Annotated in this window: 60 protein-coding genes and 1 tRNA gene (2 of these 61 cut by a window edge); 25 read left to right on the top strand and 36 right to left on the bottom strand. The window is 61.7% G+C overall.

The genetic code is table 11. From position 1 onward, the window contains the following. Together JP75_RS16165 and JP75_RS16160 are read left to right on the top strand one after the other, a co-directional pair. Positions 1-789 carry the 3' portion of an aspartate-semialdehyde dehydrogenase gene (locus JP75_RS16165; protein WP_035084894.1) on the top strand. Its footprint begins 255 nt before the window's first position, so the window shows 789 of its 1,044 coding nt (coding positions 256-1,044); its start codon lies beyond the left edge, outside the window; its stop codon occupies positions 787-789. A gap of 204 nt (positions 790-993) precedes the next feature. Beyond that, complete coding sequence (locus JP75_RS16160; RefSeq protein WP_051960790.1) at positions 994-1,875, top strand: EamA family transporter; 882 nt, start codon at positions 994-996, stop codon at positions 1,873-1,875. 9 nt (positions 1,876-1,884) lie between these two features. On the opposite strand, the gene JP75_RS26875 is transcribed toward JP75_RS16160, so the two are convergent. From JP75_RS26875 to JP75_RS16145, 3 genes are all read right to left on the bottom strand, one after another. Beyond that, a complete protein-coding gene (locus tag JP75_RS26875; protein ID WP_051960789.1) occupies positions 1,885-2,232 on the bottom strand; it encodes an EF-hand domain-containing protein in 348 nt (115 codons plus the stop codon). Positions 2,233-2,335: 103 nt separating this feature from the next. Next, positions 2,336-2,584: a penta-EF hand family protein gene (locus JP75_RS16150; RefSeq protein WP_035084892.1), complete on the bottom strand. Its 249-nt coding sequence runs from the start codon at positions 2,582-2,584 to the stop codon at positions 2,336-2,338. Between the two features lie 357 nt (positions 2,585-2,941). Continuing rightward, complete coding sequence (locus tag JP75_RS16145) at positions 2,942-3,580, bottom strand: carbonic anhydrase (RefSeq protein ID WP_035084891.1); 639 nt, start codon at positions 3,578-3,580, stop codon at positions 2,942-2,944. A 72-nt stretch (positions 3,581-3,652) separates the two neighbouring features. On the opposite strand from JP75_RS16145, the gene JP75_RS16140 reads away from it, so the two are divergent. Beyond that, positions 3,653-3,859 carry a DUF1737 domain-containing protein gene (locus JP75_RS16140; protein ID WP_035084889.1) on the top strand — a complete coding sequence of 69 codons (207 nt, stop codon included), beginning with the start codon at positions 3,653-3,655 and terminating at the stop codon, positions 3,857-3,859. A gap of 30 nt (positions 3,860-3,889) precedes the next feature. Here the strand turns inward: JP75_RS16140 and JP75_RS16135 are convergent, their stop codons facing one another. Genes JP75_RS16135 through JP75_RS16125 form a run of 3 tightly spaced genes read right to left on the bottom strand, consistent with a single transcriptional unit; the run spans position 3,890 to position 5,785 of the window. Further along, positions 3,890-4,471: an NUDIX domain-containing protein gene (locus tag JP75_RS16135; RefSeq protein ID WP_152565873.1), complete on the bottom strand. Its 582-nt coding sequence runs from the start codon at positions 4,469-4,471 to the stop codon at positions 3,890-3,892. Between the two features lie 54 nt (positions 4,472-4,525). Continuing rightward, on the bottom strand, positions 4,526-5,152 hold the full coding sequence (locus JP75_RS16130) for an FMN-binding negative transcriptional regulator (protein WP_035084886.1): 627 nt from the start codon (positions 5,150-5,152) through the stop codon (positions 4,526-4,528). 21 nt (positions 5,153-5,173) lie between these two features. After that, on the bottom strand, positions 5,174-5,785 hold the full coding sequence (locus tag JP75_RS16125) for a LysE/ArgO family amino acid transporter (RefSeq protein WP_035084883.1): 612 nt from the start codon (positions 5,783-5,785) through the stop codon (positions 5,174-5,176). 72 nt (positions 5,786-5,857) lie between these two features. On the opposite strand from JP75_RS16125, the gene JP75_RS16120 reads away from it, so the two are divergent. After that, entirely contained in the window at positions 5,858-6,748 is an 891-nt protein-coding gene (locus tag JP75_RS16120; protein WP_035084880.1) for a LysR family transcriptional regulator ArgP, read from the top strand. Between the two features lie 11 nt (positions 6,749-6,759). On the opposite strand, the gene JP75_RS16115 is transcribed toward JP75_RS16120, so the two are convergent. The 6 genes from JP75_RS16115 to ccmA are packed head-to-tail and all read right to left on the bottom strand — an operon-like array spanning position 6,760 to position 10,042. Continuing rightward, on the bottom strand, positions 6,760-7,218 hold the full coding sequence (locus JP75_RS16115) for an SRPBCC family protein (protein ID WP_035084877.1): 459 nt from the start codon (positions 7,216-7,218) through the stop codon (positions 6,760-6,762). 34 nt (positions 7,219-7,252) lie between these two features. After that, positions 7,253-7,786, bottom strand: a complete 534-nt coding sequence (locus JP75_RS16110) for a DsbE family thiol:disulfide interchange protein (RefSeq protein ID WP_035084875.1) — start codon at positions 7,784-7,786, stop codon at positions 7,253-7,255. Next, complete coding sequence (ccmD, locus tag JP75_RS25930; RefSeq protein WP_084587724.1) at positions 7,783-7,947, bottom strand: heme exporter protein CcmD; 165 nt, start codon at positions 7,945-7,947, stop codon at positions 7,783-7,785. The genes JP75_RS16110 and ccmD overlap by 4 nt, the downstream gene beginning before the upstream one ends. Further along, on the bottom strand, positions 7,944-8,705 hold the full coding sequence (locus JP75_RS16105) for a heme ABC transporter permease (RefSeq protein WP_051960788.1): 762 nt from the start codon (positions 8,703-8,705) through the stop codon (positions 7,944-7,946). The genes ccmD and JP75_RS16105 overlap by 4 nt, the downstream gene beginning before the upstream one ends. A 48-nt stretch (positions 8,706-8,753) precedes the next feature. After that, positions 8,754-9,419 carry a heme exporter protein CcmB gene (gene ccmB, locus JP75_RS16100; protein ID WP_035084872.1) on the bottom strand — a complete coding sequence of 222 codons (666 nt, stop codon included), beginning with the start codon at positions 9,417-9,419 and terminating at the stop codon, positions 8,754-8,756. Next, on the bottom strand, positions 9,416-10,042 hold the full coding sequence (gene ccmA, locus JP75_RS16095; RefSeq protein ID WP_035084870.1) for a heme ABC exporter ATP-binding protein CcmA: 627 nt from the start codon (positions 10,040-10,042) through the stop codon (positions 9,416-9,418). The genes ccmB and ccmA overlap by 4 nt, the downstream gene beginning before the upstream one ends. A gap of 156 nt (positions 10,043-10,198) precedes the next feature. Between ccmA and acnA the strand changes: the two genes are divergently transcribed. Further along, entirely contained in the window at positions 10,199-12,952 is a 2,754-nt protein-coding gene (gene acnA / locus JP75_RS16090) for an aconitate hydratase AcnA (protein WP_035084867.1), read from the top strand. Between the two features lie 33 nt (positions 12,953-12,985). Here acnA and JP75_RS16085 read toward each other — a convergent pair whose 3' ends face one another. Next, positions 12,986-13,609 carry an NAD(P)H-dependent oxidoreductase gene (locus JP75_RS16085; protein ID WP_051960787.1) on the bottom strand — a complete coding sequence of 208 codons (624 nt, stop codon included), beginning with the start codon at positions 13,607-13,609 and terminating at the stop codon, positions 12,986-12,988. A gap of 175 nt (positions 13,610-13,784) precedes the next feature. Here JP75_RS16085 and JP75_RS16080 point away from each other — a divergent pair, with 175 nt between their 5' ends. The 3 genes from JP75_RS16080 to JP75_RS16070 all read left to right on the top strand — a co-directional run bounded on the left by JP75_RS16080 (position 13,785) and on the right by JP75_RS16070 (position 15,636). Then, a complete protein-coding gene (locus tag JP75_RS16080; protein ID WP_035084865.1) occupies positions 13,785-14,522 on the top strand; it encodes a DUF1223 domain-containing protein in 738 nt (245 codons plus the stop codon). A 236-nt stretch (positions 14,523-14,758) separates the two neighbouring features. After that, on the top strand, positions 14,759-15,166 hold the full coding sequence (locus JP75_RS16075; RefSeq protein WP_084587723.1) for a DUF2794 domain-containing protein: 408 nt from the start codon (positions 14,759-14,761) through the stop codon (positions 15,164-15,166). Further along, complete coding sequence (locus JP75_RS16070) at positions 15,163-15,636, top strand: GNAT family N-acetyltransferase (RefSeq protein WP_051960786.1); 474 nt, start codon at positions 15,163-15,165, stop codon at positions 15,634-15,636. Before JP75_RS16075 ends, JP75_RS16070 begins: the two co-directional genes overlap by 4 nt. Here the strand turns inward: JP75_RS16070 and JP75_RS16065 are convergent. The 3 genes from JP75_RS16065 to JP75_RS16055 form a co-directional block, all read right to left on the bottom strand. After that, the gene (locus JP75_RS16065; protein WP_244446331.1) at positions 15,599-16,099 is read right to left on the bottom strand and encodes a P-loop nucleotide/nucleoside kinase family protein; all 501 of its coding nucleotides are present in this window, start codon (positions 16,097-16,099) and stop codon (positions 15,599-15,601) included. The genes JP75_RS16070 and JP75_RS16065 overlap by 38 nt on opposite strands. Positions 16,100-16,103: 4 nt before the next feature. Next, positions 16,104-16,601 carry a GNAT family N-acetyltransferase gene (locus JP75_RS16060; RefSeq protein WP_035084861.1) on the bottom strand — a complete coding sequence of 166 codons (498 nt, stop codon included), beginning with the start codon at positions 16,599-16,601 and terminating at the stop codon, positions 16,104-16,106. Between the two features lie 98 nt (positions 16,602-16,699). Continuing rightward, a complete protein-coding gene (locus tag JP75_RS16055; RefSeq protein ID WP_035084858.1) occupies positions 16,700-17,425 on the bottom strand; it encodes a Bax inhibitor-1/YccA family protein in 726 nt (241 codons plus the stop codon). Positions 17,426-17,625: 200 nt separating this feature from the next. Here JP75_RS16055 and thpR point away from each other — a divergent pair, with 200 nt between their 5' ends. The 6 genes from thpR to JP75_RS16025 all read left to right on the top strand — a co-directional run bounded on the left by thpR (position 17,626) and on the right by JP75_RS16025 (position 21,821). Continuing rightward, on the top strand, positions 17,626-18,165 hold the full coding sequence (gene thpR / locus JP75_RS16050; RefSeq protein WP_035084856.1) for an RNA 2',3'-cyclic phosphodiesterase: 540 nt from the start codon (positions 17,626-17,628) through the stop codon (positions 18,163-18,165). A gap of 217 nt (positions 18,166-18,382) precedes the next feature. Then, entirely contained in the window at positions 18,383-18,904 is a 522-nt protein-coding gene (locus JP75_RS25420) for an invasion associated locus B family protein (RefSeq protein ID WP_051960785.1), read from the top strand. Positions 18,905-18,990: 86 nt separating this feature from the next. After that, entirely contained in the window at positions 18,991-19,491 is a 501-nt protein-coding gene (locus JP75_RS16040) for an invasion associated locus B family protein (protein WP_035084853.1), read from the top strand. Between the two features lie 425 nt (positions 19,492-19,916). Then, a complete protein-coding gene (gene rlmN, locus JP75_RS16035; RefSeq protein WP_152565872.1) occupies positions 19,917-21,125 on the top strand; it encodes a dual-specificity RNA methyltransferase RlmN in 1,209 nt (402 codons plus the stop codon). Positions 21,126-21,159: 34 nt separating this feature from the next. Continuing rightward, positions 21,160-21,423 (top strand): type II toxin-antitoxin system Phd/YefM family antitoxin, encoded by a 264-nt coding sequence (locus JP75_RS16030; protein ID WP_425277287.1) that lies wholly within the window; start codon positions 21,160-21,162, stop codon positions 21,421-21,423. Continuing rightward, complete coding sequence (locus tag JP75_RS16025; protein WP_035085152.1) at positions 21,420-21,821, top strand: type II toxin-antitoxin system VapC family toxin; 402 nt, start codon at positions 21,420-21,422, stop codon at positions 21,819-21,821. Before JP75_RS16030 ends, JP75_RS16025 begins: the two co-directional genes overlap by 4 nt. Here JP75_RS16025 and JP75_RS16020 read toward each other — a convergent pair whose 3' ends face one another. Together JP75_RS16020 and JP75_RS16015 are read right to left on the bottom strand one after the other, a co-directional pair. Beyond that, on the bottom strand, positions 21,822-22,670 hold the full coding sequence (locus tag JP75_RS16020) for a 23S rRNA (adenine(2030)-N(6))-methyltransferase RlmJ (protein ID WP_035084847.1): 849 nt from the start codon (positions 22,668-22,670) through the stop codon (positions 21,822-21,824). Further along, complete coding sequence (locus tag JP75_RS16015) at positions 22,670-23,317, bottom strand: LysE family translocator (RefSeq protein ID WP_035084845.1); 648 nt, start codon at positions 23,315-23,317, stop codon at positions 22,670-22,672. The genes JP75_RS16020 and JP75_RS16015 overlap by 1 nt, the downstream gene beginning before the upstream one ends. Before the next feature lie 176 nt (positions 23,318-23,493). On the opposite strand from JP75_RS16015, the gene JP75_RS16010 reads away from it, so the two are divergent. From JP75_RS16010 to JP75_RS15995, 4 genes are all read left to right on the top strand, one after another. Next, entirely contained in the window at positions 23,494-24,138 is a 645-nt protein-coding gene (locus tag JP75_RS16010; RefSeq protein ID WP_035084842.1) for a phosphotransferase-like protein, read from the top strand. 67 nt (positions 24,139-24,205) lie between these two features. Next, positions 24,206-26,317, top strand: a complete 2,112-nt coding sequence (locus JP75_RS16005; protein ID WP_051960784.1) for an EAL domain-containing protein — start codon at positions 24,206-24,208, stop codon at positions 26,315-26,317. Positions 26,318-26,323: 6 nt separating this feature from the next. After that, positions 26,324-26,923 (top strand): RNA polymerase sigma factor, encoded by a 600-nt coding sequence (locus JP75_RS16000; protein WP_035084840.1) that lies wholly within the window; start codon positions 26,324-26,326, stop codon positions 26,921-26,923. Positions 26,924-26,953: 30 nt separating this feature from the next. After that, the gene (locus JP75_RS15995) at positions 26,954-27,337 is read left to right on the top strand and encodes a VOC family protein (RefSeq protein WP_035084839.1); all 384 of its coding nucleotides are present in this window, start codon (positions 26,954-26,956) and stop codon (positions 27,335-27,337) included. Positions 27,338-27,441: 104 nt separating this feature from the next. On the opposite strand, the gene JP75_RS15990 is transcribed toward JP75_RS15995, so the two are convergent. Together JP75_RS15990 and JP75_RS15985 are read right to left on the bottom strand one after the other, a co-directional pair. After that, on the bottom strand, positions 27,442-27,993 hold the full coding sequence (locus JP75_RS15990; protein ID WP_035084838.1) for a dihydrofolate reductase family protein: 552 nt from the start codon (positions 27,991-27,993) through the stop codon (positions 27,442-27,444). Between the two features lie 381 nt (positions 27,994-28,374). Beyond that, complete coding sequence (locus tag JP75_RS15985; RefSeq protein ID WP_035084837.1) at positions 28,375-28,989, bottom strand: TetR/AcrR family transcriptional regulator; 615 nt, start codon at positions 28,987-28,989, stop codon at positions 28,375-28,377. Between the two features lie 75 nt (positions 28,990-29,064). Between JP75_RS15985 and JP75_RS15980 the strand changes: the two genes are divergently transcribed. Further along, positions 29,065-30,072 (top strand): SDR family oxidoreductase, encoded by a 1,008-nt coding sequence (locus JP75_RS15980; protein WP_035084835.1) that lies wholly within the window; start codon positions 29,065-29,067, stop codon positions 30,070-30,072. Between the two features lie 53 nt (positions 30,073-30,125). Here JP75_RS15980 and JP75_RS15975 read toward each other — a convergent pair whose 3' ends face one another. The 11 genes from JP75_RS15975 to JP75_RS15925 all read right to left on the bottom strand — a co-directional run bounded on the left by JP75_RS15975 (position 30,126) and on the right by JP75_RS15925 (position 40,998). Continuing rightward, positions 30,126-32,270 (bottom strand): sodium-translocating pyrophosphatase, encoded by a 2,145-nt coding sequence (locus JP75_RS15975; protein WP_035084833.1) that lies wholly within the window; start codon positions 32,268-32,270, stop codon positions 30,126-30,128. A gap of 179 nt (positions 32,271-32,449) precedes the next feature. Beyond that, on the bottom strand, positions 32,450-32,722 hold the full coding sequence (locus tag JP75_RS15970; RefSeq protein ID WP_244446329.1) for a DUF167 family protein: 273 nt from the start codon (positions 32,720-32,722) through the stop codon (positions 32,450-32,452). A 28-nt stretch (positions 32,723-32,750) separates the two neighbouring features. Next, positions 32,751-33,053 (bottom strand): YggT family protein, encoded by a 303-nt coding sequence (locus tag JP75_RS15965; protein WP_035084831.1) that lies wholly within the window; start codon positions 33,051-33,053, stop codon positions 32,751-32,753. 354 nt (positions 33,054-33,407) lie between these two features. Beyond that, the gene (locus JP75_RS15960; protein WP_035084829.1) at positions 33,408-34,016 is read right to left on the bottom strand and encodes a DedA family protein; all 609 of its coding nucleotides are present in this window, start codon (positions 34,014-34,016) and stop codon (positions 33,408-33,410) included. A gap of 166 nt (positions 34,017-34,182) precedes the next feature. Beyond that, positions 34,183-35,997 carry a translational GTPase TypA gene (gene typA / locus JP75_RS15955; protein WP_035085144.1) on the bottom strand — a complete coding sequence of 605 codons (1,815 nt, stop codon included), beginning with the start codon at positions 35,995-35,997 and terminating at the stop codon, positions 34,183-34,185. Between the two features lie 249 nt (positions 35,998-36,246). After that, positions 36,247-37,551, bottom strand: coding sequence for a GGDEF domain-containing protein (locus JP75_RS25415; protein ID WP_160194703.1), 1,305 nt, complete (start codon positions 37,549-37,551; stop codon positions 36,247-36,249). 102 nt (positions 37,552-37,653) lie between these two features. After that, on the bottom strand, positions 37,654-38,253 hold the full coding sequence (locus JP75_RS15945; RefSeq protein ID WP_341872287.1) for an alpha/beta hydrolase family protein: 600 nt from the start codon (positions 38,251-38,253) through the stop codon (positions 37,654-37,656). 168 nt (positions 38,254-38,421) lie between these two features. Next, the gene (locus JP75_RS15940; protein WP_035084826.1) at positions 38,422-38,862 is read right to left on the bottom strand and encodes a MarR family winged helix-turn-helix transcriptional regulator; all 441 of its coding nucleotides are present in this window, start codon (positions 38,860-38,862) and stop codon (positions 38,422-38,424) included. A gap of 61 nt (positions 38,863-38,923) precedes the next feature. Further along, the gene (locus JP75_RS15935) at positions 38,924-39,796 is read right to left on the bottom strand and encodes a heme-dependent oxidative N-demethylase family protein (protein WP_035084824.1); all 873 of its coding nucleotides are present in this window, start codon (positions 39,794-39,796) and stop codon (positions 38,924-38,926) included. Positions 39,797-39,875: 79 nt separating this feature from the next. Then, complete coding sequence (ppa, locus tag JP75_RS15930; protein WP_035084821.1) at positions 39,876-40,409, bottom strand: inorganic diphosphatase; 534 nt, start codon at positions 40,407-40,409, stop codon at positions 39,876-39,878. A 139-nt stretch (positions 40,410-40,548) separates the two neighbouring features. Beyond that, entirely contained in the window at positions 40,549-40,998 is a 450-nt protein-coding gene (locus JP75_RS15925) for a universal stress protein (protein ID WP_035084820.1), read from the bottom strand. Positions 40,999-41,108: 110 nt separating this feature from the next. On the opposite strand from JP75_RS15925, the gene JP75_RS15920 reads away from it, so the two are divergent. Next, positions 41,109-41,660, top strand: a complete 552-nt coding sequence (locus JP75_RS15920; protein WP_051960782.1) for a hypothetical protein — start codon at positions 41,109-41,111, stop codon at positions 41,658-41,660. Here JP75_RS15920 and JP75_RS15915 read toward each other — a convergent pair. Beyond that, positions 41,657-42,106: a tellurite resistance TerB family protein gene (locus JP75_RS15915; protein WP_035084818.1), complete on the bottom strand. Its 450-nt coding sequence runs from the start codon at positions 42,104-42,106 to the stop codon at positions 41,657-41,659. The two genes, JP75_RS15920 and JP75_RS15915, sit on opposite strands and share 4 nt — an antisense overlap. A gap of 242 nt (positions 42,107-42,348) precedes the next feature. Here JP75_RS15915 and JP75_RS26600 point away from each other — a divergent pair, with 242 nt between their 5' ends. Genes JP75_RS26600 through JP75_RS15900 form a run of 3 tightly spaced genes read left to right on the top strand, consistent with a single transcriptional unit; the run spans position 42,349 to position 48,141 of the window. Beyond that, a complete protein-coding gene (locus JP75_RS26600; protein ID WP_051960781.1) occupies positions 42,349-43,152 on the top strand; it encodes an ImuA family protein in 804 nt (267 codons plus the stop codon). After that, positions 43,040-44,683, top strand: a complete 1,644-nt coding sequence (locus JP75_RS15905) for a Y-family DNA polymerase (RefSeq protein ID WP_160194702.1) — start codon at positions 43,040-43,042, stop codon at positions 44,681-44,683. The genes JP75_RS26600 and JP75_RS15905 overlap by 113 nt, the downstream gene beginning before the upstream one ends. Further along, on the top strand, positions 44,680-48,141 hold the full coding sequence (locus JP75_RS15900; RefSeq protein WP_051960780.1) for an error-prone DNA polymerase: 3,462 nt from the start codon (positions 44,680-44,682) through the stop codon (positions 48,139-48,141). Before JP75_RS15905 ends, JP75_RS15900 begins: the two co-directional genes overlap by 4 nt. 7 nt (positions 48,142-48,148) lie before the next feature. On the opposite strand, the gene JP75_RS15895 is transcribed toward JP75_RS15900, so the two are convergent. After that, the gene (locus JP75_RS15895) at positions 48,149-48,436 is read right to left on the bottom strand and encodes a 4a-hydroxytetrahydrobiopterin dehydratase (RefSeq protein ID WP_084587734.1); all 288 of its coding nucleotides are present in this window, start codon (positions 48,434-48,436) and stop codon (positions 48,149-48,151) included. Between the two features lie 354 nt (positions 48,437-48,790). Here JP75_RS15895 and JP75_RS15890 point away from each other — a divergent pair, with 354 nt between their 5' ends. Then, the gene (locus tag JP75_RS15890) at positions 48,791-51,097 is read left to right on the top strand and encodes a putative bifunctional diguanylate cyclase/phosphodiesterase (RefSeq protein WP_035084815.1); all 2,307 of its coding nucleotides are present in this window, start codon (positions 48,791-48,793) and stop codon (positions 51,095-51,097) included. A gap of 184 nt (positions 51,098-51,281) precedes the next feature. Continuing rightward, positions 51,282-52,061: an N-acyl amino acid synthase FeeM domain-containing protein gene (locus JP75_RS15885; protein WP_051960779.1), complete on the top strand. Its 780-nt coding sequence runs from the start codon at positions 51,282-51,284 to the stop codon at positions 52,059-52,061. A gap of 19 nt (positions 52,062-52,080) precedes the next feature. On the opposite strand, the gene JP75_RS15880 is transcribed toward JP75_RS15885, so the two are convergent. From JP75_RS15880 to JP75_RS15870, 3 genes are all read right to left on the bottom strand, one after another. Then, a tRNA-Thr gene (locus tag JP75_RS15880) sits at positions 52,081-52,156 on the bottom strand. A 35-nt stretch (positions 52,157-52,191) separates the two neighbouring features. Continuing rightward, positions 52,192-53,577 (bottom strand): heme biosynthesis protein HemY, encoded by a 1,386-nt coding sequence (locus JP75_RS15875; RefSeq protein ID WP_051960778.1) that lies wholly within the window; start codon positions 53,575-53,577, stop codon positions 52,192-52,194. Beyond that, on the bottom strand, positions 53,577-54,417 hold the 3' portion of the coding sequence (locus tag JP75_RS15870) for a COG4223 family protein (RefSeq protein ID WP_035084814.1). It continues 416 nt past the right edge of the window; the window shows 841 of its 1,257 coding nt (coding positions 417-1,257); its start codon lies beyond the right edge, outside the window; its stop codon occupies positions 53,577-53,579. Before JP75_RS15870 ends, JP75_RS15875 begins: the two co-directional genes overlap by 1 nt.

Below are 54,417 nucleotides of genomic sequence, written 5' to 3'. Positions count from 1 at the left end.
GCGGCTGGCGCCATCGTCATCGATAACTCTTCCTACTGGCGCTATCACTCGGACGTGCCGCTGATCGTTCCGGAAGTGAACGGCCACGTGCTCGACCGCTGGCTCAACGATGCCAAGCGCAATAACATCATCGCCAACCCGAATTGCTCCACCGCCCAACTCGTCGTGGCGCTGAAGCCGCTCCACGACGCCGCGACCATCAAGCGCGCCGTCGTCGCGACCTACCAATCCGTTTCCGGCGCCGGCAAGGAAGGCGTCGACGAGCTCTGGAACCAGACCAAGGGCATCTTCGTCAACGATTCGCCGACCCCCAGCAAGTTCCCCAAGCAGATCGCCTTCAACGTCATTCCCCACATCGATGTGTTCATGGAAGACGGCTACACCAAGGAAGAGTGGAAGGTTCTGGCCGAAACCAAGAAGATCCTCGATCCCAAGATCAAGGTCACCTGCACCGCCGTGCGCGTGCCTGTGTTCGTGGGCCACTCGGAAGCCGTCAATCTCGAATTCGAAAAGCCGATTTCGGCCGACGAAGCGCGTGATCTCCTACGCGAAGCCCCGGGCATTTCCGTGCTCGACAAGCGCGAGGCCGGCGGCTACGCGACCCCGGTGGAAGCCGTTGGTGAATACGACACTTTTGTCAGCCGCATCCGCGAAGACGTCACCGTCGAAAACGGTCTCGCCATGTGGGTCGTCTCGGATAACCTGCGCAAGGGCGCCGCGCTCAACACCATCCAGATCGCCGAAGCGCTCATCGAAAAGGGTTATCGGGCCCGCGCCCTCGCTGCTTGATCGGCACAATCGGCGTCGGTGGATCATCGGCGCCGCACCACCTTCGATCGTCATCCTCGGGCTTGACCCGAGGACACTTCAATTGGACTCGGATCAAAAGTGTAGAGCCCTCGGGTCAAGCCCGAGGGTGACGGTGCGGATAAAGATGCCGGTTGAGCCCGACGGCACACGAGCGTACAAGACTACCGTACCGGTAGTTACTCCATGCCCATCCGCCATATTCTCCTCGCCCTTCTGGTCGTTGCCATCTGGGGCTTCAATTTCGTCGTCATCAAACTGAGCGTCGAGGCGCTGCCGCCCATTCTGGCGGCCGCCCTGCGCTTTTCCGCCGCCGCCTTCCCGGCCATTCTCTTCGTAAAGCCGCCCAAGGCCCCGGCCTGGCTGGTGATTGCCTTCGGCCTTTCCTTCGGTTTTGCGCTCTATGCCTTCCTCAACCTCTCGATTTCTTGGGGCATGCCGGCCGGGCTCTCCTCCCTGGTGCTGCAGACCCAGGCCTTCTTCACCATGGCCATGGCCTTCGTGCTGCTCGGCGAACGGCCAAGCAGGTTCCAGGTCATCGGCGCAGGAATCGCGTTTCTGGGAATCGGCGTCATCGCCTTCGAACGTATCGAGGGCGCCGGCTTCGTGCCGCTGATGATGGTGTTGCTGGCGGCGGTCGCCTGGGGTCTCGCCAATGTCCTCACCAAGAAGGCGGGCAAGGTCAACGCCATTGCCTTCACGGTCTGGGGCTCGCTGGCCGCACCCCTGCCGCTCTTCGCGCTATCCTTCGCTACCGAAGGAAGCGAAGCGATCCTGGCGGCTTTCACGGGTTTTGGCTGGTCCGACGCAGCGCTGATCGCCTTCCTCGCCTATCCCGCAACCCTGCTCGGCGGCGGCATTTGGAGCTGGCTCTTGGGACGCCATCCGGCCTCGGTCGTCGCGCCCTTTACCCTCCTCGTCCCGATCACCGGCCTCTTGTCCGGCTATCTGGTGCTGGGCGAAACCATCACCGCAATCGAGATCGTGGGCGGCATGCTGGTAATCGCGGGCCTCATCGTCACCCTGAGAAAATCGAAATCAGCCGAGCCGACGATCCGGCTCGACTGAACATCTGTCCTACTGGACGAGGGCTTCCGGAGCCGCGGGCGCGTCGGCCGGAATATCCGCGGGCACGTCGAGCGGCGCTGGTACAGCTTCGGCCGGCGCGGGGACAGCCTCAGCCGGTGCCGGCACGCTGGCCGGTTGCAGCGCATTGAGCTGTTCCGGCGTCAACCCGCCAGCGCCTTCAATATCGGCCGTGGCAAATTCCTCTTGTGTCAGGTCAGGCCAGACAACTTGCAGTTCCTCATAGCTGAGGCGGCCGTCGCCATTGGCATCGACATCGGCAAAGGTAAGAGGCGTCTGCGCCATGACAGGCACGGCGAAAAGCGAAGCGGCCACAAGGCCGAGGGCGATCTTGCGCATGGGAGAAAGTCCTAAGGTCAAAGGAGGGGCGACGAGGTCGCAAAATGAGGCCGCCACCCCGTAAGGGCCGGGGTGGCGTGCTGCCCGGAACCGGGCAAAGGTTTTAGCTGGCCGGGACGGCAGCAGCCGCAACAAGAGCATCATATTCTTCGGCACTGAGCTCGCCATTGCCGTCGGTGTCGGCAGCCGTGAAGGCTTCCTGGGTCAGGTCAGGCCAGGCAACCTGCGCTTCGGCCAGCGAAACGCTGCCATTGGCATCGGTATCGACCGAGGCAAGGTCGGTTGCCGCCTGCGCCATAGCGGCGCCGGAAAGGCCAAGAAGGATAAGGGAGGACAGAACGATCTTCTTCATGGTGTTGCTCCATGTTTTTGGGAACGTGCGATGGGAGATTGGTCTCCCAACGACGGGCTGCTCTCCTGCGGCCCGTGACCAAAAGACTGGTGGCGCAATGTGTCTGTGGACCGACCGCACAAAGGCGTGATCGGACAAATCTCGGGGCCATTTCCGGGCAATGGAAAGAGGCCGAGAGATCAGCGCTTCTGGGGTGTTCTTGGGCGTAATTGCAAGACGATTGCAGTCACCGGGCGGATATTCCCATTGGTAACTGATCACGATTTCAGCAATGCAAGATCAACTTGAAGGCCAAAACGGGGCGATTGCTCACGGTCAAGTGATCAACCCGCCCCCAACAGACTTAAATGGCCGGCCTCAGAGTTCGGGGCGGACGAAATCTCCATCGTGGTCCATAACCCACAATTCGCCGGTCGAGATATCGAACCAGGCGCCGTGCACGGCCAGCTTCCCCTCGGCCTCGAGCGCGGCCACATAGGGGAAGGTGCGAAGGTTGCGGATGGAGTTGCGGATCGAAATCCGCTCCATCGCCGTCTGCCGCTCGGTCGAGGTGAGCAGGCTGTTCTGGCCAAGCTGGCTCGGCAATTCGCCCAGCATGGCCATCCACTTGCCGATGAAATCGCCGGAATCGAGCGGTTTCAGGTCAGGATCAAGCGCCGCCTTGATGCCACCGCAGCGGCCGTGGCCCATGACGACGATATTGGCGATGCCGAGCGCCTTGACGGCAAATTCGATCGCCGCCGACGTACCGTGCTGTCCGCCGTCGGGCTGATAGGTCGGCACGAGGTTCGCGACGTTGCGCAGTACGAACATTTCGCCGGGCCCGGAGTCAAAGATCATTTCCGGCGCCGCGCGGCTGTCGCAGCAGGCAATGATCATGGTGGTCGGCTTCTGGCCGGCCTCGGCGAGATCGCGAATACGCTCTTTCTCGCGGACATAGCGCCCGGCTAGAAAGTTTGCGTGACCGGCGAGCAGTTCTTGCGGAAAGCTGTGCATGCCGTCTCGATTAGCGCTAAGAGGCAAGAGAATCAATCTCGGCGCTGGGCTCGCGCCGCAATGGGGGTATGCATGCTTATCTATCGCTTCCTGACGGGCGAAGACGACTCTTTATTCTGCCACAAGGTCACCAAGGCTCTTTCCGAAGGCTGGCAACTGCATGGCAGCCCCACCTATGCCTTCGACGCCGTCACCAAGAAAATGCGCTGCGGCCAGGCGGTGACGCGCGTCGCCAAGGACCAGCCCTACGATCCCGACAAAAAGCTCATCGATTTCTGATGCGAATGGGCCGGCTCACGCCGGTCCATTTTATGACTTTGTCAGTTCGACAAGGCGCAGGTGCTGGAGCAGAACAACGGTCTTGCCATCGATGATGCGCCCATCGCGACAGGCCGCGAGGGCATCGTCGAGACCCATTTCGACCACTTCCAGCTCCTCACCCTCCTCGACGATCCCACCGCCAAAGTGGCGATAGGTGTCCTCGCCATAATAACCGGCGAAGAGGCTCACCTTTTCCTGCACTGAACCGGGCGACATGTAGACATCGCTCACATGGACGATGTCGCGCGGCTCGTGTCCGGTTTCCTCGATGGCCTCGCGCCGCGCGCAGGTTTCGGGATCGTCGCCATCGAGCAGGCCCGCACAGGCTTCGAGCAGAAAGGCCGCATCTCCATTAGCGAGGACGGGATAGCGGAACTGCCGCACCAGCAGCACCGTGCGCCTTTCCGGATTGAAGAGCACGATGGAAGCGGCATTGCCGTGATCGTAATTTTCGCGGCTGAGGCGCTGCACGGTGCCGTCGTCGCGACGATAGTCGAGCGTCACGCGCGTCAGCGTACCCCATTCATCCGAGAGAATTTCCGAACCGATAAGGGTGACTTTGCCGTCCATGATACTTCCTTCGCCTTCGGCCGGAAGCTGACGCATTTTTCCCGATTCTGGAACTCAGCCCCGGTCTGGCAGAGCTGCCATGCGCGTCGCCAGCGCCTCCTGGCCCGAGGACTTCAGGCCGTCCACGGCCCCCTCGAAATCCCTGACATCGCGGTTCTGGCTGAGTTTTGATTTGGCGATCGTGCGGGTCACGGCAATGCGGAAGGCAACGATCTTGCCCAGCATGTCGATCATATAATCGGTCGGTGCATCGGCCATACGCCAGGCTTTTTCGCCATTGATCCGCCGCTCGTGCTCGCGCGTGAGCAAGCCCACCGCCGCACGCTTGCTGCTTTCGTCATGCTGGAAACTGATCGCGCCATGCACATGCACGACCTGGTAATTCCAGGTCGGCACCTGCTTATGATGCTCGGCCTTGCTGGGGTAAAAGTTGGGCGAGACATAGCCGTCGACGCCGCGAAAAATGACCAGCACCTCCTGCCCCTCGGGGATCAAGCGGTGCATGTCATTAGCGAGCGCAATATGCCCGACAAGCTCCCCGCGCTTGTCGACAAGGATCGGCATGTGATTGGCGATCAGGCCCTCAGCGGTGTTCGCCACCACGCAGCCGAGCGGCGCCGCCGCAATCACGGCTGCGATCTCCTGCGGGTCGATTTCCTTAAAATGCTCGGGCAGATACATAGGCGCCTCTCGAAAAAACGATCAGCCGCCCAGAACCAGTTTGAGGGCAATAGCCCACATGATGAGAGCGATGATCCCCTCCAGAATACGCCAGGCAAACGGTTTGGCGAAGATAGGACGCAGAAAACCGGCGCCATAACCAAGGGCAAAGAAAAACGCGAAAGATCCGGTGATCGCCCCGGCGGCGAAATGCGCCTCGCGCCCCGCAAACTGCGTCGAAATGCTCCCCAGCAGCACGACCGTATCGAGATAGACATGTGGATTGAGCCAGGTAATGGCGAGGCAGGCGACAAGCGTCGGCAAGAGTGGCCCGGCCATCCCAGTTTCGCTCACCGCCAGCGCGCTATGGGACTTCAGCGCGGAATAAAGGCTCTTTGCGCCATACCAGACGAGAAAAGCCGCACCGCCAAAGCGCATGACCGGATCAAGCCAGGGCAACACGACGGCGATCCGCCCAAAACTCGTCACCCCCAGCACGATAAGCACCGCGTCCGAGAGCGCGCAGACGAGGCATACGGCAAAGACGTGCTCGCCCTTCAGCCCTTGCCGCAGCACGAAAGCATTTTGCGCACCGATGGCGACGATGAGACTGAGCCCAATGGAAAGGCCCGCGATGAAAACTGGAATATCCATGCCCTTGCGCTAATCGACCAGTCGTGGTTAGGCAAATTAATCTGCCTAACATCGAATTAGCTGAGCTAATCCATGATCGACTATTCCGCCGCCCTCGCCGTCGCCCGGATCGTCCAGACCGGCAGCTTCGAAAAAGCCGCCCGCGCGCTCAACGTCACGCCATCGGCCATCTCCCAGCGCGTCCGCCAGCTCGAAGAGCGCATGGGCACGGTGCTGATCGAGCGCGGCACGCCCTGCATAGCCACCGAAAAGGGCGCCTGGCTTTGCCGCCACATGGAACTGGTCGGCATGCTCGAAAACGACCTGCTGAAGCATCTCCCGAGCCTCGGGGCCGAACAGACCGGCCCAACGACGGTGGACATTGCGGTGAATGCCGACAGCCTAGGCACCTGGTTCCTTCCCGCCGCCGCTGCCTTTGCCGAAAATTCCACGGTGCTCCTCAACATCACTGTCGATGATCAGGAACACACGGCCGAAGCCCTACGCCGCGGGCGCGTGCTCGCCGCCGTCACAGCGCTCGCGGAGCCCGTCGCCGGTTGCCGCACCATCCCCCTCGGCCGCCTGCGTTATTTGGCAACCGCAAGCCCCGACTTCATGCGCCGCCACTTTCCGGACGGGGTGACGAAAGAAACCCTGACGCGAGCCCCTGCCCTGACCTTCAACCAGAAGGACCTGCTGCAAAGCGACTGGGCGACAAATCTGCTCGGCGAAACCGTCTCTGGCCCGAGCCATTTCCTGCCCTCGACCCATGGCTTCGTCGACGCCTGCCTCCGCAGCATGGGTTGGTGTCTCAACCCAATCCACCTCGTCCGCGACCATCTGGCCGCCGGACGTCTGGTGGAACTGGTGCCCGGCGCCGTCCTCGATGTGTCGCTCTACTGGCAGGTAAGCCGCCTCGCAGCCGGCCAGTTTGCGGACCTCACCAATGCCGTCGTAGAAGCCGCCCGCCGCGAGCTACTATGACGGCATATCACCTAGCTTTCCAGGAACTTCGCGAGGTTTTCGAGCGAAGACGCCAGACCCTCCGCATGGTCCTCGGGGCTGATGCCATCAGGCACATTCTCGGCGCGGATGGTCACCTCGGTGCCTTCCGGCACTGGCCGCAGGATCCAGTTCATCACCATGGTCCCTGCGAATGCCGGATCATCGGAAACGAAATCAACCGCCTGCGAGACCAGCGCTCCCGGAACAAGATCGAGAAACCGCACCGCGACATCGTCGGAATTCTCGCCGGTCTTGCCCGCTATGCTAGCGTCCTCGTAGCGCAACACCATCCGATAATGCCCACCGGGACGAAGATCGAATTCCAGCATCTCACCGCGCATGCCCGTCGGCGGCAACCACACGACCAAGGCTGAGGGATCGGTCATGGCGGCATAGACCGCCTCGGGCGTCGCATCGACGACGCGGCTGGCACTATCGGTTCGGCTCATGCTCGGTCCTCCTCGAGAGGAGGCCGAGTCTGTGCTAGAGCCGCGCCTTTTCCAAGGCGGGGATCAATTCGCTCTCGATCGCTTCCGCCGTCAGCGGCCCGACATGCTTGAAGCTGATCTTGCCTGATCCATCGACGACAAAAGTTTCCGGCACGCCATAGACGCCCCAATCGATGGAAACCCGCCGGTCGCGATCCGCTCCTATGGCGTCATAGGGATTGCCCAACTCAGCCAAAAACGCCCGCGCATTCTCCGGCGCGTCCGAATGATTGATGCCGAAGAGGCGCACGCCGGTCTTCGCCTTAAGCGCTTCGAGCAGTGGATGCTCGTCGCGACAGGGAATGCACCAGGAAGCAAAGACATTGACCACCGTCGGCTCACCCTTGAGCGAAGCCGTATCGAAACCGGGCACGTCCATGCCCTCCACCGCCGCCAAAGTGAATTCCGGCGCCGGCTTGTCGATCAGCACCGAGCGGACAAGGCTCGGATCACGATTGATCGTGCTGGCAAAAACCGCGATGAGGCCGACAAGCAGCAGCAGGGGCGCCGCGAAGAGAAGTTTCTTCATTGCGCGGAACTGTTCGCGCGCTGGCCATCACCCAGCTCTTCCAGCCGACGCTTGGTCTGCCGCGCGGCAAAGACCGTCCAGCCGATCAGCGCGGCAAGCCCGGCGAAAACCCCGACATAGGCAGCGATGATGAATTCGGCATGGGCGCCAAGGGCGATCATCGTGCGTCTCCCCGGGCAGCGCGGCGTTCCAGCGTCGTGATGCGGCGGCGGCGCACTTCCGTGTGCATGGCCGCCAGCTGCAGCGTGATGAATAGGAACGTGAAGGCGAAGAACATGACAAAAAGCGGCGTCAGGATTTCGCCCGGCATGGTCGGACCATCGGCACGGAAAACGCTGGCGGGTTGGTGCAGCGTGCTCCACCAGTCCACGGAAAACTTGATGATCGGAATGTTGACGGCACCCACAAGCGTAAAGACTGCAACGACACGCGCTGCACGCAGCTGATCGTCAAAGGCGCGCCAGAGAGCAACAATGCCGAGATAGATGAAAAGCAGGACCAGCGTCGAGGTCATCCGCCCGTCCCATTCCCAGAACGTGCCCCAGGTCGGGCGGCCCCAGAGCGAGCCGGTAAAAAGCGCCATGGCGGTGAAGGCGGCGCCGAGCGGCGCGGCGGCCTTCATCGACACATCGGCCATGGGATGGCGCCAGACAAGCGTACCCAGAGCCGAGACAGCCATGGTGGCGTAGACAAACTGGCTGAGCCATGCCGTTGGCACGTGCACATACATGATGCGCACCGTGTCACCCATGTATTTTTCCGGCGGCGACGAGAAGAGGCCGTACCAGAGACCAACCGCAAACAGCACGCCGGTAAGCAGCGCCAGCGGCAGGACGAGCGGGCGCGTCAGGGCGACGAACTGACCGGGATGGGACAGGCGGTTCCACCAGGTCATTTTGGGTGTGGTATCGATCGTCATACTTGCCGGGGGCCTTCGGAACGCATGTCGCGGTGAGATCAGAACGCTCTAGTCCTCGCCCCAGTCTATCGCAAGGGCTGCCGCGAAGGGAGACAGCACCACGACCATGAGACTGAGTGCCGCAAGCAGCAGAATAGCCGCCTGTGCCTGGTCCGGCCCGCCCGTGGGCGCAATGGCGCCGACGCCAAAGATCAGCACCGGCACCGATAGGGGGGCAATAAGGATGGGTGCCAAGAGGCCACCACGCCGCGTCGCCACGGTCACGGCCGCCCCAATAGCCCCAAAACCGGCCAAAGCCGGGGTGCCGAGAAGCAGCGACAGCACGGTCCGCCAGAAACTCGTTGCGTCCATGGCAAGCAGCAGCGCCAGCACCGGCGAGGCCAGGATCAGCGGCAGCGCCGCGGTCAGCCAATGCGCAATCACTTTTGCGGCAACCACCGCCGAAAGCGGAATATCGGCAAGGCGATAGAGCGCCAGCGTGCCGTCGGCCCGATCCGGCCCAAAGAGCTTTTCGAGCCCCAGCAGCATGGCGAGGAAGGCCGCGATCCAGACAATCCCCGGCGCGATCCGCGCCAGCAGCGCCTTGTCCGGCCCCACCGCAAAGGGCACCACCGCCCCGACGATGACGAAGAACAGGACCAGCGTCAGAATTTCCCCGCCGCCCCGCAGGCTCAGGCGGATTTCGCGCGACAGCACCGACCAAAAACCGTTCATGCGCCGGTCTCCAGCGTGAAGACAGCAAGATTGTCGAGCGCAATGGCATCGTGGCTGGCAATCACGGCAATGCCGCCGGCCGCGAGATGATCTTCGATCAGCCCAGCCAGCAGCTTTTGCCCCTCCGCATCAAGCGCGGAAGTCGGTTCATCGAGAAGCCACACCGGCCGCGCCGAAACCAGCAACCGGGCCAGCGCCAACCGGCGTTGCTGCCCTGCAGACAGATAGGCCGCATCGAGCCTGGCCAGCCGCCTGAGCCCAACCCGCTCCAGCGCCTCGGCAACCGGTAGCGCAGGATTGCCGTTGATCCCGCGCCAGAACTCAAGCGTCTCCACCGCCGTCAAGCGCGGGCGAATGGCGTTGCGATGACCACAATGGTGGAAAGCAGGACCAAAATCCTCATCATGCCCCTCAAGCACTATCGACCCTTCGAGCGGAGACAGCAGCCCCGCGAGCGTCAACAGCAGGGTCGATTTACCGGCCCCATTCGGACCACGCAGCATCAAGCCATGGCCGGCGGAAACCGACAGCGCAATATCGCGGGCAAGCATGGTTTCGCCGCGACCGACGCCGAGCGCGAAAGTCTTGAGGCAGAGCGGAGAGTGGACTTGCCCTTCAGTCATGACCCCATCTCGTATTGAACCATGGGCGAGACTGGCAAGGGCTTTTCCGATTGACTATAAAGGACATAGATTAGAGTCATTCCAGCAAAGCGCGGTTTTACCGGCGGCCCCATTGCTCTCCGGTAGGCAGCGTTGCAGCAGCAAAGGGCGGAGCAAGTGGCCTCACTAGACAGCTTCAAATCCAAGTCGACCCTGACGGTCGGTGGCAAGACCTATACCTATTTCTCCATTATAGAAGCGGAAAAGAACGGTCTGGCGGGCGTCTCAAAGCTTCCCGGCTCGATGAAGGTCGTGCTCGAAAACCTGCTGCGTTTTGAAGACAATCGCACGGTGAAGAAGGAAGACATCCTGGCCATCGCCGAATGGCTCGTCACCCGCACCTCTGAATATGAAATCCAGTATCGCCCGGCCCGTGTGCTGATGCAGGATTTTACCGGCGTCCCCGCCGTGGTCGACCTCGCCGCCATGCGCGACGCAACGGCAAAGCTTGGCGCCAATCCGCAAAAGATCAATCCGCTGGTGCCGGTCGATCTCGTCATCGACCATTCGGTGATGGTCGACTCCTTCGGCACCCCCCTCGCCTTCGCGCAAAATGTCGAGCTCGAATATGAGCGCAATGGCGAGCGCTACGAATTCCTGCGCTGGGGCCAGTCGGCCTTCGACAATTTCCGCGTGGTCCCGCCCGGCACCGGTATCTGCCACCAGGTGAACCTCGAATATCTGGCCCAGACCGTCTGGACCAAGGACGAGGATGGCGAAACCGTCGCCTATCCCGATACGCTCGTCGGCACCGACTCGCACACCACAATGGTCAATGGCCTTGCCGTCCTCGGCTGGGGCGTCGGCGGCATCGAGGCGGAAGCGGCCATGCTCGGCCAGCCGATCACCATGCTGATCCCCGAGGTCGTCGGCTTCAAGCTGGTGGGAAAAATCAATGAAGGCATCACCGCCACCGACCTTGTGCTGACCGTCACCGAAATGCTGCGCAAGAAGGGCGTGGTCGGCAAATTCGTCGAATTTTTTGGGCCAGGCCTCGACTATCTCAGCCTCGAGGACCAGGCGACCATCGCCAATATGGCTCCCGAATACGGCGCCACCTGCGGCTATTTCCCCGTCGACGCGGACACACTCAAATTCCTCTCCACCACCGGCCGCGATCCCGATCGCGTGGCACTGGTAGAAGCCTATTCCAAGGCCCAGGGCATGTTCCGCACCACGGACACGCCCGACCCCACCTTTACTTCGACGCTCGAGCTCGATCTCTCGACGGTCGTTCCCTCGCTCTCGGGCCCGAAACGCCCGCAGGATCGCGTCGCGCTGAAAGATGTCACCCGTGCCTTCGACGCGGCTCTGCCGGACCTCTCCGGCGGCCGCATCGAGCGCACCCGGCTTCCCGCCGACAAGCAGGAAAGCCGTTTTGTCGACGAAGGCGCCAATGGCGTTCACGACATCCCCGAGGAAGCCGCCTTCCCGGTAAAAGGCACCGACTATCACATCACCGATGGTTCCGTGGTGATCGCCGCCATCACCTCCTGCACCAATACGTCCAATCCCTCGGTGCTGGTCGCGGCTGGCCTCGTCGCCCGCAAGGCGCGCGCCCTTGGCCTTAACTCAAAACCCTGGGTCAAAACCTCGCTGGCACCCGGCTCACAGGTGGTCACCGATTACCTGACCGCTGCGGGTTTGCAGGCCGATCTCGACGCCATCGGCTTCAATCTCGTCGGCTATGGCTGCACCACCTGCATCGGCAATTCCGGCCCCCTGCCCCAGGCCATTTCCGACACGATCAACGAGAACAAGCTGGTCGCCGCCTCGGTGCTCTCCGGCAACCGCAATTTCGAGGGCCGCGTAAACCCCGACGTGCGGGCGAACTATCTCGCCTCCCCGCCGCTGGTCGTCGCCTATGCCCTGCTCGGCACGCTCAACACCGACATCACTACCGAGCCGCTCGGCATCAGCAAGGATGGCAAGCCGGTCTATTTGAAGGACATCTGGCCGACCAACCACGAGATCGCAGAGATCGTGCGCAAGCATGTCAATGCCGACATGTTCCGCTCGCGCTATTCCGATGTCTTCAAGGGCGACAAGCACTGGCAGTCGATCTCGGTCGAAGGCGGCGAGACCTATGGCTGGAACGGGTCTTCCACCTACGTGCAAAACCCGCCCTATTTCGAAGATCTCACCATCGAACCAAAGCCCGTCACCGACGTGGTTTCGGCCCGCGTGCTGGCGCTCTTCCTCGATTCCATCACCACCGACCACATTTCCCCGGCCGGCTCCTTCAAGGCCGGCACCCCTGCCGGCAAATATCTCACTGAACGCCAGGTGGCCCCGAAGGACTTCAACTCCTACGGCGCCCGCCGCGGCAATCATGAAGTGATGATGCGCGGCACTTTCGCCAATATCCGCATCAAGAACATGATGCTCGACGGCGTCGAAGGCGGTTTTACCAAGGGGCCCGATGGCTCGCAGATGGCCATCTACGATGCCGCCATGGCCTATCAGGCTCAGAACACGCCACTGGTGATCTTTGCCGGCAAGGAATATGGCACCGGCTCCTCACGCGACTGGGCGGCCAAGGGCACCAACCTGCTTGGCGTCAAGGCCGTCATCGCCCAGAGTTTTGAACGTATCCACCGCTCGAACCTGGTCGGCATGGGCGTCATCCCGCTGCAGTTCAAGGATGGCGAAAGCTGGCAGACCCTCGGCCTCGACGGCACCGAAACCGTCGATATCGCCGGCGTCGAGCAGATCGAACCGCGCGCCACAGTCCCCGTAAAGATCACCCGCGCCGATGGCTCCGTGCTCAATATCGAGACCCGTTGCCGCATCGATACGGCCAACGAGCTCGACTATTTTAAGAACGGCGGCATCCTGCACTACGTGCTGCGCAGCCTCGTCGCCGCCTAAGCCACCTGATGGATAAACATGAAAATGGCGGCCTCAGGCCGCCATTTTTGTTTCTGCCCGCGGCAGGCGAGCGAGCAAGGCCAAATCCTTGCGCGCGGCCCGCGCGACTTTTTCAAGCATTCTCTCCCGCTGCTCCAAGGTCGAATAGCGCATGACCGAAAGATGCGTCATACGCACCGGACCAAAACCGACGAATTTCAGGATCTGGTTCTTCACGGCGCGAAAATGCGCATTGCCATAGGCCAGCGCCATGAACCAGCCGGGCGTGTCCGAAGTCACCACCAGCCGCGCCGAGCGGCCCTTGAGGAGGCCCAGCGGCAGCGGATTGCGTCCCTCATAGCGATAAGCCTTTCCCGATTGCAGCACCACATCAAACAGGGCTTTCAGCTTGGCCGGCATGCCGCCCCACCAGAGCGGATGCACGATGACGACATGGTCGGCCCAAAGCAGGTCCTGCCAGAAGCCCGCAATATCCCCCTGCATCTCCGCGTCACCAGGCAGGCGCGAGACCGGACTGGCGGGCACGTCCATCCGGTCAAGATCCACGCGCTTCGTGACAATCCCGGCCTCCGCGAGCACATCGGCATAGCGATCGGCCAGGGCCGCGGCAAAACTGGGCGCCAGCGGGTGGCCGCAGAGAACGAGGCAATTGGGCATGATAAATCCGTTCCGGCCCGATGCCGACAGTGTCACCCTAGCTCTGCCGGAAACTGCCGCCTTGCGGCAGATCAAGCGGCGCGCTGAAGCCGGGGCCCATGCTCGGCTCCAAAACGTCGAGTCTCACCCTCTTTTGACTAGGCAGGGCGCATCTGGCCAGCCTACAACCTTGCCCATGATCTCAAGACCCCTCATCGGCCTCGCTCTGGCGCTGGCGGCTAATTTTTGTGTGCTCGGCGCCGCCGCCTCGGCGGAGCAGCACATCGAACCCAAGGCCGTGGTGGAACTGTTCACGAGCCAGGGCTGCGCCTCCTGCCCGCCGGCCGATGCGCTGCTGACCGCTCTTGCCGAGCGCGAAGATGTGGTCGCCCTCGCCTTTCACGTCGATTATTGGGACTATGTGGGCTGGAAGGACACCTTTGCCCAGGAGGCCTTTTCCGACCGCCAGCGCGCCTATGCCAAGAGCTGGGGTTCCTCGCGCATCTATACCCCGCAGGTCGTCGTCAACGGCGCCAAGGCCGTGGTCGGCTCGCGCCGCAACGAGGTGCAGCAGGCCGTCGACCGCGCCAGCCTGCCTCTGGCCATGGACCTCACGCTCAATGGCGACATGCTCAAAATTTCCGTGCCGCCCAAGGCCGATCTCTCCGATGCCGTCGTCTGGCTCGTGACCTATATGAACCGCGCCGACGTCAAGATCGACAGCGGCGAAAATGCCGGCAAATCCATGGTCTATACCCAGGTGGTGACCGGACGGCAGGTGCTGGGCATGTGGGAAAGCGAGACCGGCGCCGAATTGAAGCTGCCTCTCGGCGAAGTCTTGGGCGCGGCCAATACCGGCATTGCCATCGTCGTGCAGCAGGAGCGCGGCGGCCTCCCCGGCGCCATTCTGGCGGCCGGCGCCTACGAACCCTAAAGAAAACGCCTGCTCCGGGGGCTTGGAGCAGGCGTGACTATAAGGTCAACTTTTAGGAGAGTGGCAACCGGACGTCATGGTTGGGGGCTCGGTCGGTCCGGTTGCCAGCCGCTGGAGGCAATGGTGAAAAGATGCCGGTCCAATTGGGCGCCAGAAAGGACGAATCGTGGCCGAAATGGGATTTTTTCTTCCCTTGCCAAGGCGGCGGAATATGCCGATCATGACTATCCGATGACATGAATCTCGGTGGAGGTCGCGTGCAGGGTCGTCAACCAAATGAGCCTCCGGCCAATCTTTCGCTGGTGCATGTGGGTGAGCCACAGAGCCAGCCGTCCCGCCCCGCTCAGCCCATCGTCGCCTTCGATCGCCGCGAACTGATGCAGATCCTGTCGGTCTACGGCCGCAAGGTCGGCGCCGGTGAATGGCGCGACTATGCCATGGACTTTCTCAAGGACCGGGCGCTCTTTTCCATCTATGCCCGCGTCTCCGAACGCCCGCTTTTCGTCGTGGAGAAAAACCCGAAACTGCGCGCCAAGCAGGGCCAATACATGGTCACCAACCAGCAGGGCCGTATCCTGAAACGCGGTCACGACCTCGCGCAGGTTCTTCGCGTGCTCGATCCCGACCTGGCCGTGGTTGGATGAGCATTTCGGTTCGGCGGGCGGAGCCGGGCGACGTTCCCGCCATGAGCCGCGTGCTCACCGCCTCCATCATCGAACTCTGCGCTGCCGACCATGGCAATGATCCCGCCGCGGTCGCTGCCTGGACGCGCAACAAGACGCCTGAAGGCGTCGCCACCATGCTGGCCAATGCCAATCTTCTTATGTTCGTCGCCGAAGCCTCGGACAGGGTCGGCGCCGTGGGAGCCGTGACGCGAACAGGCGAAATCGCCCTCAATTACGTGGCTCCGGACATGCGATTTCTCGGGCTCAGCAAGGCATTGCTGGCGCGGCTCGAAAGCGAATTGCAGGCTCTGGGCTTTAAGGAGGGCCGCCTCGAAGCAACGTCAACCGCCCAGCGCTTTTACGAAAGCGCCGGCTGGCGGCCCGATGGTCCGCAGGCGAGTGGTCGCGTCGTCAATGGCTATCCGATGAAGAAGGCGCTGGCCGGCTGAACTGTCCCGCCAGCTCATCCGCCTCCGGCGGTTCAAAAAGCTTGGCCCACTCGCGCAAAATCGTCACCGGGATAACGAAACGGCCCCCGACGGCCTCTTCATTACGCCTGGTAATCCGCGCTTCCAGCTCCGCGAGCGACACGTCTTCATACTGCACAAGGCAATCCGCCCCGAGCGCCCGTGCCTTTTCTGCAAAGTCGACCCGCTCGGCCCGGCTCCAAAAACCGAAATCGAGAATGACGTCGCCCCCGCCGGCCAGAATATGGGAAGCGACATCCCACATGATCGCTTCCACCTCATTGTGCCTGAGGTCGTGATCGGGATGATGCATGTCGTCGGCAAAGAGCCGCGTCTGCCATTCGTCCGGGGTCAGGCGCAGGGCGCCGGTCTTGGCGGCGAGCGCCTTGGCCCGCGTCGTCTTGCCCGAGCCGGGCAGGCCGACCATGAGCGTGAGCAGCGCCACCGCCTCACAGCGCCTTTTGCAGGTGCACGATATCGTGCCAGCGATCGAATTTCAGGCCCACCGACTTATAGTAGCCGACGCGCTCGAACCCGAACTTTTCGTGGATGGCGATGGAATTGGCCGTGTCGGCCGTGATCACCGCCAGCATCTGCTTGAACCCATGGGCCTTGGACTGGACCAGCAGCTCGGTAAGGAGGGCCTTGCCCAGCCCTTTCCCCGTCTCGGTCGGGTCAAGATAGATCGAATCCTCGCAGGTAAACCGATAGGCCGCGCGCGGCCGATAAAAGCTCGCATAAGCATAGCCCAGCACTTTTCCCGCCCGCTCCGCGACGATGACCGGATGGCCGAGTTTCAGGAGGCCTGCATATTTCTCCGCAATGCCTTGCTCGCCGGGCGCTTCGGTATCGAAGGTAATGGCGGTGTTGTCGACATAGTGGCGATAGATCTGGGTGATCGCAGGAACATCGGACCAGGCGAAGGGGCGGAGAAGAAAATCGGACATGGCGGCGCACAAAAGAAAAAGACCGCAGCCTTTGTAGGCTGCGGTCCGAATGTCAGTCCAACCAAATTCCTTGATTGAGCAATCAAGGAAGCTGCTGATTACTCGCGATTGCCGAAGAGGCGGAGGAGCATCAGGAACAGGTTGATGAAGTCGAGGTAGAGCGACAGGGCACCCATGATGGCATTCTTTGCCATCACGTCGGCACCATAAGCGTCCGAATAGCTTTCCTTGATCTTCTGGGTGTCATAGGCGGTCAGACCCGTGAAGATCAGCACGCCGACGACCGAGATGATGAAATCGAGCATGGACGAGGCCATGAAGATATTCACGATCGAGGCGATGATGATGCCGATGAGGCCCATCATCAGGAAGTTGCCCATGCCGGTCAGGTCACGCTTGGTGGTGTAGCCGTAAAGGCTCATCGCGCCAAAGGTAGCGGCGGTGATGAAGAACACCTTGGCGATCGAGGCGCCGGTATAGACGAGGAAGATCGAGCTGAGCGACAGGCCCATCACGGCCGCGAAGGCCCAGAAGATAGCCTGGGAGGCGCCGACGGAGAGCTTGTTGATGCCGAAGCTCAGCACCAGCACGAAGGCCAGCGGCGAGAGCATGATCACCCAGGACAGTGGGCTGCCATAGATGAGCTGCGCATTGGCTTCGCTCGAGAGCGCCCACTGGCTGGTGAAGTAAGCCACGACGCCCGTGACCACGAGGCCAAGGCCCATGTAATTGTAGACGCGCAGCATGTAGCTGCGCAGGCCCTCGTCGATGGCCAAGGCCGAGCCGGCCCGCGCACCGAGGGTCTGACGGTCATATTCAGCCATTCTAATTCCCTTTCCCTTGGAAAATCGCGGTCTTTGAACCGCCGGGGGCAATTGGCTTTTGCCACTTGAGTGCAAATATGGATTCGCAACCGTTGATTTACAAGGCGAAACGGAACGCTGCGACATCTGTGACTGGCCAGATGACCCGTTTGTGTTAGGGTCTGCATCAGATTCCGTCGCTCCTGCCTGGGAGAACTGCCATGCCCCGGCTTTTTACCGGCCTCGAAATCCCCTCCGATATCGGCTTTGCCCTGTCGCTGAAGCGCGGCGGCCTTAACGGCGCGCGCTGGATCGAACCGGAAAACTATCACATTACTTTGAGATTCATCGGCGATGTCGACAACAAGACCGCCAATGAGGTCGTGGATAATCTCGACTATCTCAGCGAAAGCCTGCGCTTTCCCATAAAGCTCACGCATCTGGGGACTTTTGGCGGCGACAAGCCCCGGGCCCTTTATGCCGGGGTCGAACCCAGCGAAGCGCTCAATCGCCTGCAGGCGGCCCATGAGCGCATGTTGCAGCGCGCCGGCCTGCCGCCCGATGGCCGAAAGTTCGTGCCGCATGTCAGCCTCGCCCGGTTGCGCGGTACCGCTGCCGAAGACGTCGCGCGCTTCATTGCCGAGGCAGGGCGCTTCGAACCCTTAAGTTTTTCGGTCGCGCGCTTCGCGCTCTTTTCAAGCCGGGATTCGGTGGGGGGCGGCCCCTATGTGGTGGAAGAAACCTATCCCTTGGCCGCCTGAATGCTCTCGCTCACGCAAGCGTTAGCCTCGTTTTAACCGTTCGGGTTCAAAGCGGGACCTTGTGGCGCGCACCTGCCAAATTGCCGCCGCCTTTGCCGAGCATTTGAGGCAAAAGCGGCGCATGAAAGGCCCGCTTGACAGGTTAGTAACCATGTTTGCGGCATGCTGGGCGGACGCATCCCACGCGAACTGGCAGCGAAAAGAGGAAGAATTGGCAATGAAGAAAAAGACCGGTGGCCTCGTATTTGGGCTCGCGGTGACTGCTCTCGTGACATTTGCGACCGCCGCCCAGGCGCAGCAGGCCACGGAGTTGGGCTCGTTCAACGCCTGGACCGCCTGGCAGGCGACCGATGCCAGCGGCCAGATCTGCTATATTTCGGCAACGCCGACCAAGTCGGAACCGGCCGGCGCCAATCGCGACCCGATCCACTTCATGATCATCCATCGCAAGGGCCTCGGCACCAAGAACGAAGTCCAGACCCTGATCGGCTATCCGTTCAACGCGACCGCGGCCAATGCCAGCGCCTCCGTCGACGGAAAATCCTATCCCATGGTCACCGAAGGGTCGGCCGCCTGGCTCGCCTCGACCGGTGACGAGGCCGGTTTCGTTTCCGCCTTCAAGGCCGGCAGCCAGCTCCTGATCAAGGGTACGTCGCAGCGCGGTACCAATACCACCGATACCTATTCGCTCTCCGGCGCCACTGCCGCGATGAACGCCATCGACGCCGCCTGCAAGTGATTTGGGCTTTGCCCACTCCTCCATTTAGACCATAAAGGGCGCCGGGCCTTGGCCCGCCGCCCATCCTACCCCGCGAGCTCCCGTCCATGACCTTCGGAAAAAAATCCGCTCTCGCCCTCGTCCTGGTTCTTGCCACCGCGCTTCCGGCGCTGGCGCAGTCGGCGCGGGTACTGGGGGATTTCAGGGATTGGTCGAGCTACGCGGCTGACGATGGTTCGGGCACCATCTGCTTTGCCATGACCAAGCCCAAGACCTCGGACCCGGCATCCGAAGGCCAGGGCTATCTCTACATCACCAATCGTCCCGGCGAGGACATGGTCAGCGAAATCAATATCGTCGCAGGCTACACCTTCCAGACCGGCTCGGTCGCGACCATCAGCGTCGGCGGCCAGAGCTTTGCGCTCTTCACCCAGGGCGATGCTGCCTGGCTCGACGATTCCGGCCAGTCTGCCGCCCTCGCCGCCGCCATTCGCGCCGGCTCCTCGCTGACCGTGCAGGGCACCAATGCCGCCGGCACCCAGGTCATCCAGAACTACTCGCTCTCCGGCGCCACTGCTGCCCAGCAGGCCATCGGCGCCGAGTGCTGATCGGCGCTGGCCGAAACCCGGATTTATACAGTTTATCCCCGCCCCCTCGAACCAGTGATAAAACAGCTCCATTCCCCCCACGGGACGGAGTCGAGACGGACGGCTGCGGGGATGCTGAGCGCACGGGACCGTTCCCGTGTGGGTTCGGGGGCTGGTCCCATGCGACGAGCGATCAAGTGGCGCCATAGTTCTGTCCAAAAAATCAGCACCCCGAGGCGGTTTCGTCTCACTAACTAAAATCTCAGGGGCGCAATCGCCTCGGGGTCCGTTCCACCTGCAAAAACCTGACGCGGAGACGCGGTCAGGCCAAAGTGCTGTCCTGCACCCTTCGCAAAGCCGCCTCCCGCGGGCGTGACTTTGTGTTTTTTGCTCCCATATGCTATTGGCCGCGGACTTCCCGCATTTTTGAGCCCCTTCGAGCCGCCATGAGCATCGCGCTGAACCTTGACCATTCGACCGCCATCCGCCCCCAGACGGCGGCACGGCCGTCGCTGATCGGCCTTTCCAAGGCGCAGCTCGCCGAAACGCTCGTCGCCAACGACGTGGTGGGCGAAAAGGAAGGCCGCATGCGCTCGAGCCAGCTCTGGAACTGGCTCTATGTGAACGGCGTCACCGATTTCGACCGCATGACCAATGTGGCCAAGCCCGTGCGCCAGAAGCTGGCCGACACTTTTATTCTCGATCGCCCGGAAATCGTCACCGAGCAGGTTTCGGTCGATGGCACCCGCAAGTGGCTCTTCCGTTTTCGCGATCCGCAGAACCCCAACTTTCCGGCCGTTGAAGTCGAGACCGTCTACATCCCTGAATCCGATCGCGGCACGCTTTGCGTGTCCTCGCAGGTCGGGTGCACCCTCACCTGCTCCTTCTGCCACACCGGCACCCAGAAGCTCGTCCGCAACCTGACCGCGGGCGAAATCCTCGGCCAGATCCTCATGGCCCGCGAGCGCCTGGGCGATTTCCCCGGTGGCTCGCGTCCCGATGACGGCGGCCTCGTGCCATCAGGCGAAAACCGCGCCATCACCAATATCGTGATGATGGGCATGGGCGAGCCGCTCTACAATTTCGACAACGTCAAGCAGGCCCTGCTCATCGCCTCGGCCGGCGACGGCATGTCCATCTCCAAGCGCCGCATCACGCTCTCGACCTCCGGCGTTGTGCCCTATATCGAGCGCACCGGCAGCGAAATCGACGTCATGCTGGCGATTTCCCTCCACGCCGTGCGCGACGATCTTCGCGACGTGCTGGTGCCGATCAACAAGAAGTGGCCGCTGAAAGAACTGCTCGAAGCCTGCCGGAACTATCCCGGCCTCTCCAACGCCCGCCGCATCACCTTCGAATATGTGATGCTCGACGGCATCAACGACAGCGATGCGGAAGCCAAGGAACTGGTGCGCCTCCTCGCCGGCATTCCGGCCAAGATCAACCTGATCCCGTTCAACCCCTGGCCGGGTTCAAACTACGGCACCTCGCCCTCGAGCCGCATCGAGCGCTTCGCCGACATCGTCAACCGCGCCGGCTACGCCAGCCCGGTGCGTACCCCCCGCGGCCGTGACATCTTCGCCGCCTGCGGCCAGCTCAAGAGCGAAAGCGAACGCCTCTCCAAAAAGGACCGCGACGCTCTGGCAGGGGTCTGAGCAAACCTTCGGCGATCTGGAACCTTGATGGCCAGTGCTCTATATTGCCGGGCATGGAGGCATGATGAAAGTCTCAGTTAAGGTTGCCGAAACAAAATTATCCGAGCTGATCGACGCCGCTATTTCCGGTGAAGATGTGGTGATCGACAAGGATGATCTGACATCGGTAAAAATCGTCCCGGTTCAGAAACTGAAGCCTTTTACGTTTGGTCTGTTGAAGGGCAAGGTTGATACCGTCCCTGATTTTCTCGAACCCATGAGCGAGGAAGATCTCGCTGCGTGGGAGGGCGCGGCTTGAGCCGTCTTTTGCTGGATACTCATGCTTGGGCATGGTCTCTGTTGGCACACGAGAGGCTTTCCGCCAGAGCCATTGAGGCAATAGACACGGCACAAGCAGTTTCAATCAGCGCGATCAGCTTCTACGAAATTGGACAAAAGATCCGGCTGGGAAAATGGCCGGAAATGGCTCCCTACCAACTCGAACTGGTGGGTCTTGCAGCCCGCCAAGGAATAAAGGTGTTGGACGTCTCCGCCGCCGCTAGCCTTGGTGCTTCCATACTTGATTGGAATCATCGCGATCCGTTCGACCGCATTATTGGCGCAACTGCACTGATGGAAGATATCAAACTAGTTTCTGCAGATGTGGCGTTCGATGAATTGAACACGCTGGAACTGTGGCCAGGGCGTCTCTGGTAGCTACTCCCCCGCCACCCAGTCGATCGCCCAACGTCCCCTGCCCTCGTCACTCAGCACATCGGCAAGCACAGGCATCAGCACCCGCATCTCTTCTTCGAGCACAAAGGGCGGATTGATGACGATCATGCCGGTGCCATGGAGGCGCGGCGGATTGGAAGGCTGCCGGATGGTCAACTCCAGCCTCAGGATCTTTGGGATAGCCGATGCCTGAAGCAAGGCGACGAACTTATCCACGTCTGCCACATCCTTGATAGGATACCACAGGGCATAGAGCCCTGTAGGCCAACGTTTGTGCGCCTTGATGAGATTCTGCACCATGCGCTCGAATTCGTTCCGCTCCTCGAAGGGCGGATCGATGAGCACAAGGCCGCGCTTCTCCTTGGGTGGCAGATGCGTACCAAGGGCCTGCCAGCCATCGACATGCGTAACGCGGACCTGAAAGTCGCCGGAAAAATTCTCGCGCAGCGCTTCGACATCGACCGGATGCAGTTCAAGCGCCATCAGCCGGTCTTGCTGCCGCAGCATGTTTCGCGTGATCAGCGGCGAACCGGGATAGAAGCGCAGTTCGCCGCTGGGATTCTGCGCGCGCACGGCATCGAGATAGGGCGTGAGGAGATCCTGAGCAGACTTGGGCAGGTCGCGCTCAATCAGGCGCCCAATGCCATCGACCCATTCGCCGGTCTTTTCCGCCGCCGCGCCCTTGAGGTCGTAGAGCCCGACGCCGGCATGGGTATCGATGACCCGAAACGGCGCGTCCTTGCGCATCAGGTAGGCCAGGATGCGGGTGAGAATGGTGTGCTTGACCACATCGGCAAAATTGCCGGCGTGGAAGACGTGACGATAATTCATCAGTGGCGCGCCTGTGCCGTGAGAATGGTGGCAGCAAAGGCGGTGAAGATCGCCGCAAAGCTCCAGTTCAGAATGCGCTCGACCCACTTGCTGCGCTTGAACGCTGCCGCCAGCCAATCGGCCGCCAGCACAGTGACGAGCCCAAGCGGGATCGAGAGCAGCACAAACTCAAAACCGAGAAAGAACAGCTTTGAGGTCGCGCCGGGATCATGCGCGTCAACGAACTGCGGCAGGAAGGTCACGAAGAACAGCACCACCTTGGGATTAAGGAGATTGATACCGAGCCCTGTCGCAAAACTCTGCCGCACGGTCGGCGGCTTCTTGGCCGCCTCGGCGATCCTGAGGCCACCACCATGCACGATCGCCTGATAGGCCAGCCACAGGAGATAAAGCGCCCCAACAATCTTCAGCGCCAGAAACAGCGGGGGTGCGGCAATGATCAGCACCGAAATGCCAAACGCCACGAGGGTCGTATGGACCAAAATACCCGCCATCGCCCCGAACATCGCCGCGACACCATGCGCGCGGCCATAGTTGATGGCACGGCTCAATTGCAGCGCCATATCCGGGCCCGGCGTAATGGCGAGGATCACGGTCGCCAGCGCAAAGGCCAAAATAACGGGCAGGTCGGGAATGAAGGCAGACATGGCTTGTTTGGCCTTGAGGCAGCGGAGCGTTGAACCGGTATGGCACTAAGCGGCGGCGCTGAACAGGTTCTAGCTCAAAACTGTACTTGATCATCGCTGGGTACGTCGGTCTTGACCCTCTTTACGCTCCACTCTACCCCGTGGGGCTCGTATCCTTCGAAGAAGGCGAACAGCTAATGTCTCCCGACGACGCGACGCGCCTTGGGCGCGTGGTTATTCTCAACGGCGCTCCGCGCTCGGGCAAATCCAGCCTTGTCCGGGCGATCCAGTCGAGCGTTCCTGGAACCTGGCTCAATACCGGCGTCGACAGTTTCATGGCGACCCTGCCACCAGCCCTCATGCCCGGCATCGGCCTTCGTCCCGGCGGCGAAAGGCCGGACCTCGAACCGGCCGTGGCAAAACTCTACGATCTCCTCTTCGCGACCGTTCGCCTTCAGGCCGAGTCCGGCTTCGACATCGTCGCCGATCTCGGCATGCACGAGGATTATTCGGCGCCACTGGGCATTCTTGATCGGGCCGCATCCACCCTTGGACCGCTCGGTGCCTTACTCATCGGCATCGACTGCGACATCGACGAGATCATGCGCCGCCGCAATGCCGACCCGCAGGATGGATTTTATGCGACCGGCGATATTCCGCCCCCGCCCGTGCTCCGCTGGCAGGACGGCGTGCACCGCGGCAAGGATTACGATTTGCGGCTCGACATGGGCCGCCTTACGCCTGAGCAAGGCGTGACCCAAATCGCGGCATTGCTGGCCGATCCACCAGCCTCGCCCGCCCTGTCTCGCCGGACTGCAAATTCATTCGCGTCATCGATTTAAGTCTGCGTTAAGCCCCTGCCTTTAGCTTCACCAAAGCGTCATGAAAGAATGACACAGAGGGATATTGATGGGGGAACTGGACGCTGGCACGACCGACGTCGCTGACGCGCTGCTGCTTGATGCTGCGCTGGAAAACATCCCCTATGGTTTTTGTGTATGGTCGCCGCAGTTCCGGCTGGTCATGTGGAACAAGAACTATCGCGAATTCTACGGCTTTTCCGAAGACGCCATCCGCAAGGGCATGACGCTCGAAGAGGTCGTGCACCTCTCCCACAAGCTCGGCAATCACCCCGGCCAGAGCCCAGATGCCTTCTACGAGGCCTATACGAGCGAGCTGCTTTCCAATCGCGGCGGCATGCGCACCAAGAGCCAGGAAGTGGTCTATGGCGGTCGCATCGTCGAAACCGCCCATATCTATTCCGAAAAGCTCGGCTGGGTGGTGACGCATGAAGACGTCACCGACGAAATCCAGATGTCCGAGACGGTGCAGAAGCGCAAGCTGGAGCTCGAGCGGCAGAACATCCGGCTCGACGCGGCCGTGAACAACATTTCCATAGGCCTTTGCATGATGGACGCCAAGGGGCGTCTGGTCATTTGCAACGAGCCCTATTCGCGCATCTACAACCTGCCCCAAGAGTATGTGCGCCCCGGTGCGCAGCTCGAAGACATTCTGGGCCATCTCTTCGACGTGGGCATGAGCGCGGGCGGGGATCGCAATGACTATATCCTTTGGCGCCGCGAAGTCATCGCCAAGCGCGAATATGGCAAGACCGTTCACGAGCTCAACGGCCGCATCATCCTGATGCAGCACCATCCGATGAAGGATGGCGGCTGGGTTTCGACGCATGAAGATATTACCGAGCAACGCCAGAACGAGGCGCGTATCCACCACCTCGCCCGCCACGATGCGCTGACCGACCTGCCCAACCGCGCCGAATTCCTTGAAGAAATGGCGCGCACCGAAGCCGGGCTGAAGCGCGGCGAGATGGCCGCCGTGCTCTATATCGACCTCGACCACTTTAAGGCCGTCAACGACACGCTCGGCCACGCCATTGGGGACGAAGTCATCAAACAGGCCGCCGTGCGTCTCTGGGGCACGACGCGGGAAAGCGACCTGCTGGCGCGCCTCGGTGGCGACGAATTTGCCCTCTTGTTGCGCCCCATCGACAGCGCCGATGCCGCCGCGCGCGTCGCCGACCGCATCATCAAGGCCATGGGCGCGCCCATGAATATCCGCGGCCAGCAGATTGAGATCGGCGCCAGCGTCGGCATCGCCGTCGGGCCCGGCGATGGCCTGACCACAGATACGCTGGTCAAGAATGCCGATCTGGCGCTCTATAAGGCCAAAAGCGAAGGCCGTTCCACCTACCACTTCTTCGAAACCGGCATGGATGCCGAATTGCAGCAGCGGCGCCTGATCGAGGCCGGCCTGCGCCTGGCGCTGAGCCGCAACGAATTCCGGCTGATGTACCAGCCGCTCCTCGGCCTTGCGGAAAACCGCGTCACCTGCGTCGAAGCCTTGCTGCGCTGGGATTTTGAAGGCCGCACAGTGTCGCCCGCCGAATTCGTTCCGGTGGCCGAGGATACCGGGCTGATCTCCGCCATCGGCCAGTGGGTCCTCAACGAGGCCTGCGCCACCGCGGCCAACTGGCCCAAATCCGTGCGTATCGCCGTCAATCTCTCCCCGGTCCAGTTCCGCCAGCGCGACCTCGTCACCCAGGTGCGCCGGGCGCTGAGCAATGCCCGGCTCGACCCCAGCCGGCTCGAACTCGAAATCACCGAAAGCCTGCTGCTTACGGACAGCGAATCGACCCTCAAGGCCCTGCACGAGCTGCGCGCCATGGGCGTGCGCATCTCCATGGACGATTTCGGGACCGGCTATTCCTCGCTCTCCTATTTGCGCTCCTTCCCCTTCGACAAGATCAAGATCGATCGCTCCTTCATCCGCGATCTCGCGAGCCGCGCCGATAGCCAGGCCATCATTCGCGCCGTCATCGGGCTTGGCCAATCGCTGGGCATGTCGACCACGGTGGAAGGGGTCGAGACCGAGGAACAGCTCTCGCTGGTGCGCGCCCAGGGCGTTTCCGAGGTGCAGGGCTTCTTGTTCTCTCCGCCCATTTCCGGCACGGCGCTGGCGAGCCTCTTGAGCGAGGAAGTCACCCTCGCCAAGGCGTCTTAGCCGCAGATGCGCGGCCGCCTTTATGCGCAGCTCCTCTCTATCGCCGCGCGGGAACATACCGCCGCCGAAGCGGAAGACGTGGTGCAGGAGGCGCTGATATCAGCCATAACCGCGGGCCGCAGCGATATCGAAACGCCCGAAAATGCCCGCTGGCTGACCGGCGTCGTGCGCAACCGCGCCCGCATGGAGGCGCGCACGGCACGCCGGCGCAAGGGCCGCGAAACCGCCTGGCAGGCGGCACGGGCGCCGGATGCAAAAGCCGATGATACCAAACAGGACGACATTCTCTCCGGCCTCCCCCCGGCTTTACGCACTTTAGCAGCCCTGGTGCTGACCGGGCATAACCGGAGCGAAATCGCCTATCTGCTTGATCTGCCCGATACCGCCCTGCGCCAGCGCGTGTCGGCGCTGAAACGCCACCTGACAACCAAGGGCCTTGTGGCACCCGAGGAACTGACCGGGCTCAATCTCGACCTCGCCTATGGCCGCATCCGCGACGTTCTCCTACCCGCGCTCCTCCGCCATGGCGGCGTTTTTGCCAGCCACGATCCCGACGGACATCTTTTTCTGGTAAAACGCTCACAAAGCGACACGCCGCGGCAATAGGCTGACGTAACCACGATTGGAGGGTTTTCCATGAGCCTCAAACCCAAGAATGTCAGCATCGTCTTTTATGTCAGCGATATCCTTCGCACCGAAAGTTTCTACAACGAAACGCTGGGCCTCGGCCTCGAACGCATGGAGGGCGCCGAACCCTTCTGGCTGCAAGGGTCGATCGAAAACGGCCCCGGCCTGATCTTCTTCCAGCAGGACGGCAAGCGCGGCGACACGCCGGCCATCGTCTTCGAACTCGACGAAGGCGGCATCGACGACGTGGTGAGCGAGCTGGCACAAAAGGGGGTCAACATCGTCACCCCTGTCTCCGAAGCCCCAGGCGGCTGGAGCGCCGATTTTCTGGACCCGGATGGCTTTGGTCTCGGCCTCTGGCAATCGGGCGAACTGCCGCGATCGGTGAAATAGAACGCTCCCTCCTCGGTCGTCACCACCGGGCTTGTCCCGGTGGTCCATGCGGAGGCGAGATGGATTGCCGGGACAAGCCCGGCAATGACGATGAATTGAGAGCGCTAAGCCAGCCGCCGATAGACCTGCACCACATTGCCCTTGGAGGTAGTGCGGGCGCGAATGAGTTCGAGCCGCGTGGTCGGATCGCCCGGTTCGAACAGATGCCGTCCCTTTCCTGCGATGACCGGGTGGGTAATCAGTGTCAATTCATCCATCAGCCCGGCAAAGACCAGTTGCCGCACCAGCGAGATGCCGCCCATGGCGCAGATATCGCCGCCCTCGCCCGATTTCAGCGCCCTGACGAAATCGAGAAAATCACCCTCGATGAGGTGAGCATTGCTCCAGGTCACCTCGGACGGCTGCAGCGTTTCCGAAGCGACGAATTTTTCGACTCCATTGATGAAACCGGCAAAATCGAGGTCTTGGCTGGCATTGGTCCAATATCCCGCCCATTCCTGATAGCCCACCCGGCCCATCACCACGGTGGAAACATTGCCCATGACGGCACCAAGCTCCTCGCCAAGCTCGGTATCGAAGGAATCGAACTGAAATTCGTTCGGCGCCTCGACGACGCCATCCACGGAATGAAACAGCCCGGCCACCACTTTACGCATCTTTTGTCCCTTCAAATTTTTCGGGCTCCTTGCCCGATTGCTCAGGCGACGATTGAGGATGTGAAAGTTCGACAATTTTTTTCGCGCTCGTCACCCTCGGGCCCGACCCGAGGATGACGGCAAAAACACGCCCACCCTGCCCGCGTCTCCGCGTCAGGTCTTTGCAACTGGAACGGACCCCGAGGCGATTGCGCCCCTGAGATTTTAGTTAGTGAGACGAAACCGCCTCGGGGTGCTGATTTTTTGGACAGGACTTATAGCGCCACTTGATCGCTCGTCGCATGGGACCAGCCCCCGAACCCACACGGGAACGGTCCCGTGCGCTCAGCATCCCCGCAGCCGTCCGTCTCGACTCCGTCCCGTCGGGGGAATTTTTGGATTTTACGATGGAGCTGAGGGGGCGGGGATAGATTCAGATTTTGCCACCAGCAAGGGCTCGAGCACGGCGGCCATCAGGCCCGTTAATTGCTCGGGGTCCGCCTTGGCCAGAGGGGTCAAACCGATGACCTGCCGCATCGTTTGAAGGCCCGCGACTAGGGCAATGAGAATAGCGGCGCGCGTCTCTCGATCGTCCCCTTGCAAGGAATTTGCCAGTCTTTTCAGCTTCTGGACCTCGATGTGCTCGCGCGACAGGCTCGCCGCCGTGTCGCTGGCGGCCGAGCGCAGGGCGATTTCAAAACCCTCCAGAATGGGCGCATCAGGGGCGGTAATCCGGACGAGGCCGGCCGCCATCTCCCGAGCAACATCGGGGGAGGATAGAATTTCGGACCCCAGAAGTTCGGTCTCGCCCATGGCAGCGGCGACAGCTTCGGCAAAGAGATTTTCTTTCGAGCCGAAATAGCGGCCGATCATCATGGCGGTCACCCCGGCCCCTTCGGCAATCTCCCGCAGCCCTGCGCCATCATAGCCGGAACGGGCAAAGGCGGCCCTCGCCGAGGCCAGTATGTCGTCCCGTGTCGCCTGCGCATTCCGCCGGCGTGGACCGTCCTTGTCCATAACTATACACCTGTAGACAAATGGTTTCGCTTGAAGTATACAACCGTATACTAATTGCGACAAGGCGAGACAATCATGTCAGAAACCGTATTGGTGACCGGCGGCAATGGCTATGTAGGCGGCTGGTGCATCGTGGAATTGCTGCGGACCGGCTACCGCGTGCGCACCACGCTGCGCGATCTCGGCAAGGCCGAAAAGCTGCGGGGCATCATCGCCGCATCCGGAGAGGACACCACGAAGCTCGAATTCGCCGCAGTCGACCTGATGCGGGATGCCGGCTGGCCTGAAGCCTTGGCCGGATGCAGCTTCGTGCTCCATGTCGCCTCTCCACTGGGTGGCGGCGCCAAACTGGATCGGGATGCGCTGGTGGCACCCGCCCGCGACGGAACATTGCGGGTATTGCGCTTCGCCAAACAGGCCGGCATTCGCCGCGTGGTGATGACATCGGCGGCGGCAGCGGCGCGGTCGCCGCTTGCTTCGGGACGGGTGAGCGACGAGACGGTCTGGGCCGATCCCGACGACCCGCAATTCGATGCCTATCGCCGCTCAAAAATACTGGCCGAACGCGCGGCCTGGGATTTTATGCGCAGGGAGGGACAGGGGATGGAGCTCGTGACCATCCTGCCCGGTGCCGTCTTCGGCCCGGTGCTCTCGGCGGACAATCTCGGCTCGGTCGACATCATCAAAGGCCTGGTCGAAGGCCGTCCACCAGCCATGCCGCGGCTGGGTTTCTGGGTGGTGGATGTGCGCGACCTCGCACAGCTCCATGTCCGTGCCCTGTCCCAACCAGAGGCGGCGGGTCAGCGCTATATTGCGGCCGGGGAATTTCTCTGGATGGAGGAAATGGCGGCGCGCCTCCGCTATCGGCTCGGCGCGCGGGGCACCAAAATATCGAGACGCCGGCTGCCGACGTGGCTCGTGCGCCTCCTGCTGCCCTTCATGCCCAATCTGCGCACATTGGCGCCGCTGCTCGGGAAAAAATTTGAACTCTCGACCGCCAAGGCACGCCGCGAGCTCGACTTTACGCCGCGGCCCGCATCCGACACTCTCTTCGATTGTGCCGAAAGCCTGGTGGCAAAATGAAAAAGGCCCGGAAGTAATCCCGGGCCTCTTCAATTCAGTGCAGGCTGTCTGCCTTAGCCACCCATATGCGCCAGCACCGCCAACAACAGCAGCGCCACGATATTGGTGATTTTGATCATCGGATTGACGGCCGGGCCGGCCGTGTCCTTGTAGGGGTCGCCGACGGTGTCGCCGGTGACGGAAGCCTTGTGGGCGTCCGAACCCTTAAAATGCTTGACGCCGTGGCTGTCGGTAAAACCGTCCTCAAAGCTCTTCTTGGCATTGTCCCAGGCGCCGCCGCCGGCGGTCATGGAGATGGCGACGAAGAGGCCGGTGACGATGACACCCATCAGCATGGCGCCGAGGGCGGAGAACCCGGCGGCGGGGCCGGCGATCCAGTTGATGACGACAAAGACGATTATCGGCGAGAGCACCGGCAGCAGCGAAGGAACGATCATTTCCTTGATTGCGGCTTTTGTCAGCATATCGACGGCCCGGCCATAGTCCGGCTTGTCGGTGCCGGCCATGATGCCCGGCTTTTCCTTGAACTGCCGACGCACTTCCACCACGACCGCCTGGGCGGCGCGGCCCACCGCAGTCATGGACATGCCGCCGAAGAGGAACGGAAGCAGACCACCGAAGAGGAGGCCGACGACGACATAGGGATCGGCCAGCGAGAAGGTGAGCGCACCCATGCCGGCAAAGATGGCCGGCGCATCGGGCAGAGACGAGAAGTAGATCAGGTCCTGCGTATAGGCGGCAAAGAGCACCAGGGCCCCGAGGCCGGCCGAACCGATGGCATAGCCCTTGGTGACGGCCTTGGTGGTATTGCCCACCGCATCGAGGGCATCGGTATTGTGGCGCACTTCCTTGTCGAGGCCCGCCATTTCGGCAATGCCGCCGGCATTGTCGGTGACCGGGCCGAAGGCGTCCAGCGCCACGATCATGCCGGCGAGCGCCAGCATGGTCGCAACAGCGAAGGCGATGCCAAAGAGGCCCGCCAGCGAATAGGTGACGATAATGCCGGCGATGATGACCAGGGCCGGCAAGGCCGTTGATTCCAGCGACACGGCGAGACCCTGGATGACATTGGTGCCATGGCCGGTGACCGAGGCTTCGGCGATGGAATTGACCGGGCGGCGATTGGTGCCGGTATAATATTCGGTGATGACGATGATGAGCCCGGTGATGACGAGGCCGGTCACGCCGCACCAGAAGAGGTGCCAGGGCGTAAAGGTCTTGTCTGTTGTTTCGATCGCCAGATTCATGTCCCCGAACAGCAGCCAGAGCACGGGCAGGAGCGCGACGAGCGACAGGACGCCAGAGGCGATGACCCCCTTGTAGAGCGCGCCCATGATGTTGTTATCGGAACCGAGTTTGACGAAATAGGTGCCGATGATGGAGGTGATGACGCAGGCACCGCCAATGGCGAGGGGCAGCACCATGCCGGTCAGTTTCAGCGCTTCGGGCAGGATGATCGCCGCCAGCACCATGGTGGCGACGATGGTGACGACATAGGTCTCAAAAAGGTCGGCGGCCATGCCGGCACAATCGCCGACGTTGTCGCCCACATTGTCGGCGATGGTGGCCGGGTTGCGCGGATCGTCTTCCGGAATGCCGGCTTCGACCTTGCCCACCATATCGCCGCCGACGTCAGCGCCCTTGGTGAAGATGCCGCCGCCGAGACGGGCGAAGATGGAAATCAGCGAAGCACCGAAGCTGAGCGCCACGAGCGAGTCGATGACGACGCGGCTCGTGGGCGCATTGCCCATGCCGGTGAGGATGATGAAATAGAGGGTGACGCCCAGAAGGCCGAGACCCGCGACCAGCATGCCAGTGACGGCGCCGGACTTGAAGGCGAGGTCGAGCCCCCGGCTCAGCGACGAAATGGCCGCCTGGGCGACGCGCACATTGGCGCGCACCGAAACGTTCATGCCGATAAAGCCGGCGGCGCCCGAGAGCACGGCGCCGATCAGGAAGCCCACGGCTGCATGCGGTCCCAGCAGCAACCAGGCGGCAATGAGGATGACCACGCCGACAATGGCAATGGTAGTATATTGGCGTTTGAGATAGGCCGAGGCGCCTTCGCGCACGGCGGCGGAAATTTCCTGCATACGGGCAGAACCAGCGTCAGCCTTTAACAGGCCCTGCGTGGTGACGATGCCATAAACAACAGCCAAACCGCCGCAGGCGACGATCAGCCAAAGTGCCAGATCCATGAAAACCGTTCCTCGAATGTGAAAGATTCGAGGCCCGCCCCGGTCGTGGCCAGCTCTTTTGGGTGCGAATGCCCCCTGTCCGGTCCGCAACCGCCCTCCGGCGGACCTCCTCCCAAAGGGGAGATTAGCCGGTTCAGGCCGTTAAGCAATTGGAAAGTGTGACGGTTTGTCGCTGCCCGTCAGGCGATGGCGGTGAGCCGCTCGAGGACGGCATCAGAGGCATCGGCGACCAGCATGGTCTTGAGCCGCGCGGTTTCGCCGCTGACGAGGGTCACCGACGATTTGGAAATGCCGAGGCTTTTGGCGAGGAGCGCGATCACGGCGGCATTGGCCTTGCCCTTGTCCGGCACGGCTTTGACGCGAATGCGGAGGACGGTGGAGCCATCGTCGCGGGCTTCGGCGCCATCGATGATATCGCGCCCCGCATTGGGCGTGACGCGGAGGGATAGCAAAAATCCCTCCGGCGTGATGCGGAAAAAGCTAGATGCCGGCGCGGGCAACGGCTGGATAGATATAGTAGCCGATGATCGACTGGATGAAGAAGATGATCAGGAACGCGACCAGCGGGGAAAGATCGAGGCCCGAGAAATTGGGCAGCATGCGCCTAAGGGGTCGCAGCACCGGTTCGGTCAACTGATTGAGCACGCGCCAGACCGCTTCGACGAACTGGTTGCGGGTATTGATCACGTTGAACGAGATCAGCCAGCTCATGATGATCATGATGAGCAGGACCCACCAATAGAGCTGGAGCAGGATGAGGATGATGTCGAGAACGGCGCGCATCGGCGTCTCCGCGAGAAAAGGTCCGATTTATCTAGTGGGTTAGTGGCAAGGCCACAAGACCACCCCAGAGCGCTTCCAGGAAAAGTGGATACCGGTTTTCCGGTTCGGAAGCGCGAGAAGCAAGAGACCAGAAAAGCCGGAGCCCCGCACCGGGCAAGCGATACGGGGCCCAAATGACTGACATCCGGTATGCAGTACAAGGTTCCGGACAGGACCTCTATTGCACGAAGCGTGCCAAGTCCGCGGCCCCGCAAAACCGGGACCAAAGATTAAGCTCTTATTACTATTGGCCTTTTTGCGTTTTCAGCGCTTCGCAAAATGCAAGGCGCGTTGCAAAATGCGAGGCAAAAGCGCTTAGCCGATATCCTTGATCGGCTTCCAGGTAACGAAGCGCCATATGTAGATCACGACGGCGAGCACGACGACGCCGGTCGAGACCGGATCCACCCAGGCTTCCACGATATGGTAGCCCTCGTGCAGAAGCAGGCCCGCCACGGTGAGAATGCCGGTCCAGAGAAGGCTTCCCAGGGTCGAGATCAGGAGGAACTGTCCGAACGGCATCCGCGCAAGGCCGGCGGGCACGGAAATCAGCGTGCGAATGGCTGGGATCAGGCGGCCGACGAATACCGCCAGCGGGCCATGGCGCTCGAACCAGTGATAGGCCTTGTCGATATCGTCTTCGCTCAAGGTGGCGAAACGACCGAACTTGTTACAGAGCCAGGTAAAGCGTTCAAGGCCGAGGAGGCGCGCCGCCGCATACCAGGCTGTGGTGCCCGCGACCGAACCGACGGTGCCGGCCGCAAGCACGCCGAAGGTCGAGAGGTCACCATTGGCCGCCACGTAGCCGGCAAAGGGCATGATCAATTCTGAGGGGATAGGCGGGAAGAGGTTTTCTGCCACCATGAGGAGGAAGATGCCCAGATAGCCCCAATCGGTGATGAAGCCGATGATGAAGTCGCTCATTGGGTATCTCCTCTAGACGAGGGGCTCCCGTCGCCCCTTCTCCCCATCGCGGGGGAGATATCGGGCCGGAGCGGTTTTGACGCGATCCGGTCCGACACTCGATGCTGCGGCTTCCGCGGGTGGGAAGATGGGAAGGGGTGATCGCCCCTTCCACCACTGCCGGATCTTAGGCCGACTTGGCGGCGCGGCTCATGCGCTTGCGATCGTTGGGATCGAGCCAGATCTTGCGCAGGCGGATCGATTTGGGCGTCACTTCGACATATTCGTCTTCGGCGATATAGCCGAGCGACTGTTCGAGGGTCAGCTTCTTCGGGGTCGTCAGGCGCACCGCTTCGTCCTTGGAAGTCGTGCGGATATTGGTGAGCTGCTTGCCCTTGAGCGCATTGACCTCAAGGTCGTTCTCGCGGGAATGCTCGCCGATGATCATGCCTTCATAGATGTCGACGCCGGCATCGATCATGATCGGGCCGCGGTCTTCGAGGTTCCAGAGCGCGAAGGCAACCGACTGGCCGGTACCGTTCGAGATCAGAACGCCGGTGCGACGGCCGGGCAGCTCGCCCTTATAAGGCACGAAGGAGTGGAACAGGCGGTTGAAGATGGCCGTGCCACGGGTATCCGAGAGCAGTTCAGGCTGGTAGCCGATCAGCGAACGGGTCGGAACCAGGAGCTGGATACGGGTACGGCCAACGCCGGACGGACGCATATCGGTCAGTTCGCCCTTGCGCTCGGTGAGCTTTTGCACGACGGCGCCGGTAAACTCGTCATCGACGTCGATGATGACTTCTTCGATCGGCTCGTGGCGGACGCCATCGATGTCCTGCATCAGGACCTTGGGACGACCGATGGTCAGCTCAAAGCCTTCGCGGCGCATGTTTTCGATGAGCACGGCGAGCTGAAGTTCGCCGCGGCCGGCAACGTCATAGGAGTCGTTGTCGTCGCCCGGGGTCACGCGGATCGCGACGTTACCTTCGGCTTCGCGCATCAGGCGCTCGCGGATGACGCGCGACTGCACCTTGTCGCCTTCGCGGCCGGCCAGCGGGCCGTCATTGATGCGGAAGGTGACCGACAGGGTCGGGGGATCGATCGGCTTGGCGGCGATGGGCTTGGTCACCGAGGTAGCGCAGAGCGTATCGGCCACGGTGGAGGTCACAAGACCGGCAATGGCGACGATGTCGCCGGCTTCGCCGACTTCGACGGGGGTGCGTTCAAGGCCACGGAAAGCCAGAACCTTGGAGACACGGCCCTTTTCGACTTCCTTGCCTTCACGATTGAGCGTGTGGATGGGGTCGTTGGCCTTGACGGAGCCCGAGGTGATGCGGCCGGTCAGGATGCGGCCAAGGAACGGGTTGCGCTCGATGGTGGTGACCAACATGCGGAACGCGCCTTCTTCGACCGAAGGCTGCGGCACGTGTTCGATGACCTTGTCGAGGAGGGGCCCAAGGCTTTCCTTGGGACCTTCCGGCTCCAATGCCATCCAGCCCTGCTTGGCCGAACCATAAAGCACTGGGAAGTCCAACTGCTCAGGGGTCGCATCGAGGGCGATAAAAAGATCAAAAATTTCTTCGAGCACTTCGAGGTGACGCTCGTCGGACTTGTCGATCTTGTTGATGGCAACGATCGGACGCAGGCCCTGCGCCAGCGCCTTGCCGAGCACGAACTTGGTCTGCGGCATCGGACCTTCGGCCGCGTCGACGAGGATGACGACGCCGTCGACCATGGAGAGGATGCGTTCCACCTCACCGCCGAAGTCGGCGTGGCCGGGCGTGTCGACGATATTGATGCGGGTGTCTTTCCAGAGGAGGGAAGTCACCTTGGCCAGAATGGTGATACCGCGCTCGCGCTCGATATCATTGCTGTCCATGGCGCGTTCTTCGACGCGCTCGTTTTCGCGGAATGAGCCCGACTGCTTGAGCAGGACGTCGATCAGGGTGGTCTTACCGTGGTCAACGTGGGCGATGATGGCAATATTGCGCAGGGACATGGGCACCGGGGCGTTGGGCATGGTCCAGCGGCGCCAAGGGCAAACGGCCAAAACATGCAGGAAACAGGAAACGCCAGCTGCAATGTGGGCAGACTGGCGCTTTTCGGTGCGGCTCTTATAGAAAAACAGTGCTTTCCACAAGCGCTCCCCACGCAGGGCGGGTTTGCGTGCACGGCGAGAAACGGCGCAATTCCCCTTCCTGGGCGAATTTTATCCGGTTTTCCGGCTGATGGGGCTCAGAAAAGACGGTCACGCACTGCCGGCGAGCCTCACAGTCGGGCTCGGCCAATCCTGCGCCCCCTCTGTGTCCGGGGCGACGATGATCCGGTCGCGCCCGCTTTCCTTGGCGGCGTAAAGGGCCTTGTCGGCCCGCGCCGTCAGGCTATGCAGGTTTTCGTCGGCCAGGTGTCTGGCGATCCCGGCGCTCGCCGTCACGCCCCAGCCAATATCGTCGCCAAAATCGGAGGCCGAAAGCTCCACCCGAATGGCATCGGCAAACTGCCGCGCCGCGCCGAGATCGCTGTCCGCGAGGAGAACGGCAAATTCCTCGCCACCGACGCGCCCCGCAATACCGCGCGACGCGGACAGATCGCGCAAGAGCTGGCCCAGCCGGGAAATGACCCGGTCGCCCGCCGCGTGTCCCGCCGTGTCGTTGACCCGCTTGAAATGATCGATATCGAAAAGCACCAGATGAACCGGACGGCCGCCGGCATCTCGCAACAGGATCGCGGCCGTTTCCTCAAAAGTCGCGCGATTGAGAAGGCCCGTCATGGCATCGATGCTTGAGCGCTCCCGCATCCGGTCGAGCTCGCTCAGCATGTCGCGCATGACCAGGGCGATGGCCATGGCCAGCAAGGCCACGACCGTGATGAGCGTCACCGTCAAGGGTTGCTCCACCGGTGGATGCGGGCCCGGCGGGGGCGCAAAATTGAAGAGTCCGCCGGGTGGCGGAGGCGGATTGAGGGAAATGGCAGTGCCGGGATCGCCCCCTTCGCCAAAGCCACCGCGCAGATGCGGGGGCGTCCGGTCCGGTGACAGGGCGCGGGCAAGCCCGCCCGGATGGATGAGGGACAGCAGGGTGACGGTGGCAATGCCGGCAACGAGGACCAATCCATAGGCCCATGCGCCGACGCGATAGACCAAGACGGCCGACCAGGCCATGAACACCAGCGTGGGAATGGGGCCCAATAGAAACCAGTGATGCGGCCGCGCATGCAGCACGGTCAGCGCCGTCGCCATCCCGACAAACAGCAGGCCACAGACCAGCATGCGGCCGAGGGGACTCGTCCGCGTGGCGCCTTCGCGATAGAGCCCATAGGCCACAAGGCAGGCGGCGGCGTAAAAACTCCCCCAACTGAACCACAGCACGGCCACGACCGGCTTTTCGAGGCGCAGCGTCGCTGTCGCGAGCCAAAGGGCCAGCAAACCAAAACTGCCCGCCCACCAGACAAAGGCTTTCAGCCGGTGATTGATTGCATAGGCAACGAGCAGCGCGACTGCCAGCAGCAGTGCTGTGACGGCGGCGGCAAGCGAGAACACATCTACCTGGGCCACTTCAATCATTCCCTCTTTGCCGCCGAGCATAAGGGAGGCGCGTTAATGCACCCTTTTGGTGCGCGCGAACCGCATGATTTTTAAGGCCTTTGTGCCGGCGGCTCAGGCCACGCTGTCCTGCATGTATTGGTCGACATGTCCGCTCCAGAGCGCGGGCTTGAACATCAGTGCATGACCCATCGGCGCGGCGATGAATGTGCCCTGCCCGCCCGCGGATCGAAACCGGTCAAAATTTTTCCGGCAGTGCCCTATCTGATAGTACTGGTCGGCATTGCCATGCAGCCAGAGGGTTGGAATTCGCGCTTGTGCGCCGCGCTCGAAAAGCAGGGGATTGACCACTTCATGGCTCGGGCAGCCCCGCCCCAGCCAGCCACCATTGAAGTTGATGGCGCCGCGGAAAATACCCGGCCTCATCCCGGCAAAGGCGATGGCGAGGATTCCTCCGCGTGAGACGCCGCCGATGACAAGCCTTTGCCGGTCTATGTCAGATCGGTCGCGCAAATAGCTGACGACGGCATCGACATCCTCGATGGCCCGCTCGAAACCGGCAATCGCGATTTCGACATCGCAGGAATAGCCCGAGCCGTCGGGGGCAAGGCCTTCGCCATAGGCGCCGCCGGATTTTCCCCTGCCCCGGCGTTGCGGAAAGAGGGCCATCCAGCCGCGCTCGACAAAATAGTTTGCGACGATCCCTGGAGCCACGGTTCTCCCATAAAGGGATGTGTTCTGCCCTCTGCCGGTTGAGCCATGGTTGAAGACGAGAGTGGGAAACGGGCCTGCGCCCTCTGGTCTGGCGGCCACGATCTCCAGTCGAGCGCCGGCCTCAGCGGAGGGTATGAAGAATTTTTCGAATTTCATGGAGCCGGACGCCTACTGTCCCGTCCTACCCGTCTGCACTTCCAATAGCGACACCACGCGCCCTAAAAGTTCCAGGAACTGACCGCGCTCGGCCGTGGTGAATTGCTCGAGCAGCAGTTCGTTGAGCGCACCCAGGGCGCGGTCCATGTCGGCGATGCGCTCATAGCCCAGTGGCGTCAGGGCGATCAACGCGCTGCGGCCATCGTCGGGATTGCGCTTTCGCGTCACAAAACCATCGCGCTCCATGCGCTGGATGGTTGCGGTCATCGTCGGCTGCTCGACCGAGGCAGCCTCGGCCAGCCCCTTTGGCGTATGCGCACCGCCGGCAGAGAGGGCAAGCAACACCGGTACATAGGCGGGATTGAGCCCGATGGGGCCCAGCATGGTTTCCGTCTCGCGCGCCAGGAGACGGGCAGCCCAGTTCAACTGGTCGGCAACGGTGGTCTCGTTCATATACTGAGCCTACTCAGGATTTTTCCCATTTAGGCGCGGCGGACTGATTTGGGCAAGCGTTTCAGCTTATGCCTGCGAGACGCGAGAGAACGCGGTCGCGCTCGCGGGTCAGCCCTTTGTAGTCGAGCTGTTCGGGCGTAAGGGCAAGAAGCTGGGCATGGAGGGTTGCGGCCAAAATTTTGGCATCGGGATGGCCAGCAAACGTGTCGAGATCGACCAATGAAATCCGGATCGTGAAGACGATGGCGCCGGTCTCAGGCAGTTTCCTGAGGGTTTGCCGCTCGATGCGCAGGTGCACCGGATCGGCCCGCTCGCCGGTACCGAAGCGCGGCATGTCGGGTCCCGAAACATCGGGGTGAAACAATCGCCGGTCGCCATAGAGCGACCAGTTCCAGCGAATAAGCGGGATTTCCGGCCGCAGGGCATCGAACATGCGCGCCATGAGCTGGGCCGAGCGGGTTTCGGGCCCAAAGCCGGGAACCGGCTGATGAATGGCGTCGAGCACCTTTCCGATTTTCTCGGAGAGCACCCAGGAGGACGGGAAGCTGAGGCTCGCCGCCACCAAGCGCCAGCCGGGCTCGGTGCGGGAGAGAATGAGAAGATCGTCCTGCACCAGTTTTGCCGCCTGCAGCAACGGAATGCCAGCGAGATCAACCACTTCGCCACTGGGCACGATGAGGAGGCCATTGTCGCGCTTTTGCCAGAGATGCGGAAAGCGCTCCGGCAGATATTCGGCCAAGAGGGAAAGCAGCTCGGCCTGAGCCGGTCGGCTTTCGGGCAGTTCCGCAAAAATCTCGGAAAAATGAGTCTTTTGAAGGCGCGCCTTTTCGGCGAGTTGCGCCGCCATATCCGCATCGGGATCGAGCCAGTCCGCCGGGTCGAGCGGCTTGGTGGCGATCTGGAAAAGTCTGGTGTCGAAGGCAGGAAGCGTCATGCCGCCATGAAAGCCACGCTGCCGCCCATCGGCAAGGGCAAAAGAAAAGGGCTGGGTCGCTCCAGCCCAATTCCGAAACTCATTTTTCGCTCTTATGGCGCTCGATCGATTCGAGGATCACGCGCCTGGCATCGGCGAGGTTGCCGATCCGGTCGATCTTGGCCCACTTGCCGGGCTCGAGATCCTTGTAGTGGGTGAAGAAATGCTTCACGCGCTCAAGCTGGATTTCCGGGAAATCCTCGATGTCCTTGATGTTGTCGTACATGCGGGTCAGCTTGGAAACCGGCACGGCGATGATCTTTTCGTCCTGGCCGCCATCGTCTTCCATGAAGAGCACGCCGACGGGGCGCGAACGCACCACGGCGCCCGGAACGAGGGGGCGCGAATTCATCACGATCACGTCGAGCGGATCGCCGTCACCGCATAGAGTATGCGGCACGAAGCCGTAATTGCCGGGGTAGCGCATCGGCGTATAGAGGAAGCGATCGACGAAAAGGGCGCCGCTATCCTTGTCGATTTCATACTTGATCGGCTCGCCGCCAAGCGGAACTTCGATGATGACATTGAGGTCTTCGGGCGGATTCTTGCCGGTCGGGATGGCGTCGATGTTCATTTGGGCGTGTCCGTTGCGTCAGGGAGGGGCTGAACGAGAGGCGTTCTGCCGCAGAACGCCCGGCAAAGGCAAGCCGTAAATCGGCGAGGCGCCGAAGCCATTCGCCGCAGGACCAATGGCTTCGACAAATTGCAAAAGCCTATTTGACGATCAGCACCGGCACATTGGAGCGGGCCAAAACCTCGGAGGCCTGGCTGCCGAGCAGCAGCCGGCCCAGGCCGCGGCGGCCATGCGAACCCATAACGATCGTATCGATGCCGCGCGCCGCGGCGGCTTCCAGAATGGCATCGGCCGGACGGTGGCGCGGCACATGCAGGGTTTCCGCCGCAATGCCCGATGCATCGAGTTTGGCCTTGGCGTCATCGAGCAGTTTTTTGGCCTGGGCAGCATAGTCTTCTTCGAGCTGGACGATGATCGGGCCGGCATCGAAAGTGCCGAAACCGCCCGCACCGATACCTGTCGCCACCGGGTCGGTCGCGGTCAGGACCAGGATTTTCGAACCATGAGCCCTCGCGAGCTCGACGCCGGCCGCCACCGCCTTGTCGCCCAGTTCGGAACCATCAGTGGCAATAAGCAGGGATTTGAACATGCTCTTCTCCTTGTTTACGGCACAATAACCCGATCATTGTGTCCGGCAATTGATCTCGATCATTGAGTCTAGCAATGGTCTCGATCATATTGCGGCGAGGAGGCCGGTCCATGTTGCAGCGTCTTTTTCTGGTTCTGACCGTGACTTGCGCAACGCCTGCCTTTGCCCAGTCGGGCTTTACCAGCGCCTATACCGACCTCGATATCGAGCAGTGCCTGGTGCTCGAAGCCGACGACTTTGGTGCCAGTTGGGCCTGTCCCGGCTACAAGGGTTTTCCGGTCATGGTGCAGGAAGGCGACTTGCGCTTTTCCATCAGCTACGGCTTTGAACCGGAGAAGAATTCAGCCGGTTTCCAGACCCTGCCGCCCTTCAACAATCTCGGCTCAAAGCTCGAATGGCGACTGTCGAACGAAAAGGGCTACTTTTTCCCGGTGGCCACCATCGTGCGCTATCACACCGCCGATGTCGAAACCGGCGAGAACAAGGGCCAGGTGCTGGTCGTGACGCAAATCGCCGAGGGCAATTCCTGCCACATCGCCTATGTGGATGCCCTGGCCAACAAGGACGCCAACGAGCTGGCGCGCGCCGCCGCCGACAAGTCTGGTGACTTTGACTGCGCCAATGACGAGCCGGAAGTGATCGGGAAATTTACCGCCTACTAAGCTTCGGCTTCGTCGGCCTTGCCGCGAATCTGGTTGCGCAGCACGGTACGGTCGCGGCTCGAAACGCCGATCAGTTCGGCAATGCGCCAGACCATATTGTCCTCGAGCTCGTGATTCTGCCGGTCGGCAAAGACCACGGTCCACATCATGCGGATGATTTCGACGCGGTCTTCCATCGGCAATTGCGTAATGCCGGTGGTAAAGCGGTAAAAATCCACCGCCTCGGCATCCCTCTCGGCCGCCTGCTTGATCAGGCGATCGACACTCGGCTCATCGAGATCGTAGTGATCCATCAGCGCGCCACGAATGGATTTGCGCTCTTCGTCCTTCATCGTGCCATCGACCGCGGCAAGGTGCACGAGGAGCGCCGCCACCGACAGTTTCGGGTCATTGCTATTGGTCGCCGTCTCGGTTTTCTGGAACAGACGGGTCAGGGCCTCGAACATGGCTTTCAGCCTCGTGCACGGGGGTGAAGGAACGGGTTTGCGATTGAGCCGGGAGGGCCGCGAAACAAAGACTGGGGCAGAAGCTGGTTTTGCTCAATGGGCGCAAGTACTGCTCACGCGGTCTTGACCGCCGCTGATGCAGGCGAGCCACACCCTCTTTTGAGGGCCTTCAGAAAGGGACTCGACTCCCGAGGGATTCGGAGTCAAATTGTTCCTGTTTTGTTCTAGTAGACGGTTTCATCATGCAGGCCCCGGAACGCCAACAGCGCCTTGCCGCGCTGCGGGACACCATTGCCGATATCGAGCGCAAGCCAGCACTGGCGGAAGCGGCCAATCGTCCGCGGGGTGAACCCGGCATTTTTCCCACCTTGCCGGCAGGTCTCGTGCAGGAAGTCTATGCCGACGGGGCCCGAGACAGCGGCGCGAACCTCGCCTTTGCGCTGACCCAGGCCAAAACCCTGCTCACGGCGCGGCGCTCGACGATCTACTACGTGCAATTGGCCGATGAGGGGAAACATCTCGGCCTGCCCTATGGGCCTGGTTTGCACTGGTTCGGGATTGATCCGACAAAACTGGTGATCGTACGCGTCGCCGACATGACCGAATTTTTATGGGCCACCGAGGAAGCCACCGCCTGTCGGGCGGTTGCCGCCATCATCGCCGAGGTGAAGGGCAATCCCAAACTGCTCAATTTTACCGCCAGCCGGCGGCTGAGCCTGCGCGCCAGCGCCAACCGGGTATCGCTCTTCATGCTGCGCTATGGCCAGCGGCGGGAAAGCAGCGCCGGACACCTGCGCTGGCGGCTCATGCCCCATCGCAGTGGCCGCCACGCCTTTGACGATCGGGCCCCAGGCATGGCGCGCTGGCACCTGCGGCTCGAAAAGGGTCGCATCGCCGGCAATCAACTGGACTGGATGCTGGAGGCACGGAAAAATGGCTTTGCAATCTTCTCCAAGCCAGTTGGCCCTGGTCGATATCAGGCAGAAACGCCGCTTCCTGGCGCTGCACCTGCCCTATTGGGCCACCGACTATCTCAAGCGGGCTGAGCCAAGGCTCAAGGAAAAACCCCTGGCACTTTACGAGCGCATCAAGGGCGGGTTGCGCCTTGCCGCACTCGATCCTGAAGGCCTGCAGAACGGCCTACGCCTCGGCCAGAACCTCGCCGATGCCCGCGCCATCTGGCCGGCTCTCACTGTGCTCGAGATCGACCGCCCAAGGCTCGAAGCCGCCTTTGGCCACTTTGCCGATTGGCATTCCAATGCCAGTCCGCTGGTTTCGGTCATGACCGATATCAGCCGTTTTGGTGATCTCGTGCTCGACATTACCGGGGTGGCGCATCTTTTCGGTGGCGAAACCGAAATGCTGCGCACGCTCATCATCCGCCTGCGGAAACTGGGCTACCGCGTTTCCGGCGCCATTGCCCCGACCATTGGCGCCGCCTGGGCCGTCAGCCATTTTGCCCGGAGCCAGGTGGTCGGGGACGATAGTTTTGCCGCTCTGCTCGATGCCCTGCCGGTTGCCGCCCTGCGGCTTGAGGAAAGCCAGTTGCTTACTCTTGGTCAAATGGGGCTCAAAACCATCGGGCAAGTCAGGCAATATCCCCGAAAATCATTGCACACCCGCTTTGGCCAAATCCTCCTGCGCATGGACCAGGCTTTTGGCGTGATCGAGGAGCGGATGGCACCGCGCCTGCCATTGGTCGATTATCTTGCCGAACAGCGCTTTGCCGATCCCATCAGCCTCATGGACGATGTGCTGCGCACGACCCATGACCTCTCGGTCAAATTGAGCAAGACGCTCGAAGCCGAAGGGTTGGGCGGCCAGAGCTTTCATCTCTTCCTCTATCGGGTCGACCACAAGGTAATGACCCTGTCGCTCAATGCCGGACGGGTGACGCGAGACCCCGAGCATATTGCGGACCTCTTTCGCCACCGGGCGCAGCGGCTGGAAGTCGAATATGATCCCGGCTTTGGTATCGACATGGTGCGGCTGGCCGCGAGCAGCACCGATCGCCTCGATGCGGTGCAGACGGGCGCCTTTTCCATCGAGGAAGGCACCGAAGACATTGCAAGGCTCAACGACCGGCTGAGCAGCCGGCTCGGCCCGCTCGCGGTTCTGCGGACGGAAATGGTGGCAAGCCGCCTGCCCGAGCGCGCGGCCAGACTGGTGCCGACACAATCAGGCCAGGCCGATGCTCCGATTGTAGCGCCAGCCCTGCAGCGCCCGGTAAAACTGCTGCCCATACCCGAGGTCGTCGCCATCATGGCCGAAGTGCCCCATGGCCTCCCCGCCTCCATGGTCTGGCGCGGCGAAAGTTTTCGTTTGGTCAGTGGCCAGGGGCCGGAGCGCCTGAGCGCAGAGTGGTGGCGGAAGCAAGAGCGGCTGAACCTGGTGGAGCCCGATCCCCAAAAACCGAAACCCTATGAACCCAACCTGCCGGAGTTCAGCCCCACGGCAGGAACGCGGGACTACTACGTGGTGGAAGACCAGCACGGCAGTCGCTTCTGGGTGTTTCGGCAGGGACTTTATGGCGAGGGCAATAGGCCGGTTTGGTACCTGCATGGGTTTTTCCCATGAGTGCCCCCGCCACCATTCCGGAAAAAGTCATCGAACTCGAAGCCCCGTTTTATAGCGAGCTCATCACCACCAGTAATTTTTCCTTCCTGCGCTCGGGCTCGCATCCCGAGGAGATGGTGGCGTCAGCCATGTTTTTAGGCATGACGGCCCTCGGCATCTGCGATCGCAATACCTTTGCCGGGGTTGTCCGCGGCTATGTGACGGCGCGCGACAACAAGGATCGCAGCCCCGATTTCCGCTATCTCGTCGGCGTCAGGCTGGCCTTTGCCGATGGCACACCCGATATCGTCGCCTATCCCAGCGATCGCGTCGCCTATGGCCGCCTCTGCAAGCTGCTTACGATTGGCAATCATCGGGGCGAAAAGGGCAATCCAACGCTCTTTTTCGACGATCTCTTCGGCTCGGCCAATCCCGCTTCTGAAGAGGAGCACGGCCCGACCGAGGATTTTTCGCAAGGCCAGTTGTTCATCCTGCTTCCCGACGAGAACGACTGGGCGCTCACCGAAAAGACGCTTGATCGCCTGAGCCGGCAGGCCCCGGGACGAGTCTGGATCGCCGGAACGCCACGCTTTGATGGCCAGGATCGGGCCCGGCTCAACCGGGTCGAGGCATCAGCGAGGCGCCATCGGGCCTTCATGATCGCCAGCAATGATGCGCAATATCACGAGCCCGATCGCAGCATGCTCTTGGACGTCGTCACCTGCATCCGCGAACATGTTACCCTCGACGAAGCCGGCTTTCGCCTCGCCGCCAATGCCGAACGGCACCTCAAAAGCCCGCGCGAAATGGCCGGGCTTTTTGCCGAACATCCCGACGCCATCGCCCAGACGCAAAAGTTCATCGCCCGGATCGGCTTTTCGCTCGACCAGCTCCATTACAACTATCCCGAAGAAACTATCGGCAATGGTGAGACCGCGCAGCAAACGCTGGAGCGGCTGACCTGGGCCGGGGCAGAAAAGCGCTTTCCAAAGGGTCTCAGCAATGACCTCAAGAAGACGCTTTGGACCGAGCTTTGCCTGATCGCCTATAAAGGCTATGCGGCCTATTTTTTGACCGTGCACGACATCGTCCACTTTGCCCGCTACGAAAAGAAGATTCTTTGCCAGGGGCGCGGATCGGCTGCCAATTCGACTGTCTGCTACTGCCTCGAGATCACCGAGGTCGATCCCAATAAAGCTACACTGGTCTTTGGCCGTTTCATCTCCACCGAGCGCGACGAACCGCCCGATATCGACGTCGATTTCGAGCACGAACGGCGCGAGGAGGTGATGCAATATGTCTATCAGAAATATGGGGGGCGGCGGACGGGACTGACGGCCAATGTCATTTCCTACCGCTCCAAAAGTGCCATTCGCGAAACGGCAAAGGTTTTCGGCGTTTCCGACGACACCATTGCCGCCTTCAACCAGCTTCATTGGGGCTGGGGCTCCTCGCTTGATCTAAAAAATGTGAAAAATATCGGACTCAATCCCGACGACCCCGTGCTGGCGCAGATGTTCGAGGTGGTAAAAGTGCTGCGCGGCTTTCCGCGGCATCTTTCCCAGCATGTGGGCGGCTTCGTCATCACCCGCGATAGCCTTGAAAGCCTGGTGCCGATCAGCAAATCGGCCATGGATAGCCGTACGATCATCGAATGGAACAAGGACGATATCGACGCCCTCAAAATCCTGAAGGTCGATGTTCTGGCACTGGGCATGCTGACCTGCCTGAGGCGGGCTTTTGACCTGATGAAGGAGCACTATAAGCGCGACGTAACCTTAGCCGAGCTGCAAGACGAAGGGTTCAGTGACGAGGATAAAGGAACGGAAATCGCCAAGCCGGTCTATGAGATGACGCACAGGGCCGACACGATTGGCGTCTTCCAGATCGAGAGCCGGGCACAGATGTCCATGTTGCCGCGCCTCAAGCCAAAGATCTTTTATGACCTCGTCATCGAAGTCGCCATCGTCCGGCCAGGCCCGATCCAGGGCGGCATGGTCCACCCCTACCTAAAACGGCGCGAAGGTATTGAACCCTGGGTCGCCGATCCCGACGATCCGCTCGACCAGGTCCTCAAGAAAACCCTGGGTATTCCGCTCTTTCAGGAACAGGCCATGCAGATGGCGATCAAGGGTGCCGGCTTTTCCGCCGGCGAAGCCGATCAACTCCGGCGCGCCATGGCCGCCTGGCGGCGCACCGGAAAGATCGAGATTTTCAAGGAGCGCTTCATCGAGGGGATGAAGAACAACGAGCGGAAAAAATACAGCCAGGAATTTGCCGAGCGCTGCTTTTCCCAGATCGAAGGCTTTGCCGAATATGGTTTTCCCGAGAGCCACGCGGCCAGCTTTGCCCTGCTTGTCTATGCCTCGTGCTGGCTCAAATGCCATTATCCCGATGTTTTTGCCTGTGCCCTGCTCAATTCCCAGCCCATGGGCTTTTATGCGCCGAGCCAATTGGTGCGTGACGCGACCGAACATGGCGTCGAGATCAGGCCGCCCGATATCAATCTGTCGAACCACGATTCCAGCCTCGAAACAGATGGCTGGAAAATTGCCCACCACATCTGGCCGCGCCACGCGGTCATGCAGAACGACATCTGGACCAAAAAAGCTCTGCGCCTGGGACTACGACAGGTTGAAGGTCTTGCAAAAAAGGATATCGAGCAGATTGTAAAAATGCGCGAAAAGGGGCGCTACACTTCCATTCGCGATCTCTGGCTGCGTACGAGCGTGCCCATTGCCAGCCTCGAAAAACTCGCCCGAGCCGATGCCTTTTCCGGTTTCAGGCTCAATCGTCGCGAGGCGCTCTGGGCGGTAAAGGGGCTCATGGGCACCCATGGCGCCGAAACCCTGCCGCTCTTTGCCATCGCGCCACCCAGGGAAACACCGGTCGAAGAGCCCGCCGGCCTGCCGCTCATGGCGCCGGGTGAGGAGGTCATCCACGACTATGCGACCCTGTCGCTGTCCCTAAAGGGCCACCCGGTACAATTCCTGCGGCCCATGCTCATGGAGCGGGGTACGACGTGGGCCGCCAATCTCTCGACGGTGACGCCGGGCCACCGCATCGAAGTGGCGGGGCTCGTGCTGGTGCGGCAGCGGCCGGGCACGGCGAGCGGCGTCATCTTCGTGACGCTCGAAGACGAAACCGGGGTCGCCAATATCGTCGTCTGGCCAAAGCTGTTTGAAAACGACGTCATGCGAAAGACGCTGCTCTCGAGCCGCATGCTGGCGGTGCGGGGGCAATTGCAGAAAGAGGGTCTCGTCATCCACATCATTGCCGAGGACATGGTCGACCTGACCCCGCACTTGCTCGACCTTTCGCATGGCAAGGATTTTGGCGACCGGGTCGTGGCCCGGGCCGACGAAGGCAAATCCGGCCCGCCGGGCAGCCAGAGCCGTGACCGCAATGCCATTCGCGAGATCGAAATGGCCCGCCGCCGTGCCTATGGCGCCATGCCGAAGGGCCGCAATTTCCACTGAAAGACGATCAGACCAGAGCGCTGATTTTTCCGGCGAGGTCGACATCCTTCTGCGTCAGCCCGCCTGCATCATGGGTGGAGAGCACGATCTCGACCTTGTTGTAGCTATTGGACCAATCGGGATGGTGATCGGCCTTGTCGGCGAGCAGGGCCACGCGGCTCATAAAGCCAAAGGCTTCGGAAAAATCCTTGAACTTGAAGGATCGTTTGAGCTGCGTCTCGCCATTCTCGATGGTCCAGCCCCTCAGCTTGCTGCGCGCTGCCGCAAGTTCATCCGGTTTGAGCTTGTCTGCCATTTCGGCCTCCTCGACCTGCAGCATGCCTCCCCGAAAGGGTACCCGTTCGGAGGCATGCGCGAAAACAAAAATCAAGGCGCGCCAAGCCAATCCAGGGGATCTCGACGCGCTTTTGCGAACCGCATTAAGCAAGAGTTCACCTTGGCAACGGGAAAGCGGCGACGAAGTTCATCTTCCCCTCAACATTCAAGACGGTCTTAACCGCAGTTACGTTGAACTCAAACGTCAACCAGAACGGCCACGCCAAGAATGGGCGGCCATAAGCCACGCGCGTGGCGACCTACACAAACCGCTGCCGACCGGAGTCGGCGCGGCGGATCACCCCGGAAGATCCGAACTCTATACAGGATCGGCATGTTTCAAGCCGCCCATAAATTGCTGCCGCCGGTCGACTATGTGTCGATGATCCGTTCGCTTTATGCCGACCGGCTGTCGATGCTGCTTGGCGCCTATGGCTCGGCTCTCGCCGCATCCGTCGCAGCGCTCGAGGCGCAATCGCCCGAACTTGGCTGCATCGCCTTTCTGTTCATCGTGGTTGGCTTCCTGCGCCATCTCGACATGAAGGCTTTCGAACACGCGACTCTTGGCGACGAAGACGTCGAAACGGCGCTCTATTGGGAAGGGCGCGCCACCCTGGGCGCCGCCGCCATCGCGCTGATCTACGGCGTCTGGTGCCTGATCAGCTTCTGGGTCGTCGATGATGCCTTTGCCGAACTGACCGCTGCCAGCGTCTCGGTTTCCGTGCTGGTCGGCGTCTCGCAGCGCAATTTCGCCATCGACAAGCTGATGACCATCCAGGTCCTGCTGATCGCGGTGCCCCTGTGCCTGGGCCTGCTGCTCGTGGGCAATATCTACTACGCGCTTCTGACCCTCTTGCTGCTGCCCTTCTTCCTGTCGCTGCGCAAGATCGCAGGCAATGCGCGAAACGTGCTGCTGCGCGCCGTGCATGGTCGCACCAAGGCTTCGGCTCTCGCCGGCCAGCTCGACGCTGCACTTGATACCATGGCGCATGGCCTGCTCATGCTCGACCGGAACCACTTGATCGAAGTGGCCAATGACAGCGCACTCCTCGCCTTCGGCATCGACAATCCCACTGACTGGATCGGGCGGCCGCTCTATGAGCTTTTCGAACATGCGCTTACAACCGGTGCCATCCCGCAGGCGGCCGCCCGGCGCATGGATATGCTGATCGAAACCAGATCGAGCGGCAAGGTGCTGATATCAAGCGTAGGCGGGCGGTATTTTGAAGCCTCGATCTCCTCGCGCGATACCAAATCGGTGCTGCTGTTCGAAGATATTTCCGATCGCATCGCCGCCGAGGAGCGCATCAGCTATATGGCGCGCTATGACGCGCTGACGGGTCTGCCCAACCGCGCCTATTTCGCCGAATTGGTCGAAAAGGCGCTCGAAGCCCGGCTCGATACGGTCGAAGCGGGCCATGTGGCGCTGCTGATTCTCGATATCGACGATTTCAAGCATATCAACGATACGCTCGGTCATCTTGCCGGCGATCAATTGCTGCACGAGCTTGGCCGCCGCCTGCCCGGCGCCCTGCCCGAAAACGCCATTGTGGGGCGCCTCGGCGGCGACGAATTCATCGCCTTCTATATTTCGCCCGCAGGACCCGAAGGCATCGAGGCCGATGCGGAACGCCTGCTCAAAGGCCTCCACCAGGCCTATCAATTGCCCAATCGCCGGCTCGATATCGATGTCAGCGCCGGCCTCGTCTCCTCGCCGGACCGCAACAACAATTTCGAGCAATTGATGATCAAGGCCGACCTGGCGCTCAATGCCGCCAAGTCGGGCGGCAAGAATCGCATCATTCCGTTCCATGCGCGCATGGATACCGAATATCAGTTCCGCCAGCAGCTCAAGACCGACCTCAAGACTGCCATTGCCGAAGGCAAGCTGCACCTCGCCTATCAACCCGTGGTCGATCCGCGCGAAAACCGCATCGTCGGCTGCGAAGCGCTGGCGCGCTGGGATCACGAGACTTTTGGCGCCATCTCGCCGGCAACCTTCATTCCGATCGCCGAAGAAACCGGCATGATCACCGATCTGACGCGTTTCGTGCTCGGCAAAGCCACGCGCGACTGCCACACCTGGCCCGGAACCACCCATGTCGCGGTCAATATCTCGGCGCGCGACTTCCGCTCCACCGATGTCGAGGAAATGGTCAATCAGGCGCTTGAGGAAAGCGGCCTCCCCGCCGCCCGCCTCGAAATCGAGGTGACGGAAACAACCGTCATCGAGGAGCGCGATGCGGCGGCCGCGGCCCTGCTCAAACTCTGCAATCGCGGGGTCGGCGTGGCGCTCGACGATTTTGGCACGGGCTATTCCTCGCTGAGCTATCTCAGCGCCCTGCCCTTTACCAAACTCAAGATCGACCGCTCATTTCTCACGGGGATCGAGACGGACGAACACGCCCTCAAACTCCTTACCAATGTGGTGCAGATCGGCAAGGATCTTGATCTTGTGACCACCATCGAGGGCGTCGAGACCGAGGTGCAGCTCAACTTCGTCATCAACCACACGCGGGCCGACCTGATCCAAGGGTTCCTCTATGGCGCGCCAATGAGTTTTGACGCGATCTCGCGCCTGCTCGAACAGCAGGTTTACCGTCAAAACACGGTTCCCCTGCGCCTCGTTTCCTCGACCTGAAGCATGTCTCCCGAAAGTGGAGAGCGGTTTCAGGGCCAAGACATGCGTAAATAGGCTAGGCACGGCGACGCGCCTAGACGAGCGAGGCCGGCAAATTAACCACGTCGGCAATGTCAACTTTTGTCAGGGTTAATGAAACGTTAACGTCCCCGCCGAGGCAATTGAAGGCGGCGGACATATCAGCATGGCGATCGACAAGGACAGCGCGGCTGCAGCCCGCGCCGGAGAACCCTCGCGCTTTTCGGGCGCCCTCATCGATGTGCTCGACGATGTGAGCTATGCGCGGGTCGATGCCAGCGTCATCGACGACCCGATCTATAAATTGCGCTATCGCGCCTATGTGCGTGAGGGTTTCATGGATCACAATGCGGAGGAAATCTGCATCGACGATCTCGATGAAACGCCCAATGCCATGAGCTTTGGCATCTATATCAAGGGCGAACTGGTTAGTTCCATCCGCCTTCACCACCTGACGGCGCAGTATCGGCGCTCACCCAGCATGAAGGTCTGCCCCGATATCCTGGCCCCGATGGTGGACGCTGGAAGGACCTTCATCGATCCCAGCCGGTTTACGGCCGATCGCGAAGCCTCGCTGGCCTATCCGGCCTTGCCTTTCCTGACGCTGCGCGTCGCCGCCATGGCTTCGGTGCATTTCAATGCCGATCTGTGCCTGGCGCTGGTGCGTCCCGAGCACGGACCGTTTTACAAGCGCGTCTTCGGCTCGGAAATCATGAGCGATGTGCGGACCTATCCGGGCCTGCATTTTCCGGTGGCGCTCTTCGGCGCGCCGGTCGAAAACATCCGCAGCCGCGTCGCCCAGCGCTTTCCGTTCTTTCTCTCGACCAAAGAGGAACGCGAGCAACTCTTCACGCAGACCGTCAAGCAGGGCACGCATCTGCGCATCCGCGCTTCAGCGCGCCACGCCTATGAAAGCGCGCGCGCGGAAATGGCGGAACAAATCTGACCGATTGTAGGGGGAAAAATGGTGCCGCTTAGGTGACTCGAACACCTGACCCCATCATTACGAATGATGTGCTCTACCGACTGAGCTAAAGCGGCTCCGGCCGGGCATGGCCCGAACAGATTGCGGTCTTTTACTGTTGGTTTTCCGCGGGCGCAAGAGGCAAGACCGGCGCGGGCTTGGGGAAATCCTCGGACCCTTCGCCTGAAGCCGCCGGCAGCGGCAAGGGCCGCGCGTTGCCGGTGACAGGCACTTTCCATTCAAAGGCGTCGAGCTTGCCGGTCACCGGGGAAGTTGGTTCCCATTCGGCGCTGACAAGACCATCGGCCGTCCAGGCCGGGTCGCGCACTGCCCGAAGGCCCCGCGCCAGCCATTCGCGCGCCTTGCCCTGGTCCCCGCTCTCGCCCGCCTCGATCTCGGCCATGAGGCTGGCAACACCTTCGGTGAGATCGGGACCGGCATAGGGCAAGAGCACATCGCGCGCCAGCGGCCAGTCATAGGCGTCAATGGCGGCACGCGCCAGCGCCATGGCGGCGGCGCGGTGTTCGGGCGGCGTATCCACGATTTCGCGCATGCGTTTCAACCGTTCGACGGCCGAGGCGCCGGGCTGGGCATGGCCATAGAGCGCCGCGACATCGGGATGGCCGGTTGCCCGCCAGATGCGTCTAAGCAGGCTCATCGCCTTGCGGCTCTCGCCCTGATTGATATGGACGCGCGCCGCGATCAGCGCCGCCGGCACGAAATCGGGCAACAGTTTTAGCGCCGTCAACGCATGTTCGAGTGCCACCAGCGGCTGGCTGGTTTCGGCCTCACGGGCCCTTGCCGTCTCGATGACAGCCTGGCGGCGGCGCTTTTTGGCGCGGCCCTCGCGGCCCGGTGGCACCTCGGCATTGACCATGGCCACCGCCTCGGCCCAGTGGCCGCGCCGCACCAGATCGTCGAACACGGCCTCAGCGGCCCAGGAGCTGTCGGGCGCCAGACTGAGGGCCTTGCGCGCAAAGGTGAGTGCCGCTTCCGGCCGTTGCTGGGTGCGGGCCTGATCGTAAAGGCCGGTGAGAGCCGCGAGCGCCGTCTTGTCGCTGGCGATCAGGGCACGATAATGCTCGCGTGCCGCCGGCATATCGCCGACGGCGAGGTCGGCCCGTGCTTCGAGCAGCTTTGCGGCGCTATTTTCGGGGAGGCGGGCTTGTGCTTCGCGAGCCAGCAGCCTTGCCCGTGCCGGATCGCCCGATTGCAGGGCAATGACGGCATCGGAGAGGGCTTCAACGCCCTGCTCGCGGCGTCGAGCGGCACGACGCCGGGCCATGGCCCGCGGTGCGCCAAAAATGCGCCGCAGCACGGCCCAGATCAGAATGATCAGGGCGGCGGCCAGCAAGATCAGCACGACGGCAGTACCGAGGCGCGGCTGCATGCGATAGCCGGCCAGTTCCAGCGTCAGCGTGCCGGGCAAGGCCATCAACCAGGCGGCAAGCGCCGCGACGACCAGAGAACCGACGATCCAGAGGGCGAGACGGATCATCAGCCATTCCCTCCCGCCAGCGCTGCCTGACGCAGCGATGCAAGAAAGGTCTGGGCGGCTGCCTGATTGGAGATTTCATCGGCCACCGCGCCAGTGGCCGCCCGCATGGAGGCCGGCAGGGCGTCGAGTTCGGTCTTGGCGGCAATGAAATCACCGCGCCCGATAGCGCCTTCAAGGCGGGCCACGACGGCTTCGGGCCCATCGCCTTCCACCGCCTCGGTGGGGCGCAGGGCGATAATGCCGCGGAACCAGTCTGAGGTCGCTTCCTGCCAACCCGCATCGGCCCCGACCGGTCTTCCGGCAAGGACATCGGGCAGCACGGCGTTGAAATCGCGCGCAATCAGATCGGGCCGCTTGAGCCCGGTCATGGCATTGGCAAGCACCGCGTCGGGCACGGCGAGGTTGGGAAGCGCCTGGCGGAGCGCGGCGACTTCCCCATCATAGGCGGCGCCGGTGGCAAAGGCGGTTTCGAAGCCGGAAACGATCAGCGGCAGGCGCACCTGCCCCGCTTCGAGCGCCGTGCCTTCGGACAAATCGGTTTCGAGCGTCGCGACCTTGGCCGAAACGCCATCGAGATTGGTCTGGGTCTGGGCGGCGCTTTGGCGGAGAGCTGCAAGTTCGGTTTCAAGCGCGGCAATGGCGGCAGCATTTTGTGCCGCCGTCTCACCCGCGGCCTGCGGCGCAGCCGTCAGTTCGTCGACCCGGGCACTGAGTGCGGCAAGATCACCTGCTAGCTGGTTTGCCGGTGCCGAATCGCCTGCCGGAGCCGCAGTTCCGGGATTGGCTTCGAGCCCGGCGACCCGTGCCGTCAGCCGCGCCAATTCCCCCTGCAGGGTGGAG

This window comes from Devosia riboflavina, from assembly GCF_000743575.1.
In the GTDB taxonomy this organism is placed as follows: domain Bacteria; phylum Pseudomonadota; class Alphaproteobacteria; order Rhizobiales; family Devosiaceae; genus Devosia; species Devosia riboflavina.
The sequence above is the reverse complement of the archived record's forward strand: the minus strand, read 5'-3'. Positions and strand labels throughout refer to the sequence as shown.

Bases quoted from the DNA above. Each gene is read 5' to 3' on its own strand.
- JP75_RS16160 (WP_051960790.1), top strand. From the start codon at position 994: ATGCCCATCCGCCATATTCTCCTCGCCCTTCTGGTCGTTGCCATCTGG.
- JP75_RS26875 (WP_051960789.1), bottom strand. From the start codon at position 2,232: ATGCGCAAGATCGCCCTCGGCCTTGTGGCCGCTTCGCTTTTCGCCGTG.
- JP75_RS16150 (WP_035084892.1), bottom strand. From the start codon at position 2,584: ATGAAGAAGATCGTTCTGTCCTCCCTTATCCTTCTTGGCCTTTCCGGC.
- JP75_RS16145 (WP_035084891.1), bottom strand. From the start codon at position 3,580: ATGCACAGCTTTCCGCAAGAACTGCTCGCCGGTCACGCAAACTTTCTA.
- JP75_RS16140 (WP_035084889.1), top strand. From the start codon at position 3,653: ATGCTTATCTATCGCTTCCTGACGGGCGAAGACGACTCTTTATTCTGC.
- JP75_RS16135 (WP_152565873.1), bottom strand. From the start codon at position 4,471: ATGGACGGCAAAGTCACCCTTATCGGTTCGGAAATTCTCTCGGATGAA.
- JP75_RS16130 (WP_035084886.1), bottom strand. From the start codon at position 5,152: ATGTATCTGCCCGAGCATTTTAAGGAAATCGACCCGCAGGAGATCGCA.
- JP75_RS16125 (WP_035084883.1), bottom strand. From the start codon at position 5,785: ATGGATATTCCAGTTTTCATCGCGGGCCTTTCCATTGGGCTCAGTCTC.
- JP75_RS16120 (WP_035084880.1), top strand. From the start codon at position 5,858: ATGATCGACTATTCCGCCGCCCTCGCCGTCGCCCGGATCGTCCAGACC.
- JP75_RS16115 (WP_035084877.1), bottom strand. From the start codon at position 7,218: ATGAGCCGAACCGATAGTGCCAGCCGCGTCGTCGATGCGACGCCCGAG.
- JP75_RS16110 (WP_035084875.1), bottom strand. From the start codon at position 7,786: ATGAAGAAACTTCTCTTCGCGGCGCCCCTGCTGCTGCTTGTCGGCCTC.
- ccmD (WP_084587724.1), bottom strand. From the start codon at position 7,947: ATGATCGCCCTTGGCGCCCATGCCGAATTCATCATCGCTGCCTATGTC.
- JP75_RS16105 (WP_051960788.1), bottom strand. From the start codon at position 8,705: ATGACGATCGATACCACACCCAAAATGACCTGGTGGAACCGCCTGTCC.
- ccmB (WP_035084872.1), bottom strand. From the start codon at position 9,419: ATGAACGGTTTTTGGTCGGTGCTGTCGCGCGAAATCCGCCTGAGCCTG.
- ccmA (WP_035084870.1), bottom strand. From the start codon at position 10,042: ATGACTGAAGGGCAAGTCCACTCTCCGCTCTGCCTCAAGACTTTCGCG.
- JP75_RS16085 (WP_051960787.1), bottom strand. From the start codon at position 13,609: ATGCCCAATTGCCTCGTTCTCTGCGGCCACCCGCTGGCGCCCAGTTTT.
- JP75_RS16080 (WP_035084865.1), top strand. From the start codon at position 13,785: ATGATCTCAAGACCCCTCATCGGCCTCGCTCTGGCGCTGGCGGCTAAT.
- JP75_RS16075 (WP_084587723.1), top strand. From the start codon at position 14,759: ATGAATCTCGGTGGAGGTCGCGTGCAGGGTCGTCAACCAAATGAGCCT.
- JP75_RS16070 (WP_051960786.1), top strand. From the start codon at position 15,163: ATGAGCATTTCGGTTCGGCGGGCGGAGCCGGGCGACGTTCCCGCCATG.
- JP75_RS16060 (WP_035084861.1), bottom strand. From the start codon at position 16,601: ATGTCCGATTTTCTTCTCCGCCCCTTCGCCTGGTCCGATGTTCCTGCG.
- JP75_RS16055 (WP_035084858.1), bottom strand. From the start codon at position 17,425: ATGGCTGAATATGACCGTCAGACCCTCGGTGCGCGGGCCGGCTCGGCC.
- thpR (WP_035084856.1), top strand. From the start codon at position 17,626: ATGCCCCGGCTTTTTACCGGCCTCGAAATCCCCTCCGATATCGGCTTT.
- JP75_RS25420 (WP_051960785.1), top strand. From the start codon at position 18,383: ATGAAGAAAAAGACCGGTGGCCTCGTATTTGGGCTCGCGGTGACTGCT.
- JP75_RS16040 (WP_035084853.1), top strand. From the start codon at position 18,991: ATGACCTTCGGAAAAAAATCCGCTCTCGCCCTCGTCCTGGTTCTTGCC.
- rlmN (WP_152565872.1), top strand. From the start codon at position 19,917: ATGAGCATCGCGCTGAACCTTGACCATTCGACCGCCATCCGCCCCCAG.
- JP75_RS16020 (WP_035084847.1), bottom strand. From the start codon at position 22,670: ATGAATTATCGTCACGTCTTCCACGCCGGCAATTTTGCCGATGTGGTC.
- JP75_RS16015 (WP_035084845.1), bottom strand. From the start codon at position 23,317: ATGTCTGCCTTCATTCCCGACCTGCCCGTTATTTTGGCCTTTGCGCTG.
- JP75_RS16010 (WP_035084842.1), top strand. From the start codon at position 23,494: ATGTCTCCCGACGACGCGACGCGCCTTGGGCGCGTGGTTATTCTCAAC.
- JP75_RS16005 (WP_051960784.1), top strand. From the start codon at position 24,206: ATGGGGGAACTGGACGCTGGCACGACCGACGTCGCTGACGCGCTGCTG.
- JP75_RS16000 (WP_035084840.1), top strand. From the start codon at position 26,324: ATGCGCGGCCGCCTTTATGCGCAGCTCCTCTCTATCGCCGCGCGGGAA.
- JP75_RS15995 (WP_035084839.1), top strand. From the start codon at position 26,954: ATGAGCCTCAAACCCAAGAATGTCAGCATCGTCTTTTATGTCAGCGAT.
- JP75_RS15990 (WP_035084838.1), bottom strand. From the start codon at position 27,993: ATGCGTAAAGTGGTGGCCGGGCTGTTTCATTCCGTGGATGGCGTCGTC.
- JP75_RS15985 (WP_035084837.1), bottom strand. From the start codon at position 28,989: ATGGACAAGGACGGTCCACGCCGGCGGAATGCGCAGGCGACACGGGAC.
- JP75_RS15980 (WP_035084835.1), top strand. From the start codon at position 29,065: ATGTCAGAAACCGTATTGGTGACCGGCGGCAATGGCTATGTAGGCGGC.
- JP75_RS15975 (WP_035084833.1), bottom strand. From the start codon at position 32,270: ATGGATCTGGCACTTTGGCTGATCGTCGCCTGCGGCGGTTTGGCTGTT.
- JP75_RS15965 (WP_035084831.1), bottom strand. From the start codon at position 33,053: ATGCGCGCCGTTCTCGACATCATCCTCATCCTGCTCCAGCTCTATTGG.
- JP75_RS15960 (WP_035084829.1), bottom strand. From the start codon at position 34,016: ATGAGCGACTTCATCATCGGCTTCATCACCGATTGGGGCTATCTGGGC.
- typA (WP_035085144.1), bottom strand. From the start codon at position 35,997: ATGTCCCTGCGCAATATTGCCATCATCGCCCACGTTGACCACGGTAAG.
- JP75_RS15940 (WP_035084826.1), bottom strand. From the start codon at position 38,862: ATGAACGAGACCACCGTTGCCGACCAGTTGAACTGGGCTGCCCGTCTC.
- JP75_RS15935 (WP_035084824.1), bottom strand. From the start codon at position 39,796: ATGACGCTTCCTGCCTTCGACACCAGACTTTTCCAGATCGCCACCAAG.
- ppa (WP_035084821.1), bottom strand. From the start codon at position 40,409: ATGAACATCGACGCCATCCCGACCGGCAAGAATCCGCCCGAAGACCTC.
- JP75_RS15925 (WP_035084820.1), bottom strand. From the start codon at position 40,998: ATGTTCAAATCCCTGCTTATTGCCACTGATGGTTCCGAACTGGGCGAC.
- JP75_RS15920 (WP_051960782.1), top strand. From the start codon at position 41,109: ATGTTGCAGCGTCTTTTTCTGGTTCTGACCGTGACTTGCGCAACGCCT.
- JP75_RS15915 (WP_035084818.1), bottom strand. From the start codon at position 42,106: ATGTTCGAGGCCCTGACCCGTCTGTTCCAGAAAACCGAGACGGCGACC.
- JP75_RS26600 (WP_051960781.1), top strand. From the start codon at position 42,349: ATGCAGGCCCCGGAACGCCAACAGCGCCTTGCCGCGCTGCGGGACACC.
- JP75_RS15905 (WP_160194702.1), top strand. From the start codon at position 43,040: ATGGCTTTGCAATCTTCTCCAAGCCAGTTGGCCCTGGTCGATATCAGG.
- JP75_RS15900 (WP_051960780.1), top strand. From the start codon at position 44,680: ATGAGTGCCCCCGCCACCATTCCGGAAAAAGTCATCGAACTCGAAGCC.
- JP75_RS15895 (WP_084587734.1), bottom strand. From the start codon at position 48,436: ATGGCAGACAAGCTCAAACCGGATGAACTTGCGGCAGCGCGCAGCAAG.
- JP75_RS15890 (WP_035084815.1), top strand. From the start codon at position 48,791: ATGTTTCAAGCCGCCCATAAATTGCTGCCGCCGGTCGACTATGTGTCG.
- JP75_RS15885 (WP_051960779.1), top strand. From the start codon at position 51,282: ATGGCGATCGACAAGGACAGCGCGGCTGCAGCCCGCGCCGGAGAACCC.
- JP75_RS15875 (WP_051960778.1), bottom strand. From the start codon at position 53,577: ATGATCCGTCTCGCCCTCTGGATCGTCGGTTCTCTGGTCGTCGCGGCG.